Source organism: Desulfobotulus sapovorans DSM 2055, assembly GCF_059569355.1.
This window is the reverse complement of sequence record NZ_JCANVJ010000008.1, coordinates 1-57,671: the sequence shown is the minus strand read 5'-3', so window position 1 is coordinate 57,671 and position 57,671 is coordinate 1. Positions and strand designations below refer to the sequence as shown.

The window sequence follows — 57,671 nt, the reverse complement described above, 5'->3', positions numbered from 1 at the left end:
TGATTTCTCCCTTGTTCTGCATGATCTGGGCAATATGGCCCGTTTTTCCGCCATAACCGGCACAGGCGTCCAGAATACGTTCTCCGCTGCGGGGCCCCAGGAGCAGCGTGACCAGTTGGGCTGCAGCGTCCTGGATCTGGAAAAAGCCATCCCGGAATCCGGGAAGACGGTCGATGGCCCCATCGGGATGGTCAAAGTCCAGGGCGTTCTCCATCCAGGGATTGGCCTGGACGTCCTGTACCCTCTCCTTGAGCAGATCCATCATGGTGGGCATGTCCGTGCGCAGGGTATTGATCCGCAGGGTCATGGAGGGGATGCGGTTTACGGACTGGGCCAGATCTTCCAGCCTTTCCTCTCCAAAGCGTGCGATCCAGCGCTCCAGCATCCATTCGGGTATGGCCTGTTTCCAGGCCAGACGTTGCAGGGTGGGCGTGCCTGCGGGGGGGTCATAGATGGTACGCCATACCTTCTGGACATTGCGCAGGACGCCATTGACAAAACCGGGAGCCCCCCGTGTGCTGCTGATGCTCTTGGTGAGTTCCACCGCCGTGTGGATGGCTGCGGATTCGGGAACCCTGTCCAGGTAAATCAGCTGGAAGATGGCAATGCGGAGGATATCCCGGATTTTGGGTTCAATTTTGTGCATGGGTGTCCGGGAGCTTTCGGCGATGACCCTGTCCAGACGGCTGCGCCAGCGCAGCACACCGTAGACAATGGCATTCATGAGACGCCGGTCTTTGGGATCCATGGCATTGATGGCTCCTTGAAAATCCTCGATGACAAGATCCAGGGGCAGGCGGCGGGCCTGGATTTTGATCAGCACCTGAAGGGCAATTGTTCTGGCGTCGCTTTGCATGAAGTTCCTTATGCTGTTTTCGGCTTGGGATGGAGCGTGAGAGGGTCTGCTTATGTCAGTATCGTACCCGGTATAATGGGTTTTCCCCGCAGAAAATCTGCGGCGGACAGGCGTTTTCCCGAAGGCCCCTGGAGGCTGTTGACAAGGATGGCGCCCTGGCCTGCCGCAACCATGAGGGTTGTGGGCGAAGCCTTCAGCACGGTTCCGGGAGAAGCCTTTTCATCGCAGGATACGGGAAAGACATCAAAAATTTTTAAAATCTTGTCGTCCATCCGGGTAAAGGCACCGGGCCAGGGCGTCATGCCCCGTACATGGGCGTCAATGGCGGTTGCGGAAAGATGCCAGGGGATACGACCATCTTCCTTTTTGAGGAGGGGGGCATAACTGGCTTCGTCCGGGTTCTGGGGGATGGGCTGAATGCGTTTCTGTTCCAGGCTTTCCAGGGTTTCCACGATCAGCTCCGCCCCCAGAAGGGACAGTTTGTCATGCACATCCGCAGCCGTATCCCGTTTTTCAATGGGAAGGGCCTTCTGGAGGAGAATATCTCCTGTATCCATACCCGCATCCATTTTCATGGTGCTGATGCCGGTTCTGCTTTCTCCACGGGCCACAGCCCACTGGATGGGGGCTGCCCCCCTGTACCGGGGCAGAAGGGAGGCATGGATATTGACAGAACCCAGAGGCGGGATATCGAGAAGCCTCTGGGGCAGGATATGTCCATAGGCAACCACCACGAAGACGTCGGGGTTCAGGGCCAGAAGGGCCTCATGAATGCTTTCCGTTTTCATGGACAGGGGCTGGAAAACGGGAAGGCCCAGGGAAAGAGCTGCTTCCTTGACCGGCGGAGCCTGAATTTTTTTGCCTCTGCCCTGGGGCTTGTCCGGCTGGGTATAGACGGCCAGAATGTGGTGCCCGGCCGTGACCAGCGCGTGGAGGGGAGGGAGGGCAAAGGCCGGAGTTCCCATGAAGACGATGTTCAGGGCCATCAGAGGCCCTCCCTGCGCATCTGCTTGGCCACGCGCTTGGCGTAGAGACCGCGTTTCAGGGGACTGATACGGTCGATGAAAAGAATGCCGGCAAGGTGATCCATTTCATGCTGCACAATCACCGCCTCAAAGTCTTCCAGATCGAGACGTATGGACTCACCTTTTTCGTTCTGGGCTTCCACCGTGATCCGGGCATGGCGTTTGACGTCCGCCCTGAATTCCGGAACGCTGAGGCAGCCCTCATTTTCCGAGGAAAAACTGCCTTCTGCCTCCAGGAGTCTGGGGTTGGCCAGAACCCGGAATTCCCGTTTTTCAGGATCCGCATCGGGATCATAAATCAGAAGGCTCAGGGCTTCTCCGATCTGGTTGGCGGCAAGGCCCACGCCAGGAGCCTCGTACATGGTGTCCGCCATATCCTGTAGCAGATCCTGAAGGCTCTGTCCGAAATCCGTTACGGGCCGGGTGGGCTGTTTCAGAAAAGGATCGGGATAGGTCAGGATGGTACGTGTGGCCATGGTATACCTTTCATGAAAGACCGTTTTTTTGCAGGCAGACGGTCATGGAAATCAAAACAGGGTGGCCCTGTTCTTTTCATAACGGAAAAAGGCCCCAAAAGACCCGGTCAGGCTCTGGGGCAATCGTGGATTATAGTTCATGGGCAGGAAATGAAAAGAAAAACCTGCGTCATATTTCGGGACTTGCAGGAAAAAGGTGTTTCAGGGTGTTTTGGCGTCCATCTCCTGCAGGGCTTTCAGGGTGCGGGTGTCCGATGAAAACCGGAATCCCGTGACAAGGGCGGATACCAGCCCCACCAGGATAACGGGGAACATGAGCACCACATGGCTGAGCAGGGCGTAGCCTGCGGCATCCGCGTTGCGGAAACCAAAAAGAGCCAGGGAGAAGACCACTCCCGCTTCCCAGATTCCCCAGAAGCCTGGAACCGAGGGGATTGCAATGAAAAAATTGACCAGCACCATGACGGCAATGAGCTGGAGGAAATTTACCGGAATCCCAGGGCTGCCCTGGGCAAGAAACCAGTAGGGCAGTACCTGCATCAGCCAGATGGTGAGGGACAGCAGAAGACAGGAAAGGAGTCTTGAGGGATTCCGGAGTCCTTCGAATCCTGAGGCCACCTGATCCACAAGGCCTTCCACCAGAGGCAGCAGGCGGTTTGTGAGGCTGTGACGGAAATTGTTTGAAATAAAAGGAAAATATTTGACAAAGGTTCGCAGTCCCTTTTTGCCAAGCTCCCGCAGGGAGGGGACAAGCAGGCAGAAGATGATAAGGGTCAGGATCAGGCAGAGCCAGGCCATCCGGGTTGCGATGGCAAGGAGCATGGTGCTGCTCAACTGGTAGTCTCCCACATGCAGCACCTCCGTTACTTCTCCCAGATCCATGAAGTGAAAAACAAAGGCGAGAAGTCCCAGCAGCACGCCAAGATCCAGTACCCTTTCGGCTGCGATGCTGGAAAGGCTGGTGGCAAAGGGAAGGGCCTGTTTCCTGGCAAAAAGCATGGGGCGGACGATTTCTCCGATGCGGCCCGGAAGGATACTGTTCAGCATGAAACCGATCATCATGGGATGAAAGGCGGAAAAAAAGGAAACCTGTTTATGGTGGGCCAGAAGACTCTGCCAGCGCCAGGCTCTGAAAACAAAGCCCAGCACGCAGAAAAAAACAGCCGGAAGAATCCAGACCGGATTCATGTTCTGAAAATAGGCCAGAACTTCCCCAAGCGGTGCATGGCGCAGGGCCAGGTACAAGGCTCCCAGAGAGATGGGAAGAGCAAGAAAAAGACCCAGACGCTGTTTTTTTTTCATGGAGTCGGGGTCAGTCCTTTCGTGGCAAAAAGCTGCCTTGCCCGTTCAATATCTTTCTGGATTTGGGCGGAAAGGGCCTCAATCCCGGAAAATTTCTGTTCTCCCCGCAGACGCTGGATGAAATTGATGCGGATTTTCTGTCCATAGAGATCTCCGGAGAAGTCGAGGATATGGGCTTCTACGGTGAAGATATTGTCCTCAAAGGTGGGACTGTATCCGATATTGGCCACGCCGAGGTGCTTTCCGAGGGGGCTTTCCACGCTAATGGCATAGACACCCGTGGCCGGACAGAGTTCATCCTGAAGCCTGATGTTGGCTGTGGGAAAGCCGAGAAGTCTGCCCCCCCGCTGGCGTCCCGGTTCAACCTCTCCCCGAACCTGATAGAAGCGTCCCAGCATGGGCACAGCACTTTCCACATCCCCCGAAGCCACAACTTCCCGGATACGGGTACTGCTGATACGTTCTTCCATGTTTTCCGGTTTGATCCAGTCCGGCGTGATCACCTCAAAGCCCAGTTCTTTTCCCATCTCCCGGAGCAGGCCGATATTGCCTTCCCGGTTTTTGCCAAAGGCGTAGTCCGGCCCCACCACGATGGCCTCCATGCCAATGGTGCGGATGAGGAGGTCACAGATGAAATCCTTTGCGGGTATGCTGGCAAAGGCCTTGTCAAAGGGCAGTACCAGCAGGGCATCGAGAAGTCCGGATGCCGTGATCAGCTCGATTTTCTGTTCCCTCAGTGTAATGAGGGGAGGACGGCGATCCGGTCTGACCACAAGAAGGGGATGGGGATCGAAGGTGAGGGCAACAGCGGTTCCCCCGAGGGTATCGGCCTGTTTCCGGACATGCTCAAAGAGTGCCGTATGGCCTTTATGTACCCCGTCAAAATTCCCCAGAGTGACAACGGCCCTGGGGAAGGGACGGACGATTTGTGAAATATGGTCAATAACTTGCATATCCTGGTGGCTTCCTCTTCCAAAAGCTTCGGGGAAATTTCCCGGCTCTTTGTGTTTTGCATCCTGTCTTTTAAATTTTTCTCCTTGACACCACAAACTGAGGGCTATATAAAACGTCGCGTTGCTGAGGTCAATAGACTTTCTCCTGACTTTTTTCTTCATTGAAAGTCTTGAAATTTCAGTAAAATGCCGAAGTGGTGGAATTGGTAGACACGCTAGGTTCAGGGTCTAGTGGACGCAAGTCCGTGGGAGTTCGAGTCTCCCCTTCGGTACCAGACAGAAAGTACTTGACAAGTTTTGATGCAGGCTGTAGTTCCTTGCACACTGTTTTACGCCGAAGTGGTGGAATTGGTAGACACGCTAGGTTCAGGGTCTAGTGGACGCAAGTCCGTGGGAGTTCGAGTCTCCCCTTCGGTACCATATCAGAAAGAGAACAGGCTTTTCAGGCTGGATTTGCTTTTGAATAATTCGGGTGGTGCGGAGTGCGCTTATGAATCCAAATGGATTCTTGAAACCTTGAGTTAGGAAAAAAAGCAATCCGGTTTTTTATTTGGGTCTGTTTGTGCATCAAAAACCTGCTTTTGCAGGGTCATGTTTTAACCAGGATTTCTTAATGAAGGCAAAACCCTCTTCTACATCCCTCAATGATTCTCGGCATTATATCTGGACACCCTTTTTCCCCCTCCCCAGCAATCATTCTGATGCTTCCTTTTTTATCCCCCGGAATACCATCCGATCCCTCACAGGACTACAGGAATATGCCCCCCGGCACAGTCGTTGGGATGTTCCCCATTTCCCTTTGCCTTTTTCCTGTTGCTGAACCTTCCTTAAAAAAACAGAAGATGAACCGTGACGCAGCCATGTCGTCTCAGGTATTGCCTTTGTTCCCATGCCCTTTTCCTCAGAGGTGAGAACAGCCGTACTGTTTATCCATACAGCAGTGACTCCATCGTTTCCACGCTGGAGCATGGGAACGATAGCTGATCTAAGCTTTTAATATGATTGAAAATTCGTTTGAATACCTTTGCAGCACAAGGGCATGCAGGTCATGCCCTTGTGTGCGTTCAGGGGATGTATCCGAAGATTTTTGGAAGCCAGAGCACTGCAGCGGGAAAATAACTGATCAGAAGCAGTACCAGAACCTGAATGGCAAGGAAGGGCATTACGGCCCTGGACATGTACATGAGATTTTTTCCCGCAACGGAACCTGTAATAAAAAGACTGACCCCTACGGGCGGAGTGCAGTAGCCCAAGGCCAGATTGACGGTCAGGATGAGTCCGAAATGCAGGGGATCAATACCGTAGTGCAGGATAATGGGTAGCAGGACCGGGCCGAGGATCAGCGTGGCGGAAATAATGTCCATGAACATCCCCACGAAGAGCAGCAGGATGTTCATGAGCAGCAGGAGGGCTTCTGGCGAGCTGACCCCGGCAAGAACAGCTTCCGTGATACGTCCCGGAATGTTTTGCAGGGTCATGTACCGTCCGAAAACCGTGGCACCCGCCACAATGATGAGGAGGGTGGCTGAGGTAACGGCGGAATCCACCACCACATGCTTCAGTCGTTTGAAATCCATGGATCTGTGGATGAACATTTCGACAAGGATGGCATAGGCAGAAGCCACCACCGCCGCTTCATTGGCCGTAAACATACCGGAAAAGATCCCGCCGAAAATAATCACGGGCAGCAGAAGTGCCCATATCCCATCTTTCAGGGCTGCCAGAATTTCTCTGCCATCCATGCGGCGGGTATGCAGATCTTTGTTGTTGCGGAAAATCCAGGCCGTATACAGACAGGTCCCCAGGGTGATGAGGATACCAGGCAGAAAGCCTGTCAGAAAGAGTCCTTCAAGAGAAACATTGCTGATCATGCTGTAGAGGATCATGCCGATACTGGGGGGGATGATCACCCCCAGATTGGGAGCTGTGGTCATGACGCCCACAGCATAGCGCTCCGGATATCCGTGGGCTTTCAGGGCAGGAATCATGAACCCGCCGATGGCCACGACAGTGGCTACCGTGGAGCCGGAAATGGCTCCGAAAAAAGCGCAGGCCACAACCCCCGCCATGCCCAGCCCGCCGGGCAGAAAGCCCACAAAGGCCTGGGCAATGCGGATAAGTTTTTCCACGATCTTTCCGGAGGTCATGACATTTCCACAGAGGATGAAAAAGAGCACCACCACCAGCGCAAAGTTGTCAAGGCTTCGCAGCAGGGTCTGAAAGACCAGCAGCAGAGGCATTTCCGTAAAAAGAAAAAATCCTCCAAGAGCCGCAAAAACAAGGCAGATAAATACGGGAATATAGGCAGCCATGGCTCCCAGCAGGATCAGGAGCAGGATGAGATCCGGTGTGGTCATATCTTCCTCGGGCGCTCCGTTCCGGCGCTTTCGTTTCTGGCGTTTTCAGCTGTGATTCCCTCATCCTGCCAGACCCGCCAGAGCTGCTCTCCTGTCCGCAACACCATGAGCAGCCCGGATAAGGGCAGGATGGCGTAAAGCACCCACAGGGGCATATTCCAGATAATGCTGGACTGGCCTGTCCGGAACATCATCCATGCAAGTTCTCCCCCGAAGCGCAGCAGCATGAAGGCAAAGAGCAGAACGGCAAGGAGGCTGATCAGGGCGAGCAGGCGCTGGAGCCGGGGAAAGATCTGGGCCAGGGCATCGACGCGGATCAGCTTGTCCTTGCGTATGGCCACGGAAAGTCCCACAAAGGTGGTGTAGATAATGGTGTTGCGAACCAGTTCATCGGCTCCGGCAAAGGTGATGTGGAAACCGTAGCGCAGGATGACAGACGCGAAAAGTCCCACCAGGGCTGCCATGACAGCGATAAAAAGACTCCATTCTTCCAGTTTCAGGAGCAGGTATCCCATACGCTTCACGGTGTGTACCCCAGGTAGGTCTGTACCTCCAGAAGGTAGTCTTCCGGCCTGTAGGTATCACTGGGATACAGGCGGTTGATTTCATTTTTATAGCGTTCATGAACCTTTATGCCACGGGATTTCAGTTCTGCCATTTCGTTTTCCGGAAGCGTGTGGAAGAGCACCCCGCCTTCTTTGGCTTTCTGGATTTCCGTTTCTTCCTGGGTTTTGGCTTCTTTACGGATTTCTGCGGCGACTTCCTTAACGGTTTCTGTGAAAACGGTTCTCAGATCCTCGGGGAGGCTGTTCAGCCAGGCCTGATTGAAGATCCAGATGAAAAGTCCCTGGGCGTAGTTGATCTGGGTGAAGTGGCGGGCCACCTCAAATTTTTTGGTAATATTGCAGACCGTAGGCGTATGATCCAGGGCATTGATAACTCCCTGACGCAGGGCCACTGGGACATCGGGCCAGGGCATGACCACGGGACGCAGCCCCCATTCCCGGTAGAGGAGCTGGTTCACGGCGGCTTCGGCAATGCGGAAGCGTGCGGGGCGGGCCTGGGCCAGGGTGGTGATGGGCTGGGTGCTGGCCCAGCCGTAACTTCCGTAAGCGGTGATGTCCAGTCCCACAATCCCCTGATGTTCCATGGCTTTCAGGAAGTGGGCAAAGAGGGGGCCGGATTGAACGAAACGCTCCAGTTGCTCAAAGGAATCCACAAGAAAGGGAAGGTTGACAATCCCGAAACGGGGGCCGAGGTTGGTTGCAGCCACAGAACTGACTCCCATGCCCTGTATGGCACCCATCTGAAGAAGGTTGAGCACCTCCACCTCTCCGCCAAGCAGGGAAAGGGGCTTGAAATCCACATAAATTTTTCCTCCGGTTTTTTCCCAGAGCCGATCCCGGAGTACAAAACCTGCGGAAACCCCTTTGATGACCGGATGGGAAACATTGGAGACAATGCAGCGGTAGCTGGCCGTTTCAGGATTAAAGGCAGGTTTGAAGGCTTCCAGGGCAGCATTGGCGGAAGCCAGCCGCGTCATGGCAAGAAGCCCCAGTACAAGACCGGTACTGACGAGGGAAAAAAAGCGCATGAAGACTCTCCTTTTTCAGGATGATGGGGATATGAAGAGGGGGCGCCCCAGGGACAGGATGGCTTCGCGCAGATCCTTAAGGGAAAGAACCCGGCTGCCCATGCGTCTCTGGATGAGAAAACCCTCAAAAAGTGCGATGACAAGGGCTCCCAGTTTCCGGAGTCCGTCAAAATCTCTGGCGTAGGGTGAAAGAATTTCTGCAAAAAGGTCACTGGACAATCTGTAGATCCCCGTATCCAGATGTTCCCGAATTTCCGGATCTCCGGAGCCGTGCACGGTGAATTCCAGAAATATTTTGGCCCATTCATCATCCGCAATCATGGTTTCCAGAAAATCGACCAGAACATTGAGGGTGCTTTCTCCGTCCTTTGCGGCTTCAAGGTGGGCCTTGCGTTCTTCCCGGTGCTGCTGCATGCTGGCCTGCATGATATCGAGAAAGAGGGCATCCTTGCTTTTCCAGTAACGGTAGAAATTGCCCTTGGCATAGCCTGCTTTTTCCGTGATCTCCGAGATGGTTGCGGCGGTATAACCCTTTTCTCCAAAGATTTTCACGGCTGCGGCCATGAGTTCTTCCTGGGTTTGTCGTGATTTGATCTGCTGCTTGTTCGCCATGATGACCCTTATTCATTTTTTGACCGATGGTCATTGATGGGGGCACTTAGCATCCCTGCTCCCGCTTTGTCAATGACAGTCAGGGAAACTTCTGAAAAAAAGAGGGGAAAGGGGAAATCCATGCAGGGAAAAACCGGAAAGCAAAATCCCCGCATATGCGGGGATAAAAGAGGTTCAGAATCTATTTTTTTTGGGGGGGGGCAGGAAGGGGTCAGCTTCCTTTTTCGCCCGACTCGGGAAGGATGCGGGTGTAGGTGCAGCCCTCAGCAGGACATTTGAGGTGAAGTCCAAGTTTTTTGCTTGTTTTTTCAACGAGAAAGGGATGAGAACAGTCCGGACAGGTTTCGGGTACGGGTTTATCCCAGAGGGCAAAACTGCATTCAGGGTAGCGGTTACAGCCGTAAAAGACCTTGCCCCTTCGGGATTTTTTTTCCACAATTTCACCCGTGCAGCCCGTTTCAGGACAGCCAACCCCCGTGCCGTTTCCACCTGCGGGGGCAACGGCGTTCAGGTTGCTGGTGTTTTTACACTCGGGATAACCGCTACAGGCCAGAAAGGTACCGAAACGTCCCTGTTTCACCAGCATGGGCCGCTGGCACTTATCACAGACCTGACCCTCTGCGATATCCACATCCGGCTCCACAAGACGGATACCTCCCTTTTCATCCCGTTCGTAGTTTCTGGAAAAATGACAGTCCGGATAGGCACTGCATGCGATAAAGGGGCCGTTTTTTCCCACTTTGACGTGGAGGATGCCCTTGCCGCATTCAGGGCAGGTCATTTCCGTTGGAATGCCCACCCCTTTGATGCTTTGCATGTCTTTTTTGGCGGACTCCAGTTTGTCATGAAAGGGGGTATAAAAATTCTGAAGTATATTCAGGGCATTCACTTCTGAGCTTTCAACCCGGTCGAGGTCATTTTCCAGTTTTGCCGTGAATTCCACATCGAGGACATCCGGGAAACTGGTGACCAGCAGATCATTGACGATAAACCCCAGCTCACTCGGCCTGAAGTAGCGGTTCACCATTTCCACATATCCCTTGTTCCGGATGGTGGACAGGATGGTGGCGTAGGTACTGGGACGTCCGATACCGTTTTCCTCCAGCTCCTTGACGAGGGAGGCTTCGGAAAAACGGGGGGGCGGCTGGGTGAAATGCTGTCTTGGGGTGAGTCCCTTGCAGTCGAGAATCTCCCCTTCCTTCAGATCCGGCAGGTTCTGTTTTTTTTCTTCCTTCTCACCGCCTTCCTCCGATGCAATATAGAGACGCATGAAGCCTGCAAAGGCAATGGTGGATCCGGACACGGAAAACCCATAGTTTCCGGCAAGGATACCCACATTCACCTGGTTGATGCGGGCTTCGCTCATCTGGGAGGCCACAAAGCGTTTCCAGATCAGCTCATACAGGGCAAACTGATCCTTGTCGAGGAAGGGGCGCACCTTTTCCGGTGTATGGGCCACGGAAGTGGGACGGATGGCCTCATGGGCATCCTGGGCCTTGTTGCGGTTCTGAAAGGCCCGTGGTTCCGATGCGGCAAAGGCCTCACCAAAGTGGGTACGGACATGCTCGATGGCTTCATGGGCCGCTTCTGCGGCGATACGTGTGGAGTCCGTACGCATATAGGTGATCAGACCCACCGGCTCACCTGGGCCCAGATCCAGACCTTCATAGAGCTGCTGGGCCACAATCATGGTTTTCTGGGCGGAAAAACGCAGTTTCCGGATGGCTTCCTGCTGGAGCTTGGAAGTGGTGAAGGGGGGAAGGGGATTGCGTTTTGTGGTTTTTTTCACCACCTTGTCCACCCGATAGACGACATTCTCCAGGTCTTTCAGGATGGACTGCGTGCTTGTTTCATCCGGAATCTCAATTTTTTCACCAGCCCTGCGGTTCAGTTTGGCTTCGAAATGCAGGGGACTGGCTGCGGAAAGCAGTTCTGCGGTAATGCTCCAGTATTCCTGGGGGATGAAGGCCTGGATCTGGCGTTCCCGGTCACAGATGATGCGTACGGAAACGGATTGCACACGACCTGCGGAAAGTCCGCCCTGCACCTTTTTCCAGAGGAGGGGAGAAATCTGGTAGCCGACCAGCCGATCCAGGATGCGGCGGGTCTGCTGGGCATCATAGCGGTTCAGATTCAGTTCTTTCGGGTTTTTCAGGGCTTCTTCGATACCATTCTGGGTCAGCTCATGGAAAAGAACCCGGTGAAAGCGCCGTCCCTTTTTTTTGAGAACCTCCGCCGTATGAAAGGCAATGGCTTCTCCTTCACGATCCGGGTCAGGAGCCAGATAGATATCACTGGCATTTTCCGCCGCAGCCTTCAGGGATTTGATGATGTTCTGCTTGCCCTTGATGGTCTGATACTGGGGAGCAAAGCCGTTTTCAATGTCTATGCCCATTTCACGGGGCGGCAGATCCCGGATGTGTCCGGAGGTGGCTGTGACGTTGTACCGGTCTCCGATGTATTTTTTGAGGGTTCTGACTTTGGTGGGGGATTCGACAATGACAAGAGGTTTGCTCACGGTGCATCCTTCATGGTTTTACGAAATATTTTCCAGGGTGCTGAACCACCTTTCCCTGGAGTTCAAGGGCGAAAAGAGTGGCGGAAAGAGGACCCGCTGCCATGCCTGTCCTGATGCTCAAGGTATCAATGTGAATCGGATAGGCGTCAAGAGCTTTAAGCACGGTTGTTTCTGTCAATGCAAGAGAATTTTCAGGGGGCTGTGGATCCGGACGTTCTTTTTTGTACTGCACAATGTTTAATTCATTAAGAATATCCTCTGCTTTTTCCACAAGGCAGGCCCCTTCCCGGAGCAGGCGGTGGGTACCCGCACTTTTCATGGAACGCACGTTTCCGGGCAGGGCAAAGACTTCCCTTCCCTGTTCTGCGGCCAGGCGGGCGGTGATGAGGGAACCACTGCGATCCGCCGCTTCAATGACGGCCGTTCCCAGGCAGAGACCGGAAATAATGCGGTTACGTGCTGGAAAATTGGGGGCATCGGGTGGGGTTTCCATGGAAAAGGGAGAAACCAGCGCACCGGAAGCTTCAATGCAGCGGCTGAGGGGGCGGTTCTCTCCGGGATAGACATGGCTGAGTCCGCAGCCCATGATGGCAAGGGTCTGCCCCCCCGCACTCAGGGTGCCTTCATGGGCTGCCGTGTCAATGCCCCGGGCGAGGCCGCTGACCACGACCACCCCAGCCTTTGCAAGATCCGCAGCAATGGAAAAGGCGTTGTCTTTTCCGTAGCGTGTCGCATTTCGCGATCCGATCACGGCAACGGCGACGGCATCCCGGGGCAGAGTTCCCTTGACATAGAGTACGGGAGGGGGATCGGGTATTTGTGCCAGAAGTTCGGGGTAGCCCGGCATACCGAGTCCGATGATCTGGACATTGTGGGCCTGTGCAAGCGCCATTTCCCGGAGAAAGGGGGAATCGGGCAGGCGGGCCGCAGCTTTCATATTTTGTGCGATGTGCGGAGAAATACCGGCGATTCTGCAAAGAGTTTCGGTGGAAGCCCTGAAAGCCGCATCGGGATTTCCAAATGCTGCCATCAGTTTTGAAAAACGTAAAGGCCCGATACCGGAAACCGCCTGCAATTTGAGCCAGGGCAGGATGGAAGGCGGTTGGGGAAAAAGGGGCGCAGGCGTCTGCATCAGAAAAGATTTTTCAGTCGGGTTTCAGCCTTGGCTGCGGCATCGGTGAAGGGATAATCCCGGATCAGCTGCCGCAGTATGGTGCGCCCGCCGTCCTTATCCCCGGTATTGATCCGGGAAAAGGCATTTTTCAGGAGGGCATCCGGAGCCTTGCCACCTCGGGGATACCGGGTCAGCACCTCTTCAAAGGTTTCAATGGCCGCTTTGTAGTCCTTGCGGGCATAATGGCATTCTCCCAGCCAGTAGAGGGCATTGTCCGCAAGGGTATGATCCGGGAAGGAATCTGCCAGTCTGCGGAACAGGGCGGCCGCTTTGTCATATTCCCGTTTTTGCAGGGTTGCAAAGGCCAGTTCATAGAGCTGTCCGGGTTCCTGGGGGAGAAGGGCCGGACTGACCGGAGCAGGAGAGGACGCAGGAGCCTGGGAAGTTTGGGGTACAGCGGGCGGAGAAGGGGCAGGGGCGGTTCGCAGGGTACGTTCATGTCCATCCACCATGAACTGCAAAACGGAAAGCCGCTGGGAAAGGTCGGCAATGGCCTCTTCATTTCGTGCAATCTGGCTTTCCATGGTGGTGATACGGGTGGCGTTGGGATCGGGCTGATGGGAAGCACAGGCCATGAGAATGGAAGAGAGGCATAGGATTCCAGTGATAATCCGGATGGCTTGCATCCCTGTGAACATGGGCATAGGGAACCTCCTGAAGCTGCCCGGCCTGTGGGACAGGCCGGGCGCAAGGGGCCGTATCAGATCGCCTGTTTTTTCTGCCAGAACAGCAGTATAGGACAGGCGATAAAGATGGAGGAATAGGTGCCGACAACAATACCCACGAGCAGAGCCCTGGAAAAATCATGGATAATTCCTCCCCCCAGGAAAAAGAGGGCAAGGAGAACCAGCAGCGTGGTTCCCGAGGTGAGCAGGGTTCGGCTCAGGGTTTCGTTGATACTCAGGTTGATCAGGGCCGCAAAACTTTTTTTGCCTCTGGCGCTGAGGTTTTCCCGCACCCTGTCAAAAACGATGATGGTGTCGTTCAGGGAATAGCCGATAATGGTGAGAATGGCGGCAATGATGGGCAGGTTAAACTCAATATCCAGAACGGAAAACAGACCTATGGTGATAATGACGTCATGCACCAGGGCAATGGCCGCCCCCATGGCATAGGCCAGCCCCAGTTTCCAGAAGACCATGAGGGTAAGGAAAAGGGCCGCAAGAATAAGCATGGGAACGGGCAGGCTGATACTGAAGATGCTTTCCACAATCTGGGGCAAAAGATAGACGACACCGATGAAAAGCCCTGCCACAGCACCGCTGAGCAGCCATTTCATCTCAAAACGCCCGGAGATGTAAACCATAATAAACAGAAGTGCATAGAAAAGGGCATAAAGGGCCTGGGATCTGAGATCCTGGCTGACCTGGGGGCCGACCACATCCACGCTGAGAATTTCCGCCGGAAATCCCGTAGCCTCATGGAGTTTTTGGGGCAGGATGGCCAGGATACCCGATTCAGCATTCAGGGCCTGTATGGTACGAATCTGGAGCAGGTGGGTCTGATTCTCCTGCGATTCCTGGAGGGTTGCATGGCTGAGCCCCATACCTTCCAATGCTGTTCTCACCTTTGCGGTATCCACTTTTTGCTGGAAAGCCACAAGGACCTGGGTGCCCCCGGCAAAATCGACGCCATAGCGGGGGCCTTTGTGGAGAATCAGGGAAAAGAGGCTGAAGAGAATCATGGCAGCAGAAAGGGCAAAGGCTGCTTTCCGTTTGCCAATGAAGTCAAAGCTGGTTCCGGGTTTGATGAGCTGCATGGAAAGCCGTCTCCTTCTTAGATGCTGAGTTGGGTCACCCTGGCTTTACGGCCATAGAGGAAGTCAAAGATCATGCGCACCATCACAAGGGCCGTGAACATACTGGAAAGCACCCCAAGAGAGAGGGTGACGGCAAAGCCCTTGACCGGTCCTGTACCAAACTGGAAAAGTACCAGAGCCGCAAGAAGGGTTGTGATATTGGCGTCCAGAATGGTCAGGGTCGCACGATCAAAACCCGCATGAATGGCTGCAACAGGGGAGCGTCCCAGTCGGAGTTCCTCGCGTATGCGTTCAAAGATGAGGACATTGGCGTCCACGGCCATGCCCAGGGTCAGCACCATCCCCGCAATGCCGGGCAGGGTGAGGGTGGCACCAAAGGCGGCCAGGGCCGCTCCGATAAAGAGAATGTTCAGCATCAGGGCCACGTTGGCGATGATACCGGCCCCTTTGTAGTAAAACGCCATAAAAAGAATGACCAGACCACTGCCCACCAGCATGGACAGGATACCCTTTTGGATGGATTCGGCTCCCAGGGTGGGGCCTACGGTACGTTCTTCAATGATTTTTACGGGTGCAGGCAGGGCACCGGCCCGGAGCACAATGGCCAGATCGTGGGCACCTTCAAGGGAGAAGCTGCCTGTAATACGGGCACTGCCGCCGGAGATGCGATCCTGGATAACGGGGGCGGAATAGACATTGTTATCCAGCACAATGGCCATACGCTTGTGGATATTGTCTCCGGTGATGCGATCAAACTGGCGTGCGCCCTTTTTATCAAAATCAATGGAGACATAGGGTTCGTTGAAGCGGGAGTCAATCTGTACCCTGGCGTCCGTAAGGGAGGCACCGGTCAGGACGGCCCGTTTTTTGACAAGATAGGGAATGCGCCCTGTTTCAATCCCAGAAGCATCTCTCCGGATCTCATAGAGAATTTCCGTTCCCGGAGGTGCCGATCCCTTGATGGCGTCCTGAACATTATAACTGTCGTCCACAATCTTGAATTCAAGAAGGGCCGTTTTTCCGATGAGATCCTTGGCTCTTTCCGGGTTATCAATGCCGGGAAGCTGAATCAGGAGACGTTTTTCCCCCTGTACACGGATATCCGGTTCATTGACACCAAACTGGTCAATGCGGTTGCGGATGGTTTCCAGGGCCTGATCCGTTGCCATTTTCCGGATTCTGACACGCTCTTCCGGGGGGATGGAGAAACGGAATTCCGCTTCGTCATCCACGGTGACGCGCTTCATGTCCAGATCCGGGAACTCCTTTTGATGAAAGGCGGACAGTTTGTCTGCATCTGTGGCATCGGCAAGGCGGACAGCAATACTGCCGTCTGGAGCGCGACGAACGGAGCTGTAGCGGATGCGATCCCTGCGCATCTGATCCCGCAGTTCATAGGTGCGGCGTTCCAGTGTGCTTTCCAGCGCCTCTTCCACCTGGACTTCCAGTACAAGGTGCATGCCCCCTTGCAGATCCAGCCCCAGATTGATGGTTTTATATGGCCACAGGCCGGGATTCAATGTCGGCATGATATAGACGGTGGCGATGACCAGCGCCACACAAACGGCATAGAATCTCCATGAACGTATATTCAAGGCCCAAATCCTTTCCGGTGGCAGGAAAAAGTGGGGTGGCGCTTCAGGAAATCACAGCGCCACCGTTGTATGTCTGAAAACGTGATTTTTTGTGAGCTGACGACGGATACGGCGTATTCCCGGCTATCTGCTCTGGGGATCCCGGTTTTCCGATCTGCACGCATCCTTGCGGTGCAGTTCTCAAAGCGCTTCTTTTTTGTATGCAGAAGGTGTGTCCGCTAACCGGGAAGCCATGGCTGCAAACGCTATTCTGCGCTGGATTTGCCTGCAAATCCCACCACATTGGCCCGAACCACTTTGACACGCACTTTTTCTGCAATTTCAAGGGTAAGGGTATTGTCATCCAGGCCGGTTACGGTACCGTAAAGTCCGCCGGAGGTAATGATACGATCCCCTTTTTTGAGGTTCGTAATCAGCTCCCGGTGTTCCTTGGCTTTTTTCTGCTGGGGACGGATGAGAAGAAAATAGAAAATGACAAACATGAGCAGGAGCGGAATAAGGGACATGAAACCGCCACCCTGTGCTCCCTGGCCGCCGACTTCTCCCATGGCATAAGCAAGTCCGATCAAGGGTTCCTCCTTAAGGGGTAATACGTTATTTTTCATGTGAACAGGTCTGGCTGATATGGCAGGCAGAAAGTCCCATCCTCTAAGGATGGTGTTGGATCTCTGCCCCTTCAGCGGTGATTCAGTAGACAGCATATAAAAGAAATACCTGGCCCCGTCAATTAAGACCTTGTCATGGGGCTTTCTTTTTGACGTGTACCCGCAGGCCTATTCGGCGGAAATCCAGAGGTTTTCGCCGTCAAAACGAATGCGATCCACGTTTTCCTGGGTCAGGGTGTCCAGAAGTTCCCGCATCTCTTCAAGGTTGTAAATGATTATTTTTTCAAAGGGATGAATGATGTGAATGTTTTCTGCAAACTGTTTTTCCTTCATATTGTAGATCCGCACCATCCGTTCGGAAAATTTCAGCACCTTTCCGACACCGGAACTGTGCCCTTCAGGATCGGGCTGGTCGGCGGAAAGGGGCAGCAGGATTCCCCGGGATGCGAGGTATTCTCTGAGAATACGGAAATGGATTGTCCAGATATTGTCTTTGGGACGAACCACATGGATGCCGTAGCTCTTTGATGGTGTTTTGATGTTTCCATCTTCAAGGGGCAGGGTGACAATACCCCCCCTGCTGAGGGCGTCTTTTTCTTCGAAATCCCGCATGACCAGCGTCTCGCCACCCACCCGGACACTTTCATCGGAAGTGACAATCATGTCCACGCTGTCAAGAATGCCGTAGCGTTTTTTGCGCTGATCCATACTTTCGGCGTCTTCTTCCTGCTCAGTGTTCCCGAATTCAATGGTGCGGCCAGGTTTCATCTCCGTTCTCTGGGCAGAGACGGTTTCCCTGGGCTTTTCCGCAGGCGGGGACTCCGGACGGATGGCAAGGTAAATGACTCCCAGGGTCAGGGTCATGGCGAGCATGAGCAGGGAAAGGCCCATGCGTTGGGAAACTCGGGGAAAACGATTTCGAAGCATGTGCATCTCCTCAGGGGCTTCGGGGTTATGGCACGATCTTCATGGACACTTGACCTTATTGAAACTATCGACCTTTATAAATCTGAGACCCGCTATAAATCTGAGACCCGCATTGACTCTTTATCACCTGTGAACCCATATCCATGCAAGGGTTCATCACATTTTTATGCGTTTGGCAAGAAACCTTTGGACTGTTCAGGTTCCCCTCTTTTTGAGTTCTTGCGTTGTGGTGGAATCCTTTTGGATACGGAACAGGGTCAGGGGGCGCAGAGTATTTCGGAATTTCCGGGAATCATGGTGGCATTGGATTCAATGAGAATACTGAGTCCCCGGCGCTGTTCAATCTCCAGAAGCTCGGAGCGTTTCCGGTTCAGCACATAGAGGGCCACGTCGGGTGGCAGTATGGCCCGGATGGTTTTGATATCCGGTTTCAGGGTTTCCAGACGGAGTTTGCGTAAAAAGGTCAGAGCCAGACTGTCCGTGGAAAAGGTAAGCCCCCGTCCGGCACAGTGGGGACAGGGAACCAGACTGCCAAAACTGATGGAAGGACGCAGGCGCTGGCGGCTCATCTCAAGAAGCCCGAACTGGGAAACTTTTCCCACCTTGGTGCGGGCTTTGTCCTTTTTAAGTTCTTCCTTGAGCAGTTTTTCCACAGCCGCCCTGTGCTTGGCATCCCGCATATCAATGAAATCAATGACAAAGAGTCCGCCAAGATCCCGGATACGGAGCTGACGGGCAATTTCTTCAGCGGCCTCCAGATTGGTCTGAAAGGCGGTTTCTTCAATGGAGCCTTTCTGGGTGGCTTTTCCGGAGTTCACATCAATGGAAACCAGGGCCTCGGTCTGATCAATGACAATGGATCCGCCGGATTTGAGGGAAACCCGGGATTCAAAAATAGTGCCGATCTGTTCTTCCAGCTGATGTTTGGTGAAAATGGGTTTTTCGCCCTTGTAGTGCTTGATGCACTTGCTCTGCTTGGGGGCGATGAGTTCCACGAATTGTTTGATTTCCCTGTAGGCTTCCGCATTGTCAATGAGCACCTCCGTGACCTCAGGCGTCAGGGTGTCCCGGATGGCACGGAGGGCGAGGTTCTGTTCCCGGTAGAGCAGGGAGGGGCTTTCGGCCTCCATGGCCTTTTCATTGATGTCTTTCCACAGACGAAGCAGGTAATTGAGATCCTTGGTGAGCATGGTTTTGGTGCAGCTCTTACCTGCGGTGCGGATAATGGCCCCAAAGCCTTCGGGCAGGGTCAGTTTTTCAAGCAGATCCTTGAGGCGTTTGCGTTCTTCCTCTTCCTCGATTTTTCGGGAAATTCCTTTGTTGGTGGAACCGGGCATGAGCACCAGATGCCGTCCCGGGAGGGAAAGGAAGGTGGTGAGCATGGCGCCTTTTTTCATGACAGGATCCTTGGTCACCTGGACAATGACTTCCTGGCCTTTTTTGATGAGGTCTTTGATGTTGCGTTTGCCGGAGGGACATTCCTGGAAATAATCCGTATGGATTTCCTGAAACTGTAAGAAACCATTGCGTTCCGCACCATAGTCGACAAAGACGGCCTGAAGGCTGGGCTCCACATGGCTGATGATGGCTTTGTAAATATTGCCCTGGGTGATTTCCCGGGCTGTGGTTTCAAGGACAAAATCTTCAAGCCGGTTGTCGATGACCGTTGCAATACGACATTCTTCGGCGTCAACGGCATTGATCAGGATTTTTACGCTCATAAAGTAGTAATTCGTCCCGAAAATTAAAATTCTGGGGAGGAATGGAGCCTTTCACATGGGGTTGTTATTGGGATGCACACCAGAAATCACCTGACATGCCCGCATCCTTCCCGTATGGGGAGAAGAAGGTATCAGGCAAACAACCTGTCTCTGTCCGGAAAAAATCTTCAGGCCCTTCTTCTTTGAGATGTACAGTCAGGGCGGGTCGCATCTTTTCAGGGAAGGGAAAAAGTGGTGGGCGCATCCTCATATGATAGACAGGCTGGATCGGAACACTTTTGTTTGCTTGTATGCAATTGTTTTTTTAACGTCAATGTTTTTTTTGATAGGCCCAAGGGGGGCGTAAAAAGATTTTTTTATGAAAGGGGTCTTTCTTGCCATTTTATTCCCTTTGTGGCATGCACAGCATTTGTTGTTCTGGATCGGGCATTTTGACAGAATCATTGCAGCGGCACTGCCGCCCCACATACCGAAGCGGAGGACAGGGTCATGTTGTCTGAAACGTACAATCCTGCGGATATTGAAAAAAAATGGCAGCAGCGCTGGGATGCGGAAGGCGTTTTTCATGTCCGGGAAGACAGGGAAAAACCCAAATACTACCTTCTTGAAATGTTCCCCTATCCTTCTGGCAAGATTCATATGGGCCATGTGCGCAACTACACCATCGGTGACGTGGTGGCCCGCTATAAGCGTATGCGGGGGTTCAATGTCCTGCATCCCATGGGCTGGGATGCCTTCGGGATGCCCGCTGAAAATGCGGCCCTTCAGAACAAGACCCATCCTGCTGCCTGGACCTACGATAACATTGCAGCCATGCGGAAGCAGCTGAAACTTCTGGGTTTCAGCTATGACTGGGATCGGGAAACTGCCACCTGCACACCGGAATACTATCGCTGGGAGCAGTGGCTTTTTACCCGTATGTTTGAAAAAGGCATGGTGTATCGCAAGGAGTCCTTTGTCAACTGGTGCGAACCCTGCGGTACGGTTCTCGCCAATGAGCAGGTGGAAGACGGAGCCTGCTGGCGCTGCGGCAAGGAAGTCCGTCAGAAGAAACTCTGGCAGTGGTACTTCCGCATTACAGATTTTGCCCAGGATCTGCTGGATCACTGCGACCGCTTACCCGGATGGCCGGAAAAGGTCACCACCATGCAGAAAAACTGGATCGGTAAATCCACGGGAGCCCGTATCCGTTTTGGCATCGAAGGCCGGGAAGAGGGGCTGGACGTGTTCACCACAAGGCCGGATACGGTCTGCGGGGTGAGTTTTGTCTGTCTTGCGCCGGAGCATCCCCTGGTAACAGTGCTTGCCGCAGGCAGGCCAGAAGCCTCCGAAGTCACCGCTTTTCTTGAAAAAATGGCCCGTCAGGAACGGACAGCCAAGGCCATTGAAACGGCGGAAAAGGAGGGGGTCTTCCTTGGTGCCTATGCCGTAAACCCCGTCAATGGTAAAAGCGTTCCCATCTATGCCGGTAATTTTGTTCTTATGGAATACGGTACCGGTGCGGTCATGGGAGTTCCGGCCCATGACCAGCGGGATTTTGATTTTGCGATCCGTTACGGCCTGGAGCGTCTGCTGGTGATCCAGCCCGATGGCGCGTCACTGGAGCCTTCCACCCTGACCGAAGCCTGGACAGGGCCGGGCAGGCTGGTGAACTCCGGTATATTTGACGGCATGGACAATGGGGCGGCAAAGGATGTCATTGCAGACTGGCTGGAATCCCGCGATGCGGGGGAAAAGGCGGAGCGTTTTCGTCTGCGGGACTGGGGAATTTCCCGCCAGCGTTACTGGGGGAGTCCTATTCCCATGATTCATTGCGAATCCTGCGGTATTGTCCCCGTACCCGAGTCCGATCTTCCCGTACGCCTTCCCGAAGATGCGGCACTTCTTGAAAATGGCGGTTCCCCCCTGGCGGCCCTGGCCTCCTTCTACGAGGTGGACTGTCCGAAGTGTGGCAAAAAGGCCAGACGGGATACGGACACCATGGACACCTTTGTGGAATCCAGCTGGTATTTTCTGCGCTACTGCAGTCCCCGCTGCGACAAGGGGATTTTTGACAGGGAAGCGGTGCGCTACTGGATGCCCGTGGATCAGTATATCGGCGGCGTGGAACATGCGGTCATGCACCTTTTGTACTCCCGATACTTTACCCGTGTGCTGGAAGCTGAAGGGCTTGTGGATTTCAAGGAACCCTTCACCAATCTCCTCACCCAGGGCATGGTCTGCAAGGAAACCACCACCTGCCCCGTACATGGTTTTCTTTATCCCGAAGAAGTGGACTTCGGTCAGGAAACCCCCTTTTGTGTCAAATGCCAGAGTCCCGTTACCGTGGGACGTGTGGAGAAAATGAGCAAGTCCAAGCGCAACGTGGTGGATCCTGCCATGCTGCTGGATCGCTACGGTGCAGATACCACACGGCTTTTCTGCCTGTTTGCGGCCCCCCCTGAAAGGGATCTGGAATGGAGCGACACAGGCGTTGAAGGGTCTTTCCGTTTCATCAACCGGGTCTGGCGGCTGGTGCTGCGGTATCAGGACAGGGCGGCTGAGGTTTTGCCCTATGAGGGTTCCCTTTCCGATCTTGCTCAGGCGGACAGGGATATTTTCCGCAGAACCCACCAGACGCTGAAAAAGGTGGCTGAGGATATCGACCGTTTTCATTTCAATACGGCCATCAGCGCGGTGATGGAGCTGGTCAATGCGGTTTTTGCGGCTGGCGAAAAGGGGGGAGAGCTGGAACATGCCGGAGTGGCACGTCACCTCCTGGAATCTCTTTGTTTTATGCTGGCTCCAGTGGCCCCCCATTTTACGGAAGAAATCTGGGAAGCCCTGGGAGGGGAAGGGCGTCTTGTGGAAAAATCCTGGCCCCAGTGGCGTGAGGATGCCCTGCAGGCGGAAAATGTGCTGATTGTGGTGCAGGTAAACGGCAAGCTCAGGGATCGGGTGACCCTGCCTGCGGATGCGGATGCCGAAACCATCAAGGCTGCGGCCCTGGCCTCGGAAGGGGCTCTCCGTTTCATGGAGGGCAAGACCATCAAAAAGGTGCTTTTTGTGCCGGGTAAGCTTGTGAATATTGTGGTGGCCTGATTGGGAAGAGGGACAGTCCCGGGTGTCCTTTTGAGGACATCCGGCCCTGGGGTGGATGCGGAGTCTTTTCTGGTTGTTGCAGCGGGCATGGAAACTTTTCAGAATGGAGATCTGCCATGGTAAGCTTTGCCTGCGGTATGCATCGCTTTGGCCTGTTCAGGGCAGGAGTATGGTTTTTATTTTTCGGCATGATGGCCGGATGCGGATATGGTTTTTCCGGGTCAGGTCGTCTTCCCGAGGGGGTGCAGGCGATTTTTGTTTCCCAGATGACGGACAGGGTCGGAGAGGCAGGGCTGGGGTCACGTTTAACCGAGGATCTGGTCTATGTGCTGATGCGCAGTTCCCAGGGCCGGGTTGCCGATGATATCACGACTGCGGATGCCCTGCTTGAGGGAGAAATCCGTTCCCTTTCCCAGACTGCCCTGGCCCGTACGGCTGCGGATCAGGATATTGAAAGGCGCTTGACCCTTACGGTTTTTTTTGTATTGAAGTCTCCAGAGGGCCGTGTTCTCTGGCAGCGGGAGATGCAGGAATCGGAAGTGCACGGAGTGGCCAGCGACAAGGCGGCTACGGAAAACCGACGTCAGGAAGCCCTGGAAACCCTTTCCCTGCGCATGGCGGAAACCCTTGTTCAGCGCATGGGGGATGATTTTTAATTTTTTATCCTGTTGGGGTCATGGAGTACAAAAAACGGGAACCCTTTCCTCATCAAAGGAAAGGGTTCCCGTTCTGTACGGCGGCATTTCACAGATCCGGAAGGATCTGATTTTTTTCAGGCAGATACTTTGTTGATCAGCTGGGCAAGACGGGAAATTTTACGGCTGGCCGTATTGGTGTGAATGACCCCTTTTTTGGCAGCCTTGCTGATAATGGCCTTGGTTTCATTCAAGGTTTTACCCGCGGTTTCGGGATCTTTTTCTACCAGGGCACGAAGTTTGGTAATGGCATTTTTTACCTGGCTCTTCACACTGCGGTTGCGTATTCTGCGGACTTCATTCTGTTTGGCCCGTTTTTTGGCGGATTTATGGTTTGCCAAAGCGATACTCCTTTTTGCATTTTTTTTGATTTTGTAATGGGGATCGAAACCGGTAAGGATTCGTGTTTTCCTAAAAAACAAAAACTAGACCGAATTCATGGAAGTGTCAAATCTTTTTTCTTTCGGAGCCTTTAGCAGGGCTTTTCTCAGGCCCGTTTCTGGGATAAGAAGGGCCTTGACATACAACAAGGGCTGCGAGGTGAGGGGACTATGGGAAGATCGGAAAAGGGACGGGTGCTGAGGGCTGCGGGTGTGGTGGGTGCTGCCACCCTTCTCAGCCGTATTCTGGGCTTTGTCCGGGATATGGTAATCGCGGCTTTTTTCGGGGTATCCACAGCAGCGGACGCTTTTTTTGTGGCTTTCCGCATCCCCAACCTCATGCGGCGGCTTCTGGCGGAAGGGTCACTGTCCATGGCCTTTGTCCCGGTCTTCAATGCAGAAATGGCCTGCAATGGGCGGGAGGAGGCCTTTGCCTTTGCCCGTTCCGCATTCCGCATTCTGGCGCTTCTGCTGCTTGTTCTTACCTTTGTCGGTGTACTGGCGGCCCCCCTCATTGTCCAGGTCATTGCCCCCGGCTTTGCGGATACCCCGGATAAAATGGCCCTGACCGTCTGGCTGACCCGTATCACCTTTCCCTATGTCTTCTTCATCTGTCTTGTGGCCCTGGCCATGGGGATGCTCAACAGTCTCGGGCATTTTGCCGTTCCTGCCCTTTCCCCTGTGGTGCTGAACCTTGCCATGATCCTCAGCGTCTGGCTCCTCGCTTCCCGTATCCATCCGGCTGTTACGGCCCTTTCCATCGGGGTTCTGGGGGGAGGACTTTTTCAACTTCTGATGCAGCTTCCCGTGCTCTGGCGCAAGGGCTTCCGTTTCAGGGGCAAAGCTCCCTGGCTGCATTCCGGTGTCCGGCAGGTGGGAAAACTCATGCTGCCCACCATCTTCGGCGCAGCCGTCTACCAGCTCAGTATTGTCATCGGCACCCTGCTGGCATCCTTTCTCGAAGCGGGCAGTGTTTCCTATCTTTACTATGCGGATCGTCTGGTACAGTTTCCCCTGGCCATTTTCGGTATTTCCGCTGCCACGGCAGTGCTTCCCACCCTGTCCCGTCAGGCGGCTTCCGGCCGGATGGAGGATCTCAAGGACACCTTTGGCGAAGCCCTGCGCTGGATGCTGTTTATCAACCTTCCCGCCATGGCAGGACTTCTGGCCCTTGCCCATCCCATGGTGGCTCTTCTTTTTCAGAGGGGGGCCTTTGATGCTGCCAGTGTGGCAGGTACGGCCACGGCTCTCATGTATTACAGTGTGGGGCTTTGGGCCTTTGCCTGTGTGCGGATTGTTGTTTCCGTTTTTTATGCCATGCAGGATACCCGCACTCCGGTACTGGTGGGCAGCCTGTCTTTGGGAGCCGGTATCCTGTTTTCGCTGATCCTGATGTTTCCCCTTTCCTATGGAGGTCTGGCCCTTGCCACCAGCCTGGGATCCATGGTGAATTTTGCGCTTCTGGCCTGGCTGCTTTCCCGGAAGATTCCGGGCTTGTTTTCAGGGGGCATTGTCAGAAGTATCCTTTGTTCCCTCATCAATGCGGTACTCATGGGGCTGACCGTCCGGGGGCTGGATCTTTTCCTGGCCTCCCGGCTTGGGGAGGGCAGCCTCTGGCTGGGGCTGCGCGTACTGGCCGGAATACTGCTGGGAGCAGGCCTGTACGGGGCGGGAGCCTTTTTGCTGAAAAGTCCTGAACTGAACATGGCCCTGCGCTGGATACGGAGGCGGAGGTGATGCAGAAAATTCTTTTTTACGGACTGTGGGTAGTCATGGGCATTCTGGGTATCCGTACCCTCGTGGGTTCCGATGGCTGGCTGGAGTATCAGGCCCTTCTGGAGAGGCACCGGGGACTCTTGCATGAAAAGGAGGCGCTGGAGAGGGAAAACCGCAACCTTTCCCGCAGAGTTCTGCGTCTTCAGGAGGACTGGGTCTATATTGATGCCGTTGCCCGGGAGCAGCTGAGTATGGTACCCGCCAATGCCCTTGTCTATCGTTTTGGAGAGACGGTGCCCGATCCCTGAAACAGTGCCATGCCGGACTCAGGCAAACGGGGAGATGCTTTTTTCCCCTGGTTTTGAAAGTGAAGAGAGAAAACCATGAAACCCTATGTCCTTTTGCGGCCCCATCTTGTGGAAAACCGCTATCTTCTGCTGACAGGACTGTTCTGTCTGATTCTTGTGGATGGCTTGCAGCTTTGGATCCCCAGGGTCGTGAAGCATGTGGTGGATGGCCTTTTTGATGGAAGGATCACTTCTTCCGGACTTCTGGGGTATGGGGTTCTTGTGGTGGTTCTGGCCCTCCTGATCGGTCTTTTCCGGTATGGCTGGCGGCATTGCCTCATCGGTACCTCCAGGAAAATCGAGCGGGGGCTTCGGGAGGATCTCTTTTCCCGTCTTCTGGGACTGGATGCCCCTTTTTTTGATAAAAACCGTACCGGAGACCTCATGTCCCGGGCCACAAGTGATATCGCCAGTGTGCGTATGGCAACGGGTATGGGTATTGTGGCCGTCACGGATGCCCTTCTTCTGGGGGGGGCGGCCCTTGGTTTCATGGTCTGGATCAGTGGGCCCCTGACCCTTCTTGCCATGATTCCCATGCCCTTCATTGTCGTGACCACCCGCATCATGGGGCGTCGCATGCACAGAAACTACGGTGCGGTTCAGGAAGGTATCGGCGAGATGACGGAAATGGTGAGGGAGTCCTTTTCCGGTATCCGGGTGGTGAAGGTTTTTGATATGGGGCCTGTCATGGATGGCCGACTGCGGCGGCTGTCTTCGGAATATCTGGCCCGCCGCATGGCCCTGGCCCGTTCCACAGGTCTGATGATGCCGGCCATGGTACTTTTTACCAATCTGGCCCTGGCCCTTGTGGTGGGGGCAGGAGGGTATATGGTCATTGAAAACCGCATCAGCGCGGGAGATTTCGTGGCCTTTCTCTCCTATCTGGGGCTGCTCACCTGGCCCATGATGGCGCTGGGCTGGATGACCAACCTGATCCAGCGGGGAAAGGCTTCCCTGGAACGTCTGGCCGAGGTCATGGGAGAGGAACCTGAGGTTCGGGATACCCCGGACAGCCTGCCCCTTCCGGAAGTCTCCGGAACCCTCGTCCTGGAGCAGGTTTCCTTTTCCTTCAAAAAAGGGGGGGCTGAGGCCCTTTCCCAGATTTCCCTTGTCCTTCCTGCGGGCAGCCGTGTGGGCATTGTGGGGCCTCCGGGAAGCGGGAAAACGGCCCTGTTGCAGCTTCTGGCACGGCTCTACGATCCTTCTTCCGGCAGTATCTTTCTCGATGGCCGGAATCTGAAGCATCTTCTTCTCCGGGATCTGCGTCAGGCTGTCCGGCTTCTGCCTCAGGAACCCTGGATTTTTTCAGGAACCCTCAGGGAGAACATCGCAGGAACAGGGCCTGTGGATTCGGGGCTTCTGGCTGCGGCCTGTGAGGCTGCGGCCCTTTCCGACACCCTTGCGTCCCTGCCCCAGGGTCTGGAAACCCGGGTGGGGGAAAGGGGAGTCACCCTTTCCGGAGGACAGAAACAGCGGGTGGCTCTGGCCCGTACCCTTTTGCATCCGGCACCGGTGCTGCTGCTGGATGATCCCGTCAGTCAGGTGGATACGGTGACAGCAGAACGTATGCTCAATGCTTTGAACCGTCCTGGGCACTGCACCCGCATCCTCGTTTCCCACCGTTTTGCCGCTGTTGCGGATGCGGACAGGATTGTGGTGATGGAGGCAGGCCGTATCCGGGCCACGGGAGATCATGCCTTTCTCATGGAACATGATCCCTACTATGCCCGTACCTGGCGCATTCAGGCCATGGAAGCCGAACTGAAGGAGGAAGCCCATGGCAGTGTCTGAAGAAAAGCTGTTGCAGAAAGACGATGACATGGGGCTGCTGCGTCGCCTTTTTCCCTTCATGCGGCCCCATCTGCTGCTCTTTTCCCTGGCCCTCTTGCTGGTTTTCGGACTGACGGTCCTGGATCTGGCCATCCCCTGGATTACCCGGCAGGCTGTGGATCGCTACATCATGCCCGAGGCAAGTCCTGGGTCAGACCGTCTTGCCGTAGATCCGGATCATCCCCTGGTGGCGGTTTTTCTGGAAGATTTTCCCGAAGCCCTGGACACCGATGCCGCCGGATCGTATATACACCGCTCCTTTCTCGGTGCTGCGGATGAGGAAACCCGCAGCGCCCTGCGTCGGTCGGACAGGGAAGGGGTTCTCTTTATGGCCCTGGCCCTCCTTGCCGTTGCCCTGACCCACGGCAGTCTGGGATTTGTGCATACCCTTCTGCTGGAGCTGGGGGGGCAGCGCATCATCTATGATATCCGTCTGGCCATTTTTACCCATATGCGCAGCCTTCCCCTGGCCTATTTTCAGGAAAATCCCCTGGGCCGCATGGTGACCCGGGTGACGGGAGATGTGGAAAATCTCAGTGAGATGTTCACCTCTGTGGTGACCTTTGTCTTCAAGGATCTGGTGCTGCTCTTTGGCATTGTGATCATGCTTTTTCTTCTGGATGTGCGTCTTGCCTCTGTCACCCTTTCCGTACTGCCCTTTGTGGTGCTGACCGCTGTGTTTTTTGCAAAAAATTCCAGACAGGCCTTCCGGGATCTGCGGGTGCGTATTGCGGAAATCACTTCCCGCTTTTCGGAAACCATAGGTGGCATGACGGTGATCCGTCTTTTCAGCCGGGAAGGGGAAACAGAGCAGGGCTTTTCCACGGTCAGCCAGAAGCACTATGAGGCAGGGATGCGGCAGGTGAAGATTTTTGCGGTCTTCATGCCCGCCATGGAGATTCTGAGTTCCGTGGGGCTGGCCCTGGTGCTTTATTACGGGGGCCTGAGGGTACTGGCGGAGGGGATTTCCCTTGGGGTTCTCGTGGCCTATATCGCTTATTTAAGGATGTTTTTCCGGCCTGTGCGGGATATTGCCGAAAAATACAATACCCTTCAGAATGCCTTTTCCAGTGCGGAGCGTCTTTTCCAGATTCTCGATGAGGCACGGGAACCGAAAGGTGTCCAGGAGGGGCAGCATCCTGGCCCCATGGAAGACCTTGTTTTTTCAGATGTTTCCTTTGGCTATGAAAGGGATGTCCCCATTCTGAAACACCTGAATTTTACGGTGAAACGGGGGGAGACCCTTGCCATTGTCGGCCCCACAGGAGCGGGAAAGACTTCCCTTGTCAGCCTTCTTGTCCGTTTCTGGGATCCTCAGGAAGGCTGCATCCGGGTCAACGGCGTGGATCTTCGGGAACGCTGTCTGGAAGGCTGGCGGAGCCGTCTTGCCATGGTCATGCAGGATCCTTTTCTGTTTGCAGGAACCCTGAGGGAGAACCTCCAGACCGGAGTCCGGCCCCTTTCCGATGGGGTGCTGGAGACCCTTCTCAGGGATGCGGGTTGTGGGCTGTTGCTGTCACGACTTTCCCAGGGGCTGGATACCCGTCTGGAAGAAGACGGCAAGCCCCTTTCAAGCGGTGAACGTCAGCTGGTCTCCATTGCCCGTGCCTTTGCCCGCAACCCGGATCTTCTCATTCTGGATGAGGCCACAAGTTATGTGGACTCCCTGTCCGAGGCTGTGGTGCAGGCTGCCCTTTCACGGCTCATGGAAGGCAGAACCACCTTTCTCATTGCCCATCGTCTCTCCACGGCCCGCCATGCGGATCGGATTCTGGTGCTGAGAAAGGGAGAAATCGTGGAAATGGGGAACCATGAAAGCCTTCTGGCGGCCAGGGGGCTTTACTGGCGGATGCAGCAGCTGGAGGCTGTGGGAGAGGGGAGGAAAGGGGCCGAATTTCCCTGAATTTTTCTTGTCCGGCAGGGTGCGGGAACCCCCCATGACTGGCTGGCGTCCCCGACCCCTTCCTGCTGTTTCATCCGCCTGTTCCCGGTTTCTCTTTTCATATTCCGTCTTAAACCGCATAAAAGGCCTTTTCCACAGGGGTATAGTCGAGATCAAAGGCCTCGGCCACGCCCTTGCAGGTGACATGGCCCCGGACGATGTTCAGGCCCCTCTGCATCCCCGGATGTTCCCGTACCGCTTCCAGCAGTCCCCCATTGGCAATGGCCAGAACATAGGGCAGGGTGGCATTGGTCAGAGCCATCGTGGAGGTGATGGGCACAGCGCCGGGCATGTTGGAGACACAGTAATGGATAACCCCTTCCACTTCATAGACAGGATCATCGTGGGTGGTGGGTTTGGAGGTTTCAAAACAGCCCCCCTGATCAATGGCCACATCCACCACCACAGCTCCGGGTTTCATGCTGCGGATCATTTCCCGTGAAACCAGCTTGGGGGCTTTGGCCCCCGGAAGCAGAACTGCGCCGATCACCGCATCGGCCTGGCTGATTTTTTCCCGGATCATGGCCGGAGAGCCCATGAGGGGGATGCAGTTTTTGGGCATGATGGTGGAAAGGGCACGCAGTCTGTCCAGGTTGTTTTCCAGAAGATAGACCTGGGCACCGAGTCCGCAGGCCATGAGGGCCGCCTGGGTGCCGACGGTACCACCACCGAGGACGAGTACCAATGCCGGTGCAACCCCCGCAACCCCGCCAAGCAGAATCCCCCGGCCCCCCTGGGTGCGTTCCAGATATTTTGCCACTTCCTGCACCGCCATGCGGCCTGCCACTTCGCTCATGGGCATGAGGAGGGGGAGTCTTCCCTGGCTGTCCTCTATGGTTTCATAGGCAAGGGCGATGGCCTTGCTCTGGATAAAGGCCTGGGTGAGGGCTTCATAGGCGGCAAAGTGGAAATAGGTGAAAACAATCTGGTCTTCCCGGAGGTATTCATACTCCGAAGGCTGAGGCTCCTTGACATGCATGAGCAGCTCTGCTGTGGAAAAAATTTCTTCCGGTCTTGCGACAAGTGTTGCGCCTGCGGTGTCGTAGGTGGCATCTTCAAAGCCTGAGCTGCGGCCTGCCCCCTGTTCCACAAGGACGGTGTGACCATGACCGACAAGGATTTCAACCCCTGCGGGTGTCATGGAAACGCGGTTTTCATGTTCCTTGATTTCCTTGAGAATACCGATGATCATTGTGATTTCCCTCCTGAATGTTGGCTGTTTCCGGGGATGCGGCCTTATGCCTCTTCATATATTTTGAGCTTGTTGTGCAGGGTGGCCCGGGTAATGCCGAGAATTTTTGCCGCTTCCGACTTGTTGCCTCCCGTCTGTTCCAGGGTGGTAAAAATGGCCTGACGTTCCAGATCCGCAAGGGTTTTGCCGCTTCCCGGAGGCGGTGCCGCTGCATCCATTCCCATGGGAAGATTTTCTTCGGTGATGGTATCCGAAGGGCAGAGAATGACGGCCCGTTCCACCGTGTTTTCAAGCTCCCGCACATTGCCCGGCCAGGGGTGATGCAAAAGAATGTCCATGGCCCTTGACGAAAAGCGCAGCACGTTCTTGCGGTTTTTTTCCGCATAATGGCGGAGAAAATGCTGGGCCAGCAGGGGGATGTCCCCGTTGCGTTCTTTCAGGGGGGGCATTTCCAGGCGCAGCACATTGAGGCGGTAGTAAAGGTCTTCCCGGAATTCCCTTGCCGCCACAGCTTTTCCAAGATCCCGGTTGGTGGCGGCCAGGATGCGGACATTCACTTTCAGAATCGTATCACTGCCCACCCGCTGGATTTCTCCCTCCTGCAGAACCCGGAGGAGCCTTGCCTGCATGGCGGGGGAGGTTTCCCCGATTTCATCCAGAAAGAGGGTTCCCCCGTCGGCCTGAACAAAGCGTCCTTCACGTTTGCGATCCGCTCCGGTAAAGGCCCCCTTTTCATGGCCGAACAGTTCCGACTCCAGAAGGCCATCCGTAAAGGCAGCGCAGTTGAGGGGGATGAAGTTCTGGTTTTTTCGGGGCCCCATGGCGTGAAGAGCCTTTGCAATCAGCTCCTTTCCCGTGCCCGAAGGCCCGGTAATGAGGACGGTGGCCTCACTGGCGGCCATGGTTCGGGTCATCTCCATCAGCCTGAGCATGGCAGGGCTTTTGCCGATGATTTCAGGGCATCCGGGGAAGGTTGACAGGTGTTCCTTCAGGCGGCGGTTTTCATCCTTAAGTCGGCTGTGATCCAGGGTTCGGGACAGGAGAAGCTTCAGTTCATCAAAATCCAGGGGTTTGGTGAGGTAATCGTAGGCTCCGGATTTGAGGGCCCTGCGTGCGGAATCCACGGAGGAATAGGCGGTCATGATGAGGATGGGGAGGCTCGGGTTCCAGGCCAGCATCCTTTCCAGGGCCTCAATACCGGAAATCCCTGCCATGCGCACATCCATGAGGATGGCATCCAGGGGCTGGCTGAAAACCTTTTCCAGGCCTTCTTCCCCACTTTCGGCTTCCTCCACCCTGTAGCCAAAACCCGAAAGCAGGGTAACCAGCATTTTACGATGGGCGGCATCATCATCCACCACAAGAAGGGTTGCTTTTGTCATAAGGGGCTTGCCTCGCAGGGGAAAGGGTCAGAGGGGAAAACACAGGGAAAAACAGGTACCCCCTTCCGAAGGAGAACTGACCTGGATGTGGCCTCCGTGGGCGGAGACGATTTTTTCCACCACAGCCAGACCTAATCCGGTTCCCTTGCTTTTGGTGGTGTAGAAGGGATCAAAAATTCTGGGAATATCCTCAGGCTTCATGCCGCAGCCCGTATCCTGAACATGAATCCAGAGCCATTCTCCTTCCGTGAAGGCTTTTACGGTGAGCACCCCGTTTTTTTCCATGGCCTGGATGGCATTGAGGTAAAGATTCAGCAGTACCTGGGTGATGCGATCCGGATCCAGAGCCACTTCCGGCAGGGGGCTGAGCTGGGATTCAAGGCGGATACCGGCATTTTTTACATCCGGCTCAATAAGTTTCAGGGTATGCCGTATCAGGGGTTCGGGAAGGCTGGGCAGGGTTCGGATATCCGAGGGTCTGGCAAATTCCAGAAGTTCTCCGATGACCCGGTCCATGCGGTTGACTTCCCGGATCAGGATATCCGCAGCCTCGTGGTTGGGGCTGCCGGGAGTGAAGAGGTAGCGGAAATGGGTGGCAAAGCCCTTGATGGAACTTAAGGGATTGCGGATTTCATGGGCCACACCTGCGGCCAGCTGGCCAACGGCTGCCAGTTTTTCTTTGCGGCGCACTTCTTCTTCCAGACGGCGGATCTCGCTGAGATCCTGAAGAATCAGCACCTGTCCCAGGATCTCCTGCTGGCTGCGGATGGGGGAGATGCTGATGGAAATGGGAATGGGAGTGGGGGTGACGGGCAGAAGAACCTCGGATTCGTGTATTTTGTTTCCCATTTTTCGGATCAGAGGTTTCAGAATTTCGGGCAGATGGGGTTCCATGGCCTTTCCCATGAGAGGCTTCAGGGGTTTTTCCAGAAGGGTTTCTGCTTTTTCATTGGCAAAACGCAGACAGCCGACAGCATCCAGAACAAGAAGACCCGCAGGAAAAGAGCGGATCATTTCCATGGCCATGGCCCGGGTATCCCGGAGACGCAGACGGGAATGGCGCAGGGCCTCGGCACGGAAAAGGGCGATGATGGCGGAGATGGCCAGCAGCATGAGAATGACGACCAGGGTGAGGCTCTGGCGGATATCCTTGGCAATGGCGGCGTCAAAGGCCCGTATGTCCATGCCCACCACCAGGGTGAGGGGAGGGCTGGACGGGCCGAAGAGTTCACCACAGAAGGGATTGCCGCAGGTGCTTCTGGCAGGCATATGGGGCATGGGAGGCTTGTGGATGGGGCGTCCTAAGGGCGTAAAGGTCTGGTGAAAGAGAAAGTGCCGTTGTTCTCCACTGCCGATGACGGCCCAGCCCTGGGGAGGATTTTCCGCCAGTTGTTTTACGATACCGGAGGACAGGGCTTTTTTACCAAGATGCTCAGGGTCAGTGCCAAGCAGGATTCTGCCTTCCGGATCCGACAGCAGGATGTACAGAATATCCGGCAGGGCGGCGGTTTCCTCAAACAGTGTCCTGAGCTGGGCGGTTTCCCCAAGTCTTCCCATCATCCCCGTACGGGTTCCGGCCTCAAGGGAACGGGCAAGGAGCTGGCCCTTTTCCTGAAGAATGCGGAGCATCTGGTTTTCGGTACGATGATGGCTGACAAGGGCCATGCTGAGAATCACGAGACTCAGGATGGCGATCAGGGCAAAAACCAGCCATTTGGAGTCCGAAAAGAGCCTTGATGGAAAAAAGGGGATGGGGAACATGAATGCTCCAGGCTGTATGAAGTTTAGACGGTGGACGCTGCATACGATGTATGAAATTTATACACAAATTGAAATTTCACCAGCTATATTTCAATATTTTTTTATAAAATCTTGTTTTTTCAGTGTTTTATTTTTGTGGTATCCGTCTTGCAATATGCAATGGCTAAGGTCGGTATGGCTGCTGTCTGGTGCAGGAGGCATCCCCCATGGATAACCATAGATACAAAGGAGGCACAGCATGAAAAAGTTTTCTGTTTTAATGATCATTCTGATTCTGGCAGGTCTGGTGACGGTTCAGGCCTTTGCCTGGGGTGGGGGGCATGGCAGAAGGGGAGGTTGTGGTGAGGGCAGTCCGGAAGCCCAGCTTGCCCTGATGAAGGAGACCGCGGAAATCCGGACAGCCATGGAAACGCTGCATGCGGAACTGAGGGCGGCTCTGGCTGTGGATGCGCCGGATACGGAGAAGGTCAAGGCCCTGTATCAGGAAATGGCCGTTCATAAGGCCGCCATGGCTTTAAAGGCCAGGGCCCATGGGGTGCAGGGTGGAGCCGAAGGATGTCCCTGTGGCGGAGGGATGATGCAGGGTGGAAAGGGAGCTTGCAGGAATTAGGGGTAAAAACGCAGATCCGGGCGCATAGATGCTGATATCCATAAAAAAACGGGGCAAGGCCCCGTTTTTTTATGCGGGTTCTGGGGCTTCCTTCTCCCGGTTTTCCCTGTGTTCATGCCACAGATCCGCAAGGCGGACAAATTCTGCCACACTCACGGTTTCGGCCCGACGGGAAGGATCGATTTCCGCCTGAAGGAGAAGGGTTTCCGCATCTCTGGTTCCCAGATCCGCGATACCGGAAGCCAGACTGTTGCGCAGGGTTTTACGTCTCTGGCCAAAGGCGGCCCGTACCACATCAAAGAAAAGCGTTTCATCCTTTGCCATAAAAGGCGGGTTTTCCGGAAAGTTCACCTCAATAATGGCGGAGTCTACCTTGGGTTTCGGGAAAAAGAGATGGGATTTCACGGAAGCCAGCATCCGGATACTGCCACAGTACTGAAGGGCCACGGAAAGCCTGCCGTAATCCCGGTTTCCCGGAGGGGCGGCAATGCGCTGGGCCATTTCCATCTGTAGCATGAAAACTCCTCGTGTGATGCGCTGCCGGAAGGCAAGGAGACGGATGAGAATCTGTGAGGAAATATTGTAGGGGAGATTGCCGATGACCAGGGTACTGCGGCCTGCCCCCAGGAGGGGTTCCAGGTCTATTTTCAGGATACTGCGGTTATGAAGGGTGACATTACCGCAGTCTGCGGCAGCCAGTTCTTTTTCCAGGACAGGGATGAGATCCCGGTCCGCTTCTACGGCATGGACATGGAGGGCTCTGGACGCCGCAGGAATGGTGAGGGCACCAAGACCAGGGCCGATTTCAATGAGCGTTTCGTTGGTATCCTTATGGATTCCCGCTCTGTCCAGAATCATTTCGGATGTGGACGGGTCTGTGAGAAAATTCTGTCCGAGATCTTTTTTAGGTTTCAGATCAAAGGCTTTCAGCAGGGTCTGGGGGGCTGTCATGGGGATTCTTTTCCATCGGGTGAAGCAGTCTTCCCCGTACCGGAGGCACGGAGCAGACGCAGGATTAAATAATAGCTTGCAAAGGCCACGGGTATCCCCATGACAACCCCGCCGAACAGGGTGGCCCAGAGCACGGGGGCTTTTCCATGAATGAGCAGGGCTGCACCCTGTATTTTTTCATTCAGGGTACCCGGGCCGTTAAAGTGATAGACCAGGGTGAGGACATCCTCAAAATTGACTCCGTGTATGCCGGTAAGGGCAACGCCCAGTGCATAGGCCGCATAATACAGGATGGGGATGGTGATGGGATTGGAGATCCATGTACCAATGAAGGCCGCCGGAATACTGCCACGGAGCAGAAACCCCAGGACAATGGCCAGCACGGTGTTGCAGGGGATGGTCGGTGTCATGGAGATAAAGACACCAATGGCAAACCCTCTGGCAATGAAGGGTTTATCGCCTCCAAGTTGCTCAAGTTGTCGATAAAGATGGAGGAGACGCTGTTTTGGGGTCATGTCGCCCGACGTGGTTTCTGGGGGCAGTGCCGGATCAGAAGAGAAGCCTTTCCGATCATGCACCATCGTGCAGAAGCAGGGAAGCCTCCCTGAATCTGAAAACACCTGTTAGCATGAAAATCAGTGTCGGGCAAATACTTCCCAATGCCTGGGGGCTTTCCCATGGAAATACTGGACGCAGGACTGTACCCCTTAAATTGAATCTCCCGGATTTGACGGCATTCACGGACACAGGGGCTGGGAAGATGGCAGAAACTATGGGGCACCCCCATGGGATTCCGGGGGTACCCTCAGAAACGTCTTTCCCCCTGCCAAAGCCGGGATGTCTGTTTTTTGTGGAGAAGGTTTTGCTTTTACCGGCCTTTCTTGCAGGCCGCCTTGAAATCCCGCGTCATTCTCCCAAGGAGGGCCGGGATTTTTTCTTTGTCCGCCGTCTCCCCGATCCCCCGGACAAAGGCGGAGCCGATGACAATGCCATCACTTTCAGAAGCCAGAGCCTTCACCTGGGAGGCTTCGCTGATGCCAAAGCCAAGGGCCACGGGAACGGGGCTTAAGGCCCGCACCTTCCGGGCCAGGGCACCCGCCTTTTCAGGATCAAGGCCGCCCGAGCCGGTGACACCGGTCATGGACACAAGATAGACAAAACCTTTGGCATTTTTGCAGATTTCCCGCATCCGTTCTTCCGGTGTGGTGGGGGCCACAAGGGGAATGGCAACCAGCCCCGAAGCTTCAAGAAAGGGAAGAAGCTCCTGAGATTCCTCAAAGGGCATGTCCACCACCAGCACCCCGTCGGCCCCGGCTTCTGCGGCATCCTTACAGAATTTTTCCGAACCATGGGCCAGAATGGGGTTTAAGTAGGAAAAAAGTACGATGGGTGTTGTGTGGCGTTCCCGGATTTCTTTTACCATCTTCAGGGCGGCCCTGACATGCATCCCGGCCTTGAGAGCCCTCTGGGAGGCGAGCTGGATGGCGGGCCCGTCCGCCGTGGGATCGGAAAAGGGAATTCCCAGTTCCAGAAGATCCAGGCCCGCATCCAGCATGGAAAAAATAAGGGAACGGCTGGTGTCGATATCCGGATCGCCTGCGGAGACAAAGCCGATGAGGGCGGCCTCGTTCCGGGCCTTGCACTGCTCAAACATGGCGTTTATGGGGTTCATGGCGTTTTTTCCTTATGCCTTGAGAAGAAGTTTGGGATCAATGCGTTCAAATTCCGGATGGCCCGTGGCATTGGCCATATCCTTGTCGCCTCTTCCGGAAAGATTCACGAGAATGCTCTGGCTTGCCGGACGCTTCCGGGCTTCGAGGATGGCGGCGGCCAGGGCATGGCTGGATTCCAGGGCCGGAAGGATGCCTTCCGTCAGGGTGAGGAGCTTGAAGGCGGAAAGGGCTTCTCTGTCCGTGATGGCGGTATAGCGCACCCGCCCGCAGTCCTTGAAGAGGGAATGCTCCGGCCCCACACCGGGATAGTCAAGCCCGGCGGACACGCTGTGGGCCTCCAGAATCTGGCCGTCCCCATCCTGAAGCACGTAGGACTTGGAACCATGGAGAACGCCGATGCTGCCCTTCAGAAGGGTGGCCGCATGACGGCCTTCGAGACCCTCGCCTGCGGCTTCCACGCCCAGCATTTCCACTTTCGTGTCCAGGAAGGGAAAGAAGAGTCCCATGGCGTTGGAACCGCCGCCCACTGCGGCCACAAGAAGATCGGGGAGGGTTCCCGTTTTCCGGAGAAACTGCTCTTTGGCTTCTTCTCCGATCACCTTCTGAAATTCCCGCACCATGAGGGGATAGGGATGGGGGCCAGCCACGGAACCGATGACATAGAAGGTGTCTTCCACACAGGCTGTCCAGTGACGGAGGGCCGCGTTCATGGCGTCTTTCAGGGTGGCGGTTCCTTCGTCAACGGAAATCACCTCTGCACCGAGAAGCTTCATGCGGGCCACGTTGGGAGCCTGACGGCGGATATCTTCCTTTCCCATGAAAACCGTGCAGGCCATGCCGAACCGGGCGGCGGAGGTGGCCGTGGCAACACCGTGCTGACCGGCTCCGGTTTCCGCGATCACCCGTCGTTTTCCCATGCGGTGGGCCAGCAGCACCTGCCCCAGGGTGTTGTTGATCTTGTGGGCTCCGGTGTGGGTGAGGTCTTCCCGCTTGAGAAAGATCCGTGCGCCTCCCGCCATGTCTGAAAGGCGGTCTGCGGGGTAAAGGGCCGTGGGACGTCCTGCGTAATCCTGAAGAAGGCCGAGAAGTTCCCGCTGAAAATCGCCATCCCTGCGGACGGCTTCAAAGGCTTTTTCCAGCTCCAGCAGGGCGGGCATGAGGGTTTCGCCCACATAGCGGCCCCCAAAGGGCCCGAAATGGCCCTCTCGATCGGGAAGGGCGGTGAAATCCGGGTAAGCTGTCATGGTCTTATCCTTATAAATGAAAGGGTTTCCTGTGAATCGGATGTTGTTTTCAGATTTCAAGACTGCGGACGGCTTCCACAAAGGCCCTGATTTTCTCATGATCCTTGATGCCGGGCGAAGATTCCACCCCGGAGCTGACATCCACCCCAAAGGGGCCTGCGGCCATGAGGGCCTCCCTGACGTTCAAAGGGCTGAGTCCGCCCGCAAGCAGGGCCGGATACTTCTGGCAGAAATCCCTTGCCGCAGACCAGTCCCAGGTTTTGGCGTTGCCGCCGGGCATGAGCCCTGAGGCGGCCTCCACAAGAAAACGGTCTGCGGGATACCGGGGGGCGGAGGCTGTGGAAGGCTCCTGATGCAGATACAGCCCCTTGATGAGAAAAAAGCCTTCTTCCATGAGGCGTGCCGCAAGTTCGGGGCTTTCTTTGCCGTGGAGCTGGATGGCCCGGCATCCGGCTTCTTTTGCGGTACGGATGGCTGTTTCCGCATCCGGGTTCACCATCACGGCCACGGTGAGGATGTCCGGGGAAACCGCCTCCGTGATGCGCTTTGCCGTCTTCACATCAAGATGCCTCGGGCTTTTGGGGAAAAAGACGCAGCCGATGGCATCCACGCGAAGTGTTGAGCAGAAACGGGCCGTGTCCGGACGGGTGAGGCCGCAGATCTTGATGAAGGTCATGGAAGACCCCGGCTTTCCACCATGGCCTTCAGGTCTTTTTTGGGATCAGGGCTGCGTACAAGGCTTTCGCCCACAAGAAAGCTGTGCACCCCAAGGTGTCTGGAGACGGCGATGTCCTCAGGCCCCCGGATGCCGGAAAGGGCCACGGGAATCACCCCCTGGGGCAGGAGGGAAGCCATGCGGGGGGCAAGGCGGATGTCCGTTTCAAAGGTGGCAAGGTCTCGGTTGTTGATGCCCACAAACCGGGCTCCTGCATCGAGGGTCTGGGAAATTTCCTCTTCCCCGTGGATTTCGTGCAGCACCTGAAGGCCCAGATCGGAAGCCAGAGCCGTCAGCTCTTTGTGAAGCGTTCGGTCGAGAATCCTTGCGATGAGAAGGATGGCGTCTGCACCCATCACCGCCGACTCCAGCACCTGATAGGGGTGAAAGATGAAATCCTTTCTCAGTACGGGAAGAAGGGTTGCCGCCCGTGCGGCCTGCATGTCTTCAAGGCTGCCTCCGAAAAAATCCGGTTCCGTGAGCACGGAAAGGGCCGCAGCCCCGCCTTTTTCATAGGCTTTTGCAAGTGATGCAGGATCGAGATCCGGATTCAGGTCGCCCTTGGAAGGGGACCTGCGCTTGATTTCCGCAATGAGGGCCGCGGGTTTCTGGGCGTTCTGGTGCAGACCGGCTCCGAAATTCCGAAGGAGAGGCCTTTGGGAAAGCATGTCAGCCAAAAGGGCTTCAGACCGCTTTTTTTGCGCTTCTTCAATGCGGAGTTTTCGTTTTTCAACGATCTTTTTCAGGATGGATGTCACGTCAGCGGGCACCTGCGGCCTCCTGGGTGAAGCGGATGAGGGCTTCAAGCTTTGCCATGGCAGCACCGGAATCAATGGCTTCTCCGGCAAGCCTGATACCTTCCTTGATATCTTCGGCCTTTTCACAGGCCACCAGGGCGGCAGCGCTGTTGATGAGGACAATGTTGCGCCTTGCCCCCTTTTCACCGGAAAGGATGGCGCGGGTGATGGCCGCATTTCTTTCCGCGTCCCCGCCTTTTAAGTCTTCGGGATCTGCGGGTTCGCCAAAAAAGATTTCCGGATACAGATCATAGGTTTTAAGCCTTGCGTCCGCCACTTCCGTCACCCGTGTGGGCGCGCAGACGGAAATTTCGTCCAGTCCGTCATGGCCGTGCACCACAAAGGCCCTGCGGGTTCCGAGATCCAGCAGGGCCTGGCCCATGCTTTCCGTGAGATCGGGCTTGAAAACCCCAATGACCTGACAGGCGGCGCCTGCGGGGTTGGCCATGGGGCCGATGGCGTTGAACAGGGTGCGGATGCCCAGGGCTTTTCGTGCAGGCCCTGCGTGGCGTACGGCAGCGTGGAAGTTGGGGGCAAAGAGAAAGCCGATCTGGATCTCGAAAAGGGCTTCCTCCACCGCTTCTGCGGGGATGTCGAGCCGCACGCCCAGGGTTTCCAGCACATCGGCGCTGCCGCATTTGCTGGATACCGAGCGGTTGCCGTGCTTGGCCACCACGGCTCCGCAGCCCGCCACCACAAAGGCTGCTGTGGTGGAGATGTTGAAGGTATCCGCGCCGTCGCCCCCGGTGCCGCAGGTATCCACGGTGAGGGTGGCAGGCGTCTGGATGCGCCGCATGTTCCGCCGCAGCACTCTGGCCGCTCCCGCAAGTTCGCTGGCGCTTTCTCCCTTTACGGCAAGGGCTGCCAGAAATCCCGCAACGGTGGCGGGATCGGTTTCACCGGTGAAGATGGCGTCCAGGGCCTCGCCGCATTCCCTTTCCGTAAGGTCTTCGTGGCGGATGAGTTTTTCAAGAAGGCTTTTAAACAGCATGGTTCACTCCTTTTCTCCGGCTATGGCCTGATCCAGAAAATTGCGCAGCAGACGTTTGCCCATGGGCGTCATGATGGATTCGGGATGAAACTGTATCCCTTCGGTGGGGTGTTCCCGATGACGAAGCCCCATGATTTCCCCGTCTTCGGAGCGGGCCGTCACTTCAAGGCAGGAAGGAAGGCTTTCCTCCCGGACAGCAAGGGAATGGTAGCGCATGGCTTTGAAGGGGCGGGTGATGCCCGCAAAAAGGCCTTTTCCGTCTGCGCTGACATCGGAAACCTTGCCGTGCATGAGCCGTTTGGCATGAACCACCTCGGCGCCAAAAACCCGTGCAATGCTCTGATGACCAAGACAGACACCCAAAATGGGCAGAGTTCCGGAAAAGCGGCGGATCATCTCCATGGAGACACCGGCCTCGTCCGGCCGTCCGGGGCCAGGTGAAATCACCATGGCCTGAATGTTTAAGTCGGCCACCTCGTCGGGCCTGATGCGGTTGTTGCGGAAGGTGAGTACTTCGGCTCCCAGCTCCTCCAGATACTGCACCAGGTTGAAGGTGAAGGAATCAAAATTATCAATCATGAGAATGCGGGATCTTTGCATGGTTCTTTCCTCTTTACGCCTTTTTTGGGCGGATCAGCGGGTCTGGGGGCCCGCCAGCATGGCAAGGGCCGTCTGAAGGGCCTTGGCCTTGTTCAGGGTTTCCTGTCTTTCCGTTTCCGGGTCTGAATCCGCCACAATCCCGGCTCCGGCCCGGATGCAGAGGCGTTCCCCCCGGATGGTGGCCGTGCGGATGACAATGGCCAGATCCATGTTGCCGCTGAAGCTGAAATACCCCACAGCGCCACCATAGGCATCCCTTGGCTGGTCCTCGTTTTCCGCGATGATTTCCATGGCCCGGATCTTGGGCGCACCGGAAAGGGTGCCTGCCGGAAAGGTGGCGGCCACAAGATCGAGGGCATCCACGCCGGGCTTCATCTGGGCGGTGATGTTGGACACCAGATGCATGACGTGGGAGTAACGCTCCACCATCATGAGGTCGGTCACCTGAACGGAACCGGTGCGGGCGATGCGTCCAAGATCGTTGCGCCCGAGATCCACCAGCATGAGGTGTTCCGCCTTTTCCTTCTCATCCTTTAAAAGATCATCCGCAAAGCGCCGGTCTTCCGCAGGATTTGCGCCCCTGGGCCGGGTGCCTGCTATGGGTCTTAAGGTGGCAAGGCCGTCTTCAAGGCGCACCATGGTTTCCGGAGAGGAGCCCACCAGGGTCTGACCTCCCGCCCGCAGGAAAAAGAGGTAGGGCGAGGGGTTGGTGTAACGGACGGCCCGGTACAGGGCCACGGGATCATCGGGGGCCGGGCCTTCAAAGCTCTGGGAAATCACGGCCTGGATGATGTCACCCTCCAGGATGTGCTCTTTCACCTTTTTCACCCGGTCGCGGAAAACTTCCGGGGAGGTCATGGGCTCAAGAACCGGAGCCGGGCCCTGGAAGATCCGCTCTTCGGGTGCGGGTCTCCGGACTGTTTCAAGGAGGGCTTCCAGCCGGGCTTCCGCTGTGCTGTAGGCACTCTCGGCACTGGCTCCGTCTTCAAGAAAGGCAAGACAGATGCAGGTCATGGTATGGCGGTGGTTGTCAAAGACCATGAGGGTGTCCGGAATGAGAAAAACGCCTAAGGGCCTTGAGGCGGGAAGGCTGTGGGGAATGGCCTCAAAGCAGCTTACCGCCTCGTAGGCGAGATAGCCCACCAGTCCGCCGGGAAAGGGGGGAAGATCCGCAAGCTCGGCCAGTCTGTAGCGGGAGAGAATCTGGCGCAGGGCAGGGGTGAAATCGCCGTCATGGGGCAGGATTTCCGTGGCCCCGGGCCCGTGTTTTTCCACCCGGTCCGAATAGATGCGGATTTCGGAGCGGAAGCTTGTGCCGAGGAAGCTGTACCGCGCCCAGCGCTCGCCGCCTTCCACGGATTCAAAGAGAAAGATGGGATCCTGGGAGTTGTGAAAGCGCCTCAGCATGGAAACAGGCGTTTCACTGTCCGCAAGGATGCGGGCGCAGAGGGGAATGACGTTGCAGCCCTCTCTGGCTTTTTCCTGAAACAGGTTTTTTGCGGGAAAGCGGTCAAGCAGCATGGAATTTCCTCATATTTTTAAGTGTTTGAAGGATGCGTGTTCAGAACTTTTTCACTTTTTTGTTTTTAAGGCACGAAAAAGGGGCTGCGGTATTCCCGCAAGCCCCTGTCATTTTGGATTCTTATGCATGATCCATGGCCTTGCGGGTGTGTGTTCAGACACCCACGGGCCGAATGTGAAAAGCCTATGCCGTGGTGTGCCCGGAAGAGAGGGGCCACCACCAGAGAAGGGAAGGTGTTTTTGGCGTATGGATGCTTTTCATGGTTTTTCCTTTGTGGTGGTTGTTTCTTTCAATAGAAACATGACGGATATAAACACGGCTCCGGCGCTTTGTCAATGATCTTTTTTGCCATGTTTCGGCATGTCTCAGCTGCCAGGATCGCATCGTCGAAGATCGAAGCCATCCCGGATCCCGTCCTGCCGTGGGTACCCGGATGGATCTGGACTCTGGGCTTTTCACTGCCCTCTGGGCTGAAAGGTACAAAGCGCTTGATATGCCGGGGAAGAAGAGCGTATAAAATAGCGTTTTTTACAGAAATTTTTTCGGAAGGATGAAGGGGGCGGGTGGAAATCCGATGCCCGTCCCGCATTCATGCTGAGGCGGATTGTACGGAACCGGATTTGATGCAAATGATGGAGAGGTGAGACATGAAAGAGAAGGTGGATGCAGTTGATTTGAGTTCTGCTCCAGTCACCGGGAGAGGGGAGAAGAGTGGATACGCCCTGCTTTTCCTGCTGTTGCTGGGAGTCCTCTTAACGCTCCCTTCCTGTAGCAGCAGCAGCGCAAAACCTGCGGATCCCGAGGTTGGCGTTTCGCTGCGTGCCTATGAAAAGGATGGAGCCGTGACCCTTGCCATTGCACGGGAGGCCCTGAACCGGGAATTCCTCTTTCAGGGGAACCGGGTGATTCTGGATCAGGCGGGGTATTTCACGGGTCTGAAAAGCCGTATTGTGACCTTTCAGCGCAAGGGGACAAGTCTTTTTCTGCTGGAATCTCCCAAAGGCCATAGCGTGACCCCGGATACGCCCTATGCCCTTATCCTTGCGGAGTTTCCCCTTCTGAAGGAAGAAGGTGGCTGGATCACCTTTGATTTCAATGCGGGCATGTCAAAAATTTTCATGACCGAGGAGATGTATGCATCGGATTCCAACGGTAAAAAATATACGCCTTCCTTCAAGACAGCTTCCGTACGGCACAGCTTTCTGAAAGGGGCGGATGTCAGGCAGCTGAACCGTCTGGCCATTCATCAGGCTGCCCAGGTGGAGGACAAGGACGGCAGTATCATCCATGCAGAGCTGCATTACTATATTTCTCCCTACCAGCCGAACCCGGATTTTACCCCCACCGCTTCACCGGGCTTTGCCCACGCAGGCTATTTTGAGGTGATGCCCCAGCTGAAGGCGGGCGGCGAAACGGAAGTTTTCGCCATGAAGTGGAATATCACTAAAACCCCCATCACCTACTCCATGTCGGCCAACACACCGGAGGAATTCCGTGAGGCCATCCGAAACGGGGTTCTTTACTGGAATGCGGCTCTGGGCCGGGAAGTTTTCAGCGTGGATGTGGCTCCGGAAGGTGTCAGTGCTCCGGATATGGACCGCAATGTCATTCAGTGGCTGGATTTTGATACGGCGGGCTTTGCCTATGCCGACATGCAGGCAGATCCGAGAACGGGTGAGATTCTTCACAGCCAGATTTTTTTGAGCAGCATGTGGTCCGTAAAAAGCCGGAAAGACGCCTGGCGTTTTCTCCATGAGCAGGCGCAGACAAAGACCAGAACCGCGAGTGCGGAGATCTCCCTTGCCAATTTCCACAGCCCCCATGTCTGTACCCTGAAATCCGGGGACAGAATGGTGGCCAGCATGACCCGCCTTCTGGCATCCGATGCCACGGATGCGATGTTTCTTCAGGCCGCTCAGGCGGAAATTCAGGAAACTGTCACCCATGAGGTGGGCCATACGCTGGGGCTGCGTCATAATTTTGCAGGCAATCTCAAAGCGGATTTAAAGGGGCACAGCCGGGAAGAGCTGTACCAGCTTTTCCTGGACAAAGGGGTCTACCTGCCCGTCATCCCCACCAGCAGCATCATGGACTATAACCTGCATTACGAGTCCGCCCTGAACACCCGGCGTTACCAGGAGGAAAAGAAAGCCCTGCCCCATGATATCAGCACCATGCGCTATCTGTACCTGGGAGAACCCATGGACAAAAGTCTTCCCTTCTGCACGGATACGGATACGCAAAATCTGATCGACTGCATTCCTTTTTCTTATGGCAGTTCTCCCATCGAATACATCACTTCGGAACTCCACAGCAGGCTGCATCCCCAGAAATTCCCCATGCAGCTTTATCTCAATATGGTGCTTGAAATTCTCGATGGAACGGCGGTCAGCGATATCTACCTTTCCCCCGATGACATGGCCGAGTCCCTCCTTGCGAAAAAACAGCTGCTTCTTCTGCCCTTTACGGAAAAAGGGCTGTATGTCCGTCCTCTGAAAGCACGGTATCCGGATCTGAAAAAAGTGGATGCAGAGCAGATGCGGCGGGATGTGATACCCGTTGTGGAAGAAGATCTGAAACGCTGGGTTCAGGAAAATCCCCATGACTGGAAGACCCTGGCCGAGATGTTCAGGGTGGTGGATCCTGCCTGGGAGGGACAATGGAAAACGAACTTTGACCGTATTGTGAACGATCCCGCCTTTTACACTATCGCCTCCCATGACGGAAAAGTCCTGGAACTCAGTGCTGAGGAACGCGGTCTTCTGCGGGATAAGGCAGCGGTTTTCTTTGAAAGGCTGATTCCGGCACTTGCCAGAGAAGATCTTGAACTTCTTTCGGATCTTCCGCCCATTGATCTTGTGGACGGTGAGGCCGGTGAAGAGCTGCTGAAGGCTTTTGACCTCAGCAGCCGAACCTACCTGATGGCCCGAACCGGCGGTTTCCTTGATGCCACCGTAAGGGAAAAATCCCTCTCTCTGCCCCTTTTCCGGTACAACTGGCAGCTTCGTTCAGACGCCAGGAACCTGTTCAGGGACAGGGCGGTTCCCTCGGCGCTGTGGTGGGGCAGGCGGGAGGCAGCAGATATTCATAATGAACTGCTGGGGATTCTTGAGGATGCCGTGGCTCCAGTGGGAGTGAGCTTTCTTGATAAATCCCTGTCCAGTGATTTCCAGAAATCCACCAACCCGGCTTTCCAGTGGTATCTGGAAAATCAGCGCCTGGTGAACAGCAACTGATTCTTAAGGATCATGCCCCGATCCCCAGGGCAGGTAGGCCTGTCCTGAGGAGGAGAAAGGAAAGCCACACAACTATGACAGCGGGAAAAATTATCTCCAGCAGGCGTTTTTTACCCTTTTTTCTCACCCAGGCCAGCGGGGCTTTCAATGACAATGTCTTTAAAAATGCCCTGATGCTGCTGCTGACCTTTGCTGCGGCATCGGCCCTGCCCTGGGACACCAATTTCACCATGAACCTGGCAGCGGGTCTTTTTATTTTGCCCTTTCTGCTTTTTTCCGCCACAGCAGGCAGCCTTGCGGATGCCATCTGCAAGACCCGGCTGATCCGCCTTTTGAAAATCGTGGAAATCGGGCTGATGCTCCTGGCGGCCCTGGCTTTTTATACGGAGCAGTATCTCATGCTTCTGGGGCTTCTCTTTCTCATGGGAACCCAGTCCGCCTTTTTCGGGCCGGTGAAGTATGCGGTGCTGCCCCAGCTTCTCAACGATGAGGAGCTGCTGGCGGGCAATGCCTGGGTGGAGATGGGCACCTTTCTTGCCATTCTCATGGGCACCCTTCTCGGGGGACTGCTGGTGGGCTTTTCAGGGGCAAACATCTGGATTGGAGCCGTCATTGTTGTGTTTGCGGTTCTGGGGTATCTGGCCAGCCGCTCCATCCCTCTTGTGGGAAAAATGGAATCCGCAGAGACCTTCCGTTTTGCCCCCTGGTCCCAGACCCTGGAAATCATCCGCCTCAGCTACGAAAACCGCACCCTTTACCTTTCCATCATGGCCATCAGCTGGTTCTGGTTTCTGGGAGCCAGTTACCTGACCCAGTTTCCCAATTACACCAAAACCGTGCTCATGGGCGACAATACCGTGGTGACAGCCCTGCTGGTGGCTTTTTCCGTTGGTGTCGGTGTTGGCTCCATGCTCTGTGAGCGGCTCTCCGGCGATCGGGTGGAGCTGGGCATCGTCCCCATGGGTTCCATCGGCATCAGTCTTTCCGGTATTGCCCTGTATGCGGCAGGCCCTTCTCCTCTTCAGGCGGAAATCATGGGTTTTGGGGATTTCATCGCCCATCCCCAGGGGATTTTCGTGCTGCTGGCCCTGACCCTCATCGGCGTGTCCGGCGGCCTCTTCATCGTTCCCCTCTACGCCCTTCTGCAAAAGCGGGCGGAACCGGGGCAGCGGGCCCGGATCATTGCCGCCAACAACATCTTCAATGCCCTTTTTATGGTGGGAAGTGCTGTTGCGGGTATTCTTTTTCTTTCCGTCTTTGAGCTGAGCATTCCCCACTATTTTCTGATTCTTGCCCTGATGAACGTGGTGGTGGCCCTGTATGTGTATGCCCAGATTCCGGAATTCCTGCTGCGATTTGTGGTCTATCTCCTGACCCACTCCATGTACCGGATTCGCAGTGAAAACCTGGGCCACATTCCCGAAGAAGGCCCAGCCGTGCTGGTGGCCAACCATGTGAGCTATGTGGATGCCCTCCTCATTGCCGGAGCCTGCCGACGTCCCGTGCGTTTTGTCATGGAAAGGGCCATCTACACTCTTCCGGGAATGAAGGCTCTCTTCCGTGCGGCAAAAACCATCCCCATATGCAGCAGCAGGGAAGATCCCAAAATCCATGAAGAGGCCTTTGCAAAGGTGGCGGCAGAACTGAAAGACGGAAACCTCATCTGTATTTTTCCCGAAGGACGCTTGACCCGCAACGGGGAGATCAGTCCTTTCCGGCCGGGTATTGGGCGTATCCTTGCAGAAACCCCTGTACCCGTGGTGCCCATGGCCCTTCAGGGGCTCTGGGGATCCTTTTTCAGCCACGAAGGCAAGGGAGCCATGAAATTCAAGGGACGTTTCTGGTCTAAGGTGGGGCTGGTTGCCGGGCCGCCAGTACCGGCAGAGGAAGCTTCAGCGGAACTGCTGGAAAAAAGGGTGAAGGATCTGCGGGGGGATCTGGCATAAAATCAGCCGATTTGCTGAAAATTATGGAAATAGTGGGACAGGGTGATGAAATCAGGCTATATGTCGGATGCTGTTTCAGTTCGGTCTGAGGGAGATGCCCTGCGGGCCGGTAAGGTAAAACGCAGAAATTACAAAGAACACTCAGGATTACTCCATGTCATTTGATGAACTCGGTCTTCGGGCCGAACTGCTGAAAGCCGTGAAGGAAAAGGGCTATACCACGCCCACCCCCATCCAGACCCAGGTCATTCCCTTTATCCTTGGCGGACGGGATGTGCTGGCCCGTGCCCAGACAGGAACCGGTAAAACGGATGCCTTTGCCCTTCCCATGGTGGAGATTCTGGCCGCACAGCGCAGGAAAAACCGCCATCCACGGGCTTTGGTACTGACGCCTACGCGGGAGCTGGCGCTTCAGGTCGGGGAAAGCATACAGGGCTATGCCCGAAAACTTGCCCTGGGATGCACGGTGGTTTATGGCGGGGTGGGTATTCAGCCCCAGATGGATCGCCTGAAGCGTGGTATTGATATTCTGGTGGCGACACCGGGCCGCCTTCTGGATCTTGCGGGGCAGCGGTATCTGAATCTTTCCCAGATTGAGTTTCTGGTTTTTGATGAAGCGGACAGAATGCTGGACATGGGGTTCAGCAAGGCCATTTCCGAGATTCTTCTTCTGCTTCCCGCTGAGCGCAGAACCATGCTTTTTTCCGCAACTTATACCCGTGAAATCCGGGATCTTGCGGCAAAAATGCTGCAAAATCCCCAGTCCGTTGAGATTACCCCGGAGACCGCCGCCGCAGAATTCGTGGAACAGAAGGTGCATCTCGTCCACAAGGAAAACAAGCGCTCCCTGCTCATCCATCTCATCGACGATGGCAACTGGAAGCGGGTGCTGGTCTTTTCCAGAACCAAGCACGGCGCCAACAAACTCACGGAAAAACTGGCAGCCCAGGGCATCCGCGCCGCAGCCCTGCACGGAAACAAGAGCCAGTCCGTGCGTACCCGCACCCTTGAAGCCTTCAAGAAGGATGAAATCCGCGTTCTGGTGGCAACGGATGTGGCGGCAAGGGGGCTGGATATCACCCATCTGCCCTATGTGGTGAATTTTGATATGCCCGGTATTCCCGAAGATTATGTGCATCGCATTGGCCGAACAGGGCGTGCCGGAGTCAGGGGAATTGCCGTTTCTCTGGTGAGTGGTGAGGAAAAGGTGCACCTCAGATCCATTGAAAAACTGCTGGGTCAGAAGATCACCGTGGAAAAGGTGGAAGGCTACACCGAAGACAGTTCCGTCCCCGCTTATGTGATGCTGAGGCCTGGCAATGCGGCCAGTGAAAAAAAGGCGGATCGGGAAATTCTGGAGCTGGTGGCAAAAAGAACGGCATCCAGGGCAAAGGACAAAGCACGCAGCGAGAAGGCAGCGGTGGGAACCAAGGGGGTGAAACCGGCTTCCAAGTCCCAGACGGGAAGACCCGCAGGGCCGCCTAAGGGTAACCGGCCCCCCTCAAGGGGACGCAGGTAGAAAACCGTACTCCCTCGTTTGAGATGGGAACGTATCCAGGATCTTCAGGGATCCTGGATTTTTTTTTCTGATTACACTCTCCTTTAAAACGTTCCTGAAAAGCTTTGCCAATGGCATTTAAAAGGGGTACATCACCGCTGGTGATTTAAAAAGTGATCGGTTTTTAAAATATAGCCGCCCAATACGCAGCCTTCTTTTAAAATTTTTTCTTTCAGTAACTCCACAGCAATATCCTGTTTTATTGGCAAAAAACCGCTATGCGCTAAGCAGGGCGGTATCCTCAGCCAGACCGCCAGGGGCGATCCGGTAGGGACTTATGAACCATATCGTTGAAAATTACAATCCGGCTATTTACCGGACAGCTCACCCTGTAAGGGTATGGCGGGGCATGATGATTCAATGTATCGATCATTTGAATATTGTGGTGACGGATCTTGAAAGATCAGAAACTTTTTTTGAGGCTCTGGGGTTCAGGGCCATCATGGCATCGGATCTTGACGGGATTTTTCTGGAAAAGGTGACGGGTCTTTCCGGGGTCAAAGGGCGTTTTGTTGCCATGCAGCATGAAGGATCGGCCATGCGTATCGAGCTGTTGCAGTACAGTCCGGCAGTGGCGGCGGACAGGCAGATCGGTATGGCCAATCAGGTGGGGTTCCGGCATCTGGCTTTTCGGGTGAAGGATATGGAAAAAACCGTTGAAAGCCTGAAGGCACTGGATGTTGTTTTTTTAAGCCCCATACAGACCTGGGAGAAAACGGGGAAGAAGCTTGTTTATTTTCTGGGGCCGGATGACATTCTCATGGAGCTTTGCCAGTATCCGGAAGCCCATGATTTTTAAAAAACTGCTCCTTGCCGGGGACTCCGCAGAAAGATTTTCCTGCTGAAAACGGAGCGTTGTGAGATGAGACCGAGGGACTGTAAGGGGATGGTCAGACACCATGCAGGCCTTAAACATCGTAATATTTTAACTGAAAAGAAAGGCACCGTTCCTCCCTGACCAGGGAAGAGGAAGATACGGTGAACGGGAAAAATGAAAATTGCATTGCCGACAAAAACGGATGGAACCATTGACAGCCATTTTGGTCATTGTGAATTTTTTACCGTATTCACACTGGATGCGGATCAAAAAATTGTGCAGGAGGAAAAGGTGGCCTCTCCTGTGGGATGCGGATGTAAATCCAATATTGCAGGTACATTGGGAGCGCTCGGCGTGAAGGTCATGCTTGCGGGCAATATGGGAGATGGTGCTGTACGGGTTCTGGCAAGCAATGGCATTCAGGTGGTTCGGGGCTGTTGCGGTGATGTCCGGGCCCTTGCCGATAAATGGATTGCCGGAGGGCTGAAGGATTCCGGTATCGGATGTATCGCCCACGGGCATGACTGCGGTCAGCACGGATAGGCTTTGAAGAAGGAGACCGGATGCCTCCCCTTGTCAGGAGGCATCCGGAAAGCTGGTATAAGAACATCTGCCTTAGCCCAGAACCATCACCGTCACCTGACTGGGGGCAAGGCAGACACCGGGGCAGTTCATGGACATGCCGTTGTGGCCCGTCATGCTGGTGAGGCGCTGGGCGGGCATGCCCTGTTTCAGCACCGTAAAACTGCCCAGAAGAAATTCCGAAGGCCCCATGACCATGCCGGAGGCAACCCCGAGGTTCACCCCGGTATTGTCTCCGTTGCTGATGTAGACCTTGGACATCTGGTTTAAGGAGGGCATGGCGTCCGTCAGCACGGTGAGGGCCGTGGTGGGGGGCAGGGTCGTGGCTCCCGTGGAGATGTTGGGATAGGGAATGGGGATGGGGCCAACGGGTGTCGGGGTGAGGCAGACATCGGGAAAGCCCAGCATCATGCCGCCCATCATGGTGAGTTGAAACATGATTTTTCTCCTTTATCCCAGATGGATCTGTTCTGCGTCAATTTTTACATGGCCTTCGGCCGTATGCACGCTGTTGCCCGTCTGCACGGTGAGGGTGCCGGAAACCAGCTCCCTTGCCGATGCGCACTGTTTTTCATCATGCTCCTTTACGTAGCGGAAGCAGGAAACCATGCGCTGCACCCAGTTTTTTACAAAGGTGTCCATGGTCTGGGCCACGGTGCGGATGCGCTCCAGGCTGGCCGTAAGGTTTTTTCCCGCCATGCGGGTTTCCTCCAGACTGATGTCCGCCTGTGTGGCGCAGAGGCTGAAACAGGGAGCGGTGAGGGAAAGAGCCTCCATGCTGCCAAGGTGAATCCCCCCTTCGGCCATCATGGAAAAGGAACCGGACTGTACCTCGAGGCTGGAAGTCCCCTGAAGCACCAGACGGTTGGGACTCTCCGGTCTTTCCCGTTCCAGGACACAGAGGATATGGGCCTTTCCGGAAACATCCGCAGAAAGGAGAACCAGATCCCCTGGTTCCGGCGCAAGCAGGCAGCCTGCGGCCCTTTCTGCGGAAAAACTGCCTGCATCACCATGGAGAAGGAAGCCTGAGTCTGTTTTTTCCCTAACCCTTGCATAGGAAAGAAAGGGCTGGGAAAAGAGGGGTGCCTTTGCGGGTTCTGCCATTTGCTACCTCCTTCACCGGACGTCCTGCTCCGGTATGTTCAGATCCTGAAATCTTCGGCTTCCGCCAGATCCTTGTCCGTATTCAGGGCGAGGAGGCGTTCGTTTTTGTCAAAGCGGGTGTTTTCTTCCAGGGCCCGGTGCATTTTTGCCCGGAAGAGTTTTGCGCCTGAAAAATCCGCCTCCCTCACATCTCCATGGGAAAAGTCACAGCAGGTGCAGTCTGCACCACGGAATGAAGCTCCCCGGGCTTTGATGCGGGTCATGAGACTCTGCTGGAGCGAGGCTTCGCTGAAATCCGCAAGGTTGAGATCCGCTCCGTCAAAACAGGCGTTTTCAAGCCGGGCACGGACAAAGCCTGCCCCTTGCAGCCGGGCTTCCATGAAAACCGCAGCCTGTCCCCTGCACGCATCAAAACGAACGCCTTCAAGGCAGGCTCCCATGAAATTGGAGCGGTTGATGTCTGTCCCCGCAAAGGAGGCACCGCGCAGATCGGCCCCTCCCGCCTGCACACAGGAAAATTCTCCGTGGGAAAAATCCTGACCCGAAAGATCACAGTCCCGGAGAAAGGTTTTATGGATTCTGGCCCCCTTCAGCAAGGCTCCCGTGAGTTTTGCCCTGAAAAAAACTGTGCGGGTGAGGTCGGCTCCGGAAAGATCCGCCCCTTCGAGGGAGGCTTCAAAGAGCACCGTGCGCAGCAGCTTTGCCCCCTGAAGACGGGCCCGGTCGAGGATGGCGTGATCCAGCACGGCGCGGCTGAGATCGGCCCCCGCCATGTCGGCGTCCGCGAGTTTCGCTCCGGTGAGCACGGCCTTTTCCAGCCGGGCCTCCCGCAGGATGAGACCGGAAAGATCCATGTGCATCCACAGAACCTGGGTGAGATCCGCCCCCGTCATGTCGGCTCCGGTGAGCACGCAGTTCTTGAAGCCCGTTTGCCGGATGGTGGCCCCCCGGAAGTCCGCCGCGCCGAGAAAGGAATTTTCAAAGCGCGCACCGGAAAGATCCAGCCCCCTGAGATCCATGCCGGAAAGATCCTGATTTTCGATGGTGTCATCCCTTTTCAGGGCTTCCATGAGTTCATTTCTCGTCATCCAGAAGCTCCGTGCGGCCCTGAAGCAGGGTCATCTTGAGGTTGGTTTCCGTGAAATCCGTCTTTCCCAGCACCGCACCGTAGCATTCCGCGCCAAAGAGGTTGGAGCGGGAAAGATCCGTGTGCACGAGCCTTGCCTTTCGCAGGGAGGCCATGTGGAGGTTGCTGCGGGAAACCCTGGCCCCTTCCAGATTGCTGCGGTGCAGGGCGCTGCCCTCTGCCCTTACACGGGAAAGATCCGCATGAGAAAGATCGCAGTTTCTGATGTAGGCATGCTGCATGCGGGCCCCGGTAAAGTTCGCTCCGGAAAGGCTCGTGTCCATCAGGGAGGCCCGGTCGAGCAGGGCCTCTGAGAAGTCTCCCTTCTGAACGGAGGCCCTGCCGCCAAAACGGGCGTTTTCAAGGTCGCTTTTCTGGAAGGTGGCCCCATCCGCCTGGGCGTCCCAGAAGATGGCGGAGGTGAGGGTCGCCTCTGAAAAATCCGCCCCTTCCGCCCGGATTCCCAGAAAAACCGCCTTTTTCGCCTCGGCATTGCGGAGGCTGGCCCCTTCCAGATCCGCACCCATGAAATAGCCCTGGGGCGCCTGAATCCGGGAGAGATCCGCCTGCCGGAGGGAGGCTCCTTCCAGAAGGGTCTGCTCCAGACGGCAGCCCGACAGGTTGGCGCCTGAAAGATCCGCGCCCTTCATCAGGGCCTTGCTGCAATCCGTGCCCGAAAGGTCGGCGCCCGCAAAAAGGGCCTTTTCCATGAGGGCCTGCACGGCCCGGCCATCCCGGAAGGACACACCGCTGAAGTCCGCCCCTTTGGCAAGGACGCCGGAAAGATCCGCACCGTTCAGGTCGGCCCCCGCAAGGGAGCTTTTTTCCAGCTGAACCCCCCGGAGATCCGCCCCCTTGAGGCAGATGCCGGAAAGATCCAGACCCGAAAGGTTTTTTCCCTTGAGGCTGAGGCCCTGGGCGTAGCGCGCCTCCACCTTTTCACGGGTCATGGCTTCGGTGTCGTCGGGGTTGATGTGAAAGGGTTCCAGCAGTTTTTTCGCCCAGTCCGGGAAGGCGAAGGCTGCCTTCTTTCCGGGAATCTCTGCCTGGGCTTTTGCCCATCGGGCCTTGGAAGCGTCAAGAAGTTCCGTCATTCGGGCTTCCTGGGCGGAAAGATCCGCCTCCCGCGCGGGCGTGAGCTGGCCCGTTTTCGCAAGGGCCCCGCGCACATGTTGGAACTTGGCAGGAAGATCCATGCCCTCCATGAAGCCTTTGGGGCCGGGCGGAGGGTCGGGAAGCTTTGCCGGAAGGTGGGCGTCCGGGTTGAGGCCCTGTTGCCGGAGCTGATCCCGCGCCTTTTCCAAAGCCGCCTCCGCCTTTGCCTTCAGCTCCTTTTTCAGGGCCTCGCTGCGGGCGAGCATGGGGGCCATTCTGGCCTTCATGGCCTGTTCGCTGGCCGCATACAGACCTTTTGCATCCACAAGGGGCAGGGAAAGGCCTGCGGCGTCCGCCCCCTTTTTCGCCCTGAAGGGACTGTCTTCGGAAAGATGGGGAATGGCGGCAGGCCCCAGCGCCTCCCATATCCATGCCTCCAGATCCACCCCCTTTTCATGGGCATCGAAAAGTCCTGATTTTTCAGGAGGAAGGAGGGGTTCGGCCTGGGGCCATTTTTTCTTCCATGGTGCAAATTCCAGATCTCTTGCCTCAGGGTCTGCCCCATAGAGGAGGATGAGCAGGCGGGGCGCCTCCTTCATGCAGGTTTCCGTGGTGTCATCCATGGGACTTCCGGCGTCTTCCAGAGCCACAAGGCCCACAAAATCCCCGGCATCCTGTTCCAGGATGAAGGCTTCCAGAGGGTCGGCCACCCGCACCAGGGCTTTGTCCGGAGAAAGCCCCATGGTGAAGGCCGTGTTGCCGGAGCCGGGAATTTCCACATCCTTCTCTCCCTTGTCAAAGGCCTGGGGCCGGATGCGGATGCGGGTGATGTCCGGGCCTTCGTGGGCGGCCAGCAGCAGACCGGCGGGAAGGAAGGCGGGAAATTCCGGAGAGGGGTCAAGGCCCCAGTCTTCGGGAACAAAGGGCTTTTTTTCGGGAATGAGGCCCAGCATGGCCCGTTTCCGCATCACCGGCCTGAGGCCCATGCGGCGCAGAATGTCCAGGGCCTCGGGAGCCAGGGAAAGATCGTAGATGGCCTGACGCACCCATTCCAGTGCCTCTTTGGGCCAGAGCGCTTCAGGCGCCGGAGCCATCTGGGCCTGCACCTCGGGGATGAATTTTCGGGTTTGCGGCCGGTCGAGGGCGCTCAGGGTTTTCTCTTGCAGCTCCTTTTTCAGGGTTTCCGCCCGCTGGCTGAGGGTGTCGGCCATGGTCAGCTGTTTGCGGATGGTGTCTTTCAGGGCTTCAAAGCGCTGTTTTGCCTGTTCCAGAGGCCGAAGATCGATTCTGACCATGTGGCCGAATTCTTTTTTCAGGCGCCCCAGCTGTTCCGCCGCCGTATCCATCCGTGCCTGTGAGGCTTCCAGCACACGGATACACTGGCTGCCCGCGTTTTCAGGGGAAATCCCCGGATTCGGAGCCTTTTTCTGCAGTACCTCCAGCTGGTGGCGCACCTGTTTTGGAATGTCCCTCACTTTTTTAAGGTCTTCTCCGGCCTGAGTCATGGCGGCATCCATCTGGGAAAGATCCACCTGAACGGAGCGATCCAGCCTTCGGATCAGGGCTTCCCTGTAATGGGGCAGATCTTTGGGCGCTTCTTCCTGGGATTCCGTGACAAGAAATAGGTGCCGCACATCCAGGGCTTCCTCGTCGGCCACTTCCAGAACGCCCCTGTGAATGAGTATCCCCTTGAGGCTGTGGGGAAAGAGCCAGAGGGTGTCGCACTGGGTTTTTACCTCCCGGAAAAGGAATTCTGATCCGGGATCCGGAAAGTTTTCCGCCTGATGGACGAAAATCCGCTGCCGCAGCGTGGGCAGTCTCGTGTACAGGATGGGTTTTTCGGGGTGCATGTGGGTGAGGGTGAGGGGCTCGCCGCCGGTGAAAAAGGTGTCCTGCTGCTGGTCTTCCGGTGCGGTGTTGAAAAAGGTCCAGTCCATGTCTTCCGGGAAATAGGGCCAGTGTTCGCGGAACCAGGCCGCATCATAGGTTCCCGCCTTTTTGGCCCGCTGGGGCCAGGTGAGATCAATCGGCAGAAAACCCGCTGGCGGCGGGGTATCCGTGGGCGCTCCCATACGGTTTGCGGGATCTTCCACCAGGGGCAGCTCCCGGACGGGTTCGCCCCAGGGGGTGAGGCTTTCCCGGAAGCCCCGCCCCAGAGGATTGGGGGCAAAGCCTTCTCCGCCAAAGGCGTTCTGCCAGATGAGGGGCAGGGAGGTGAAGGGTTTGGGTTCCGTGGGAAAAAGGCCGTCGGCCCGGCGTTTCCACAGGCGTTTTCCGGAAACGTGCAGGGTTTTGGACATCTCGCCTAGGGTGAACCCCACGGGACAGGCGGGAAGGGGAAGGCCGTTTGGCGTGAAACAGGCGGCATGGAGCAGCACCTCGGCCTTTGCCTTGGGCATGGCGGCGTCCAGAATGGCGCTTTCTCCCAGTTCCTTTGCGACAAAGGGCCACATTTCCTGCTCGGAAAGGGCCGTGTCCGGCGTTTCCAGATCAAAGAAGGTGAGCATGGAGATGGCAAGGAAGGGGCGGTTCCGGATGGCGAAATAATTGAGCAGGATGCCCTGGGTCAGCTCTTTCACGACTTTCATGGCAGGACCTCGGTTATCGGGTTTAAAGCGGCATGATGGCACCTGAGAACAAAGGGGATAAGGGGGTAAAAACTTCACGATCCGGTCAGGCAAGAGCACGATCCTCATTCACACGCAGCATGATGTGGTAGTGGTTGCTCATGACCGCATAGGCCGCCACATCGTTACCTTTCCCTTCCTTCACGAATCATATCAACAATTTCCTTGGTGGAAATTTTAGCTTTAATGGTTGGAATGTCCAGAGGGGAATCAGAAATATTTTCAGGAATTAAAGCAAATGTGCGACCATCTTTTCTCCGAATGAGGATTTTACCGGAAGTTTCAGCCTGACCGAGAACCATCGCAAGTTTTTGTTTTGCTTCTGAATATGTGTAAATTTGCAGTTTATGCCTTCAGTGTTGAAATTTTTAGACTTTTAAGGTGGACCCCTGAGTCAAGACTAAAAGTCCATAAATTTAAGCTACACACTTGATTACATCCGCGACAGGAAGAGGCTGTCCCGGATTGGTTTTTTCAGTGGGTGTTCCCCCTGGCCCAATTTTACCAGGGGGGGCACCCACTGTTCGAAGAAACTTATCAATGATCATTGCTCCGCCGCCTTCACCGGTTCTGTATACATCGTCTGGAATCTTATTTTCCAGAGCCTGATGGGGGCGTTCGCTGTTATACAATTTAAAATACGCTTTCAGGCCAAGAGCCAATTCAGGTATAGTGCT

General features: G+C 55.5%; 46 protein-coding genes, 2 tRNA genes and 1 pseudogene (1 of these 49 running past the window's edge). 14 read left to right on the top strand and 35 right to left on the bottom strand.

Going from position 1 to position 57,671, the window contains the following annotated elements:
* The 5 genes from rsmB to BR04_RS08060 all read right to left on the bottom strand — a co-directional run.
* Nucleotides 1–856, bottom strand: partial view of a 16S rRNA (cytosine(967)-C(5))-methyltransferase RsmB gene (gene rsmB / locus BR04_RS08080; RefSeq protein WP_496355490.1) — the 5' portion only. It extends 524 nt beyond the left edge of the window; 856 of the gene's 1,380 nt are visible here — the first part of the coding sequence; the start codon lies at nt 854–856; the stop codon falls past the left edge of the window.
* Nucleotides 857–906: 50 nt separating this feature from the next.
* Complete coding sequence (gene fmt / locus BR04_RS08075; RefSeq protein ID WP_496355489.1) at nt 907–1,842, bottom strand: methionyl-tRNA formyltransferase; 936 nt, start codon at nt 1,840–1,842, stop codon at nt 907–909.
* On the bottom strand, nt 1,842–2,357 hold the full coding sequence (gene def, locus BR04_RS08070; RefSeq protein ID WP_496355488.1) for a peptide deformylase: 516 nt from the start codon (nt 2,355–2,357) through the stop codon (nt 1,842–1,844). Before def ends, fmt begins: the two co-directional genes overlap by 1 nt.
* A 201-nt stretch (nt 2,358–2,558) precedes the next feature.
* Entirely contained in the window at nt 2,559–3,659 is a 1,101-nt protein-coding gene (locus BR04_RS08065) for a lysylphosphatidylglycerol synthase transmembrane domain-containing protein (protein ID WP_496355487.1), read from the bottom strand.
* Nucleotides 3,656–4,612: a bifunctional riboflavin kinase/FAD synthetase gene (locus BR04_RS08060; RefSeq protein WP_496355486.1), complete on the bottom strand. Its 957-nt coding sequence runs from the start codon at nt 4,610–4,612 to the stop codon at nt 3,656–3,658. The genes BR04_RS08065 and BR04_RS08060 overlap by 4 nt, the downstream gene beginning before the upstream one ends.
* Nucleotides 4,613–4,800: 188 nt before the next feature.
* Here BR04_RS08060 and BR04_RS08055 point away from each other — a divergent pair.
* Together BR04_RS08055 and BR04_RS08050 are read left to right on the top strand one after the other, a co-directional pair.
* Nucleotides 4,801–4,887, top strand: a tRNA-Leu gene (locus tag BR04_RS08055).
* Between the two features lie 58 nt (nt 4,888–4,945).
* Nucleotides 4,946–5,032, top strand: a tRNA-Leu gene (locus BR04_RS08050).
* 644 nt (nt 5,033–5,676) lie between these two features.
* Here the strand turns inward: BR04_RS08050 and BR04_RS08045 are convergent.
* From BR04_RS08045 to BR04_RS07990, 12 genes are all read right to left on the bottom strand, one after another.
* Nucleotides 5,677–6,969, bottom strand: coding sequence for a TRAP transporter large permease (locus BR04_RS08045; RefSeq protein ID WP_496355485.1), 1,293 nt, complete (start codon nt 6,967–6,969; stop codon nt 5,677–5,679).
* Nucleotides 6,966–7,484: a TRAP transporter small permease gene (locus tag BR04_RS08040; protein ID WP_496355549.1), complete on the bottom strand. Its 519-nt coding sequence runs from the start codon at nt 7,482–7,484 to the stop codon at nt 6,966–6,968. The genes BR04_RS08045 and BR04_RS08040 overlap by 4 nt, the downstream gene beginning before the upstream one ends.
* A 5-nt stretch (nt 7,485–7,489) precedes the next feature.
* Nucleotides 7,490–8,563, bottom strand: a complete 1,074-nt coding sequence (locus BR04_RS08035) for a TRAP transporter substrate-binding protein (RefSeq protein WP_496355484.1) — start codon at nt 8,561–8,563, stop codon at nt 7,490–7,492.
* A 15-nt stretch (nt 8,564–8,578) separates the two neighbouring features.
* Complete coding sequence (locus BR04_RS08030; protein WP_496355483.1) at nt 8,579–9,175, bottom strand: TetR/AcrR family transcriptional regulator; 597 nt, start codon at nt 9,173–9,175, stop codon at nt 8,579–8,581.
* 211 nt (nt 9,176–9,386) lie between these two features.
* A complete protein-coding gene (gene topA, locus BR04_RS08025; protein WP_496355482.1) occupies nt 9,387–11,693 on the bottom strand; it encodes a type I DNA topoisomerase in 2,307 nt (768 codons plus the stop codon).
* Nucleotides 11,694–11,703: 10 nt separating this feature from the next.
* Entirely contained in the window at nt 11,704–12,825 is a 1,122-nt protein-coding gene (gene dprA, locus BR04_RS08020) for a DNA-processing protein DprA (RefSeq protein ID WP_496355481.1), read from the bottom strand.
* A complete protein-coding gene (ybgF, locus tag BR04_RS08015) occupies nt 12,825–13,511 on the bottom strand; it encodes a tol-pal system protein YbgF (RefSeq protein WP_496355480.1) in 687 nt (228 codons plus the stop codon). Before ybgF ends, dprA begins: the two co-directional genes overlap by 1 nt.
* Before the next feature lie 56 nt (nt 13,512–13,567).
* Nucleotides 13,568–14,626: a protein translocase subunit SecF gene (secF, locus tag BR04_RS08010; RefSeq protein ID WP_496355479.1), complete on the bottom strand. Its 1,059-nt coding sequence runs from the start codon at nt 14,624–14,626 to the stop codon at nt 13,568–13,570.
* 17 nt (nt 14,627–14,643) lie between these two features.
* The gene (gene secD / locus BR04_RS08005; RefSeq protein ID WP_496355478.1) at nt 14,644–16,221 is read right to left on the bottom strand and encodes a protein translocase subunit SecD; all 1,578 of its coding nucleotides are present in this window, start codon (nt 16,219–16,221) and stop codon (nt 14,644–14,646) included.
* 245 nt (nt 16,222–16,466) lie between these two features.
* The gene (yajC, locus tag BR04_RS08000) at nt 16,467–16,790 is read right to left on the bottom strand and encodes a preprotein translocase subunit YajC (protein WP_496355477.1); all 324 of its coding nucleotides are present in this window, start codon (nt 16,788–16,790) and stop codon (nt 16,467–16,469) included.
* A gap of 204 nt (nt 16,791–16,994) precedes the next feature.
* Nucleotides 16,995–17,753: a hypothetical protein gene (locus BR04_RS07995; protein ID WP_496355476.1), complete on the bottom strand. Its 759-nt coding sequence runs from the start codon at nt 17,751–17,753 to the stop codon at nt 16,995–16,997.
* A 257-nt stretch (nt 17,754–18,010) separates the two neighbouring features.
* The gene (locus BR04_RS07990) at nt 18,011–19,474 is read right to left on the bottom strand and encodes an Rne/Rng family ribonuclease (protein ID WP_496355475.1); all 1,464 of its coding nucleotides are present in this window, start codon (nt 19,472–19,474) and stop codon (nt 18,011–18,013) included.
* Nucleotides 19,475–19,966: 492 nt separating this feature from the next.
* On the opposite strand from BR04_RS07990, the gene leuS reads away from it, so the two are divergent.
* Both leuS and lptE read left to right on the top strand, forming a co-directional pair.
* Nucleotides 19,967–22,555 (top strand): leucine--tRNA ligase, encoded by a 2,589-nt coding sequence (gene leuS, locus BR04_RS07985; protein ID WP_496355548.1) that lies wholly within the window; start codon nt 19,967–19,969, stop codon nt 22,553–22,555.
* 116 nt (nt 22,556–22,671) lie between these two features.
* On the top strand, nt 22,672–23,211 hold the full coding sequence (gene lptE / locus BR04_RS07980; protein ID WP_496355474.1) for an LPS assembly lipoprotein LptE: 540 nt from the start codon (nt 22,672–22,674) through the stop codon (nt 23,209–23,211).
* Nucleotides 23,212–23,327: 116 nt separating this feature from the next.
* Here the strand turns inward: lptE and rpsT are convergent, their stop codons facing one another.
* Entirely contained in the window at nt 23,328–23,591 is a 264-nt protein-coding gene (rpsT, locus tag BR04_RS07975) for a 30S ribosomal protein S20 (protein ID WP_496355473.1), read from the bottom strand.
* Nucleotides 23,592–23,801: 210 nt separating this feature from the next.
* Here rpsT and murJ point away from each other — a divergent pair, with 210 nt between their 5' ends.
* The 4 genes from murJ to BR04_RS07955 all read left to right on the top strand — a co-directional run bounded on the left by murJ (nt 23,802) and on the right by BR04_RS07955 (nt 29,426).
* Nucleotides 23,802–25,367, top strand: coding sequence for a murein biosynthesis integral membrane protein MurJ (gene murJ / locus BR04_RS07970; RefSeq protein ID WP_496355472.1), 1,566 nt, complete (start codon nt 23,802–23,804; stop codon nt 25,365–25,367).
* Nucleotides 25,367–25,654, top strand: a complete 288-nt coding sequence (locus BR04_RS07965; RefSeq protein ID WP_496355471.1) for an FtsB family cell division protein — start codon at nt 25,367–25,369, stop codon at nt 25,652–25,654. The genes murJ and BR04_RS07965 overlap by 1 nt, the downstream gene beginning before the upstream one ends.
* A 75-nt stretch (nt 25,655–25,729) precedes the next feature.
* Nucleotides 25,730–27,484, top strand: coding sequence for an ABC transporter ATP-binding protein (locus BR04_RS07960; RefSeq protein ID WP_496355470.1), 1,755 nt, complete (start codon nt 25,730–25,732; stop codon nt 27,482–27,484).
* Nucleotides 27,471–29,426, top strand: coding sequence for an ABC transporter ATP-binding protein (locus BR04_RS07955; protein ID WP_496355469.1), 1,956 nt, complete (start codon nt 27,471–27,473; stop codon nt 29,424–29,426). The genes BR04_RS07960 and BR04_RS07955 overlap by 14 nt, the downstream gene beginning before the upstream one ends.
* Nucleotides 29,427–29,535: 109 nt before the next feature.
* On the opposite strand, the gene ald is transcribed toward BR04_RS07955, so the two are convergent.
* From ald to BR04_RS07940, 3 genes are read right to left on the bottom strand one after another with little or no spacing between them, the layout of a single operon-like run.
* A complete protein-coding gene (gene ald / locus BR04_RS07950; RefSeq protein ID WP_496355468.1) occupies nt 29,536–30,657 on the bottom strand; it encodes an alanine dehydrogenase in 1,122 nt (373 codons plus the stop codon).
* 44 nt (nt 30,658–30,701) lie between these two features.
* Nucleotides 30,702–32,039, bottom strand: coding sequence for a sigma-54-dependent transcriptional regulator (locus BR04_RS07945; protein WP_496355467.1), 1,338 nt, complete (start codon nt 32,037–32,039; stop codon nt 30,702–30,704).
* 27 nt (nt 32,040–32,066) lie between these two features.
* Nucleotides 32,067–33,800 (bottom strand): ATP-binding protein, encoded by a 1,734-nt coding sequence (locus BR04_RS07940; RefSeq protein ID WP_496355466.1) that lies wholly within the window; start codon nt 33,798–33,800, stop codon nt 32,067–32,069.
* A gap of 238 nt (nt 33,801–34,038) precedes the next feature.
* Between BR04_RS07940 and BR04_RS07935 the strand changes: the two genes are divergently transcribed.
* Nucleotides 34,039–34,410, top strand: coding sequence for a hypothetical protein (locus BR04_RS07935; RefSeq protein WP_496355465.1), 372 nt, complete (start codon nt 34,039–34,041; stop codon nt 34,408–34,410).
* Nucleotides 34,411–34,479: 69 nt separating this feature from the next.
* On the opposite strand, the gene rsmA is transcribed toward BR04_RS07935, so the two are convergent.
* The 9 genes from rsmA to BR04_RS07890 all read right to left on the bottom strand — a co-directional run bounded on the left by rsmA (nt 34,480) and on the right by BR04_RS07890 (nt 42,902).
* Nucleotides 34,480–35,361: a 16S rRNA (adenine(1518)-N(6)/adenine(1519)-N(6))-dimethyltransferase RsmA gene (rsmA, locus tag BR04_RS07930; RefSeq protein ID WP_496355464.1), complete on the bottom strand. Its 882-nt coding sequence runs from the start codon at nt 35,359–35,361 to the stop codon at nt 34,480–34,482.
* Nucleotides 35,358–35,876 (bottom strand): DUF2062 domain-containing protein, encoded by a 519-nt coding sequence (locus BR04_RS07925; RefSeq protein ID WP_496355463.1) that lies wholly within the window; start codon nt 35,874–35,876, stop codon nt 35,358–35,360. The genes rsmA and BR04_RS07925 overlap by 4 nt, the downstream gene beginning before the upstream one ends.
* A gap of 353 nt (nt 35,877–36,229) precedes the next feature.
* On the bottom strand, nt 36,230–37,033 hold the full coding sequence (trpA, locus tag BR04_RS07920) for a tryptophan synthase subunit alpha (protein ID WP_496355462.1): 804 nt from the start codon (nt 37,031–37,033) through the stop codon (nt 36,230–36,232).
* Nucleotides 37,034–37,045: 12 nt separating this feature from the next.
* Nucleotides 37,046–38,278, bottom strand: coding sequence for a tryptophan synthase subunit beta (trpB, locus tag BR04_RS07915; RefSeq protein WP_496355461.1), 1,233 nt, complete (start codon nt 38,276–38,278; stop codon nt 37,046–37,048).
* A gap of 49 nt (nt 38,279–38,327) precedes the next feature.
* Entirely contained in the window at nt 38,328–38,954 is a 627-nt protein-coding gene (locus BR04_RS07910) for a phosphoribosylanthranilate isomerase (RefSeq protein ID WP_496355460.1), read from the bottom strand.
* Nucleotides 38,951–39,763, bottom strand: coding sequence for an indole-3-glycerol phosphate synthase TrpC (trpC, locus tag BR04_RS07905; protein WP_496355459.1), 813 nt, complete (start codon nt 39,761–39,763; stop codon nt 38,951–38,953). Before trpC ends, BR04_RS07910 begins: the two co-directional genes overlap by 4 nt.
* Entirely contained in the window at nt 39,753–40,781 is a 1,029-nt protein-coding gene (gene trpD, locus BR04_RS07900) for an anthranilate phosphoribosyltransferase (protein ID WP_496355458.1), read from the bottom strand. Before trpD ends, trpC begins: the two co-directional genes overlap by 11 nt.
* A 3-nt stretch (nt 40,782–40,784) precedes the next feature.
* A complete protein-coding gene (locus BR04_RS07895) occupies nt 40,785–41,381 on the bottom strand; it encodes an anthranilate synthase component II (protein ID WP_496355457.1) in 597 nt (198 codons plus the stop codon).
* A gap of 33 nt (nt 41,382–41,414) precedes the next feature.
* Nucleotides 41,415–42,902, bottom strand: a complete 1,488-nt coding sequence (locus tag BR04_RS07890) for an anthranilate synthase component I family protein (RefSeq protein WP_496355456.1) — start codon at nt 42,900–42,902, stop codon at nt 41,415–41,417.
* Between the two features lie 648 nt (nt 42,903–43,550).
* On the opposite strand from BR04_RS07890, the gene BR04_RS07885 reads away from it, so the two are divergent.
* From BR04_RS07885 to BR04_RS07865, 5 genes are all read left to right on the top strand, one after another.
* The gene (locus BR04_RS07885; RefSeq protein WP_496355455.1) at nt 43,551–46,139 is read left to right on the top strand and encodes a zinc-dependent metalloprotease; all 2,589 of its coding nucleotides are present in this window, start codon (nt 43,551–43,553) and stop codon (nt 46,137–46,139) included.
* Nucleotides 46,140–46,213: 74 nt separating this feature from the next.
* Complete coding sequence (locus tag BR04_RS07880) at nt 46,214–48,085, top strand: MFS transporter (RefSeq protein WP_496355454.1); 1,872 nt, start codon at nt 46,214–46,216, stop codon at nt 48,083–48,085.
* A 154-nt stretch (nt 48,086–48,239) separates the two neighbouring features.
* Nucleotides 48,240–49,604: a DEAD/DEAH box helicase gene (locus BR04_RS07875; RefSeq protein WP_496355453.1), complete on the top strand. Its 1,365-nt coding sequence runs from the start codon at nt 48,240–48,242 to the stop codon at nt 49,602–49,604.
* A 388-nt stretch (nt 49,605–49,992) separates the two neighbouring features.
* Nucleotides 49,993–50,442, top strand: a complete 450-nt coding sequence (locus BR04_RS07870; RefSeq protein ID WP_496355452.1) for a VOC family protein — start codon at nt 49,993–49,995, stop codon at nt 50,440–50,442.
* Between the two features lie 192 nt (nt 50,443–50,634).
* A complete protein-coding gene (locus tag BR04_RS07865) occupies nt 50,635–51,003 on the top strand; it encodes a NifB/NifX family molybdenum-iron cluster-binding protein (RefSeq protein WP_496355451.1) in 369 nt (122 codons plus the stop codon).
* 72 nt (nt 51,004–51,075) lie between these two features.
* Here the strand turns inward: BR04_RS07865 and BR04_RS07860 are convergent, their stop codons facing one another.
* From BR04_RS07860 to BR04_RS07840, 5 genes and pseudogenes are all read right to left on the bottom strand, one after another.
* Nucleotides 51,076–51,480 (bottom strand): DUF4150 domain-containing protein, encoded by a 405-nt coding sequence (locus BR04_RS07860; RefSeq protein WP_496355450.1) that lies wholly within the window; start codon nt 51,478–51,480, stop codon nt 51,076–51,078.
* Nucleotides 51,481–51,492: 12 nt separating this feature from the next.
* Complete coding sequence (locus BR04_RS07855; protein ID WP_496355449.1) at nt 51,493–52,146, bottom strand: DUF3540 domain-containing protein; 654 nt, start codon at nt 52,144–52,146, stop codon at nt 51,493–51,495.
* Nucleotides 52,147–52,184: 38 nt separating this feature from the next.
* Entirely contained in the window at nt 52,185–53,234 is a 1,050-nt protein-coding gene (locus BR04_RS07850; RefSeq protein WP_496355448.1) for a pentapeptide repeat-containing protein, read from the bottom strand.
* A complete protein-coding gene (locus BR04_RS07845) occupies nt 53,221–56,955 on the bottom strand; it encodes a DUF2169 family type VI secretion system accessory protein (protein ID WP_496355447.1) in 3,735 nt (1,244 codons plus the stop codon). Before BR04_RS07845 ends, BR04_RS07850 begins: the two co-directional genes overlap by 14 nt.
* 569 nt (nt 56,956–57,524) lie before the next feature.
* Nucleotides 57,525–57,671, bottom strand: a pseudogene (locus BR04_RS07840) (integrase core domain-containing protein); the annotation flags it as partial.

What these genes read in the sequence shown, in the direction of transcription:
- ald (WP_496355468.1), bottom strand. Translation starts at nt 30,657, where the DNA reads ATGATCATCGGTATTCTCAAGGAAATCAAGGAACATGAAAACCGCGTT.
- fmt (WP_496355489.1), bottom strand. Translation starts at nt 1,842, where the DNA reads ATGGCCCTGAACATCGTCTTCATGGGAACTCCGGCCTTTGCCCTCCCT.
- BR04_RS07865 (WP_496355451.1), top strand. Translation starts at nt 50,635, where the DNA reads ATGAAAATTGCATTGCCGACAAAAACGGATGGAACCATTGACAGCCAT.
- BR04_RS07880 (WP_496355454.1), top strand. Translation starts at nt 46,214, where the DNA reads ATGACAGCGGGAAAAATTATCTCCAGCAGGCGTTTTTTACCCTTTTTT.
- BR04_RS07870 (WP_496355452.1), top strand. Translation starts at nt 49,993, where the DNA reads ATGATGATTCAATGTATCGATCATTTGAATATTGTGGTGACGGATCTT.
- trpA (WP_496355462.1), bottom strand. Translation starts at nt 37,033, where the DNA reads ATGAACCCCATAAACGCCATGTTTGAGCAGTGCAAGGCCCGGAACGAG.
- BR04_RS07890 (WP_496355456.1), bottom strand. Translation starts at nt 42,902, where the DNA reads ATGCTGCTTGACCGCTTTCCCGCAAAAAACCTGTTTCAGGAAAAAGCC.
- BR04_RS07855 (WP_496355449.1), bottom strand. Translation starts at nt 52,146, where the DNA reads ATGGCAGAACCCGCAAAGGCACCCCTCTTTTCCCAGCCCTTTCTTTCC.
- BR04_RS07965 (WP_496355471.1), top strand. Translation starts at nt 25,367, where the DNA reads ATGCAGAAAATTCTTTTTTACGGACTGTGGGTAGTCATGGGCATTCTG.
- BR04_RS07850 (WP_496355448.1), bottom strand. Translation starts at nt 53,234, where the DNA reads ATGACGAGAAATGAACTCATGGAAGCCCTGAAAAGGGATGACACCATC.
- BR04_RS08060 (WP_496355486.1), bottom strand. Translation starts at nt 4,612, where the DNA reads ATGCAAGTTATTGACCATATTTCACAAATCGTCCGTCCCTTCCCCAGG.
- BR04_RS07845 (WP_496355447.1), bottom strand. Translation starts at nt 56,955, where the DNA reads ATGAAAGTCGTGAAAGAGCTGACCCAGGGCATCCTGCTCAATTATTTC.
- BR04_RS07875 (WP_496355453.1), top strand. Translation starts at nt 48,240, where the DNA reads ATGTCATTTGATGAACTCGGTCTTCGGGCCGAACTGCTGAAAGCCGTG.
- BR04_RS08030 (WP_496355483.1), bottom strand. Translation starts at nt 9,175, where the DNA reads ATGGCGAACAAGCAGCAGATCAAATCACGACAAACCCAGGAAGAACTC.
- rsmA (WP_496355464.1), bottom strand. Translation starts at nt 35,361, where the DNA reads ATGACAGCCCCCCAGACCCTGCTGAAAGCCTTTGATCTGAAACCTAAA.
- BR04_RS07960 (WP_496355470.1), top strand. Translation starts at nt 25,730, where the DNA reads ATGAAACCCTATGTCCTTTTGCGGCCCCATCTTGTGGAAAACCGCTAT.
- BR04_RS07955 (WP_496355469.1), top strand. Translation starts at nt 27,471, where the DNA reads ATGGCAGTGTCTGAAGAAAAGCTGTTGCAGAAAGACGATGACATGGGG.
- BR04_RS07940 (WP_496355466.1), bottom strand. Translation starts at nt 33,800, where the DNA reads ATGTTCCCCATCCCCTTTTTTCCATCAAGGCTCTTTTCGGACTCCAAA.
- BR04_RS07885 (WP_496355455.1), top strand. Translation starts at nt 43,551, where the DNA reads ATGAAAGAGAAGGTGGATGCAGTTGATTTGAGTTCTGCTCCAGTCACC.
- BR04_RS07895 (WP_496355457.1), bottom strand. Translation starts at nt 41,381, where the DNA reads ATGCAAAGATCCCGCATTCTCATGATTGATAATTTTGATTCCTTCACC.
- trpB (WP_496355461.1), bottom strand. Translation starts at nt 38,278, where the DNA reads ATGACAGCTTACCCGGATTTCACCGCCCTTCCCGATCGAGAGGGCCAT.
- lptE (WP_496355474.1), top strand. Translation starts at nt 22,672, where the DNA reads ATGGTAAGCTTTGCCTGCGGTATGCATCGCTTTGGCCTGTTCAGGGCA.
- BR04_RS07990 (WP_496355475.1), bottom strand. Translation starts at nt 19,474, where the DNA reads ATGAGCGTAAAAATCCTGATCAATGCCGTTGACGCCGAAGAATGTCGT.
- secF (WP_496355479.1), bottom strand. Translation starts at nt 14,626, where the DNA reads ATGCAGCTCATCAAACCCGGAACCAGCTTTGACTTCATTGGCAAACGG.
- BR04_RS08065 (WP_496355487.1), bottom strand. Translation starts at nt 3,659, where the DNA reads ATGAAAAAAAAACAGCGTCTGGGTCTTTTTCTTGCTCTTCCCATCTCT.
- ybgF (WP_496355480.1), bottom strand. Translation starts at nt 13,511, where the DNA reads ATGCCCATGTTCACAGGGATGCAAGCCATCCGGATTATCACTGGAATC.
- BR04_RS07925 (WP_496355463.1), bottom strand. Translation starts at nt 35,876, where the DNA reads ATGACCCCAAAACAGCGTCTCCTCCATCTTTATCGACAACTTGAGCAA.
- BR04_RS07860 (WP_496355450.1), bottom strand. Translation starts at nt 51,480, where the DNA reads ATGTTTCAACTCACCATGATGGGCGGCATGATGCTGGGCTTTCCCGAT.
- BR04_RS08035 (WP_496355484.1), bottom strand. Translation starts at nt 8,563, where the DNA reads ATGCGCTTTTTTTCCCTCGTCAGTACCGGTCTTGTACTGGGGCTTCTT.
- murJ (WP_496355472.1), top strand. Translation starts at nt 23,802, where the DNA reads ATGGGAAGATCGGAAAAGGGACGGGTGCTGAGGGCTGCGGGTGTGGTG.
- BR04_RS07945 (WP_496355467.1), bottom strand. Translation starts at nt 32,039, where the DNA reads ATGACAAAAGCAACCCTTCTTGTGGTGGATGATGATGCCGCCCATCGT.
- BR04_RS08045 (WP_496355485.1), bottom strand. Translation starts at nt 6,969, where the DNA reads ATGACCACACCGGATCTCATCCTGCTCCTGATCCTGCTGGGAGCCATG.
- trpD (WP_496355458.1), bottom strand. Translation starts at nt 40,781, where the DNA reads ATGCTGTTTAAAAGCCTTCTTGAAAAACTCATCCGCCACGAAGACCTT.
- BR04_RS07910 (WP_496355460.1), bottom strand. Translation starts at nt 38,954, where the DNA reads ATGACCTTCATCAAGATCTGCGGCCTCACCCGTCCGGACACGGCCCGT.
- BR04_RS07995 (WP_496355476.1), bottom strand. Translation starts at nt 17,753, where the DNA reads ATGCTTCGAAATCGTTTTCCCCGAGTTTCCCAACGCATGGGCCTTTCC.
- def (WP_496355488.1), bottom strand. Translation starts at nt 2,357, where the DNA reads ATGGCCACACGTACCATCCTGACCTATCCCGATCCTTTTCTGAAACAG.
- BR04_RS07935 (WP_496355465.1), top strand. Translation starts at nt 34,039, where the DNA reads ATGAAAAAGTTTTCTGTTTTAATGATCATTCTGATTCTGGCAGGTCTG.
- BR04_RS08040 (WP_496355549.1), bottom strand. Translation starts at nt 7,484, where the DNA reads ATGGGATACCTGCTCCTGAAACTGGAAGAATGGAGTCTTTTTATCGCT.
- dprA (WP_496355481.1), bottom strand. Translation starts at nt 12,825, where the DNA reads ATGCAGACGCCTGCGCCCCTTTTTCCCCAACCGCCTTCCATCCTGCCC.